Origin of the sequence: Flectobacillus rivi (assembly GCF_030056655.1) — a bacterium.
In the GTDB taxonomy this organism is placed as follows: Bacteria; Bacteroidota; Bacteroidia; order Cytophagales; family Spirosomataceae; genus Flectobacillus; species Flectobacillus rivi.
This window is the reverse complement of sequence record NZ_JASHIE010000001.1, coordinates 1-57,671: the sequence shown is the minus strand read 5'-3', so window position 1 is coordinate 57,671 and position 57,671 is coordinate 1. Positions and strand designations below refer to the sequence as shown.

Genomic DNA, 57,671 nt, shown 5'->3' with positions numbered 1-57,671 from the left:
AAAGACTTTTTAACTTGATGAATGTTGTACGTTTAATCAACAAACAACTCGCTAAATGAATTACTATTTCAAATTTATCGCAGTATAGTGAGGATAGTGTTGCGTAAAACTAACACCTTATGAAGTTGCAACTAGAAAGTTATCGGCGCAATTGCACTGGAAGTTCTTTTCCTGATATAACTTTTGGATTGAGACTTATCCAGACTTGATTACGAACATCATCTGTGTACCCAATTACGACCCCAGTTACTATGCTGTTTTCAGGCGGATAATCTGCTACGCCTGTTTCAAAGTCAATTATTGCCACAATTCCTATAACCTCCTCATCGCCAATATCTAAAAAAATACCAAAGGGAAGATGCACAACAACTTTGCACTCAAGCTTGATCCCAACTGGATACTTTTGTCTTATTTTAGCCCAGTCAACACCTTTTCTGTTAATTATACCTTGAAAAGCCATAGAACATTTAGTTTTAGATAAACCATAGTTAAATTATAAAGTTTTCAAATACACAATTTGCTTAATTTTTTGAAGACTATTATCACTCAATAATTCTTATAGCTATAATAATACAAATACCATTTTGCATGGATGAGCTTGAATTTTCTGACTTCGGAATAACCACTTTCTTTCATATAAATAGTTTCGAACATTGTATTATTTGAGCCTTTTTTTATGACTTTATAGTATTCTTCCTCCCAATCTTTTTTCAAGAATTTCTTGTAACTTCCGTCTAGTGTCTTTAGAAAAATCCAATCTTTCTTTTCCCAAAAATATTTTAATGGTTTTCTGGATTCTTGATCGTAAATATCCGAGTTAAAACCAGGTAAAGGAAACACCACTCTGGAAATTTGAAAAGTACTATCTTCATAAAATCTCTTGTAAAAGGTATTAAAGCTTTCACCGTTAGCTCCATTTGAATTATTTTGAGATTTGAATTCAAAATTTAGGATACATAACAGTAAATGGATTGAAGTGTAAACAAGTATTTTCATTGAGATTTTTTGGTATGGTTCAAAATTGTGATGAATATGAAACTATTCAAACTAATCATACTCATTCCATCATAAGACTATTCTTTACCTCTTTCAAAATCTCCAATTGTTCTTCTTCTTTTAGTTGATCCCATGTCTCAACTTTGATAATTTTAGTTAGTTCTTTTCCCCTTGATACAGCCAATAATGAGAATGTTAGTTCATCTTTTTTGCCCCATATATAGCGACAAATAATGATGCTTCCTTCTGAGTTATGGGTCTCGTCTAAAATTTCGAGGTTTTTATACAAGCTACTCTCTGATTTCATAGATTGAACAAGTTCTCCCATGACCTTTTCGCTTGTAACCAATTGACCGTCAGTTTTGGTGGTGTAATATTGGTTTAACTTGGTTTCAATATCGATAAAACCACCATGATCTGTTCTTTTAAACTGCCCGTGATACTTGGTAAAGCTATCTGTTGGCCCAACAATAGCTTCGAATTCCCAACTTTGAGGAATGTTCATTTGGATTTCTGCATCCTTAATGTCAAAATTTTTAGTTTTTACATTGGTGGCTTCTCTGCAACCTAAAAGTGTGATAAATACCAAGAAAAACAATGTGATAAAACGTAATGAATGAAGTGATTTTTTCATGAGTAAAAGGTATTAAAGGATTTGTAAAGATATTCATTTGGATTAAAATTGTTGGTGTCAACTGTAAAGTAAGGGAACATGATTTCTTGTAGAGGAGTAATTCTAAACAGTAATTAATCACATCTGAGTTCGACAGATAAATGATTTAGTTCCGAAGAATGAAAGAATACCACAATTAAGAATAACCCTCTTTTAAATAGCTTTAAAAGAGGGCAAAGGTGTTAGTTATACCTTATTGATACTTTTTAATTGTTTCTTTAATTTTCTTCTTTTCTCAAACTCTCTTCTTTGTTTGGTGATTTCGTACAACACAATTCCTGTCGATGTTGCTAGGTTAAGACTCTCTACAATCCCAAACATTTCGATATTGATACAGGCTTCACTTCGTTCTAATGCCAAGTCACTGATACCGATAGACTCTTTACCGAACCATACTGCCAATTTTTTCTGGGTATAGTCGCCTTCGTGTAAGATAACATTTGAACGACCTTTGACATGTGGCGACGTAACAATTGATGTAAAGTTCTTTTTCTCTAAATATGCTAAACAATCCTCGGTACTTCTAAATTTCTTTACAAATGTCCATTTGACCGACGAAACTGACGAAGCTACAATGGATTTCCTTTCTTTGAATTCATCCCAGTTATTTGGTAAAGAATTGGTACTATCTATCAGGTATAGTTTCTCAGCACCAAGTGCATTGATGTTTCTAATTACTGTTCCAACATTATTGGGGTCTTTAGGGTCTTCGAGAACTACAATTAAATTCTTACATCTAAACTCTTTAATTTTGTCTGCACGCTTTCGTAAACTGCTTTTCTCTTTACTGACTTGTGTTTCAGTTACAGTCAGGTTTTCTGTTTGATTGTTTTCCATTTTTAAGAATGATAAATAGGGCTTTGTCTTATCAGGAAAATAAAATTCCTAATACAAAGTGAATTTACAAGTTTTCAAGAGCATAGCAAAAGTATAGTTATGCACCTCAGTTTTTTTGAGGTAAAACTAATATCAATTTATTGACCTTTTGGCACTTCTTTTTATAATCCTATCTTCTTAAAGTCCTATTTCTAATCTTATTTTAATTTATTCTAAATAAAAACTTGCGTAGTAAAATTACGGCATCTACATTTGTGTAATTATTTATAATAAGTCTAAATATCAATAATGAAATGAATTATATGAAAAGTGTTTTTGTACTATTGTTATGTTTATTTACGCAAATGATTTATGCGCAAACAGGGCAAATTACTGGTAAAGTATCCAATAATGATGGTCAACCAGCAGCGTTTGTTTCTGTTCAAATAAAAGGAAGTAAAAAAGGAACCACATCAGATGAACAAGGTAAGTTCACTATCTCGAATCTGAAAGGTGGGAATTACACTTTGGTTGCGTCTTTTGTAGGATATAAAACACTTGAGCAAAAAATAGTAATTGAGGAGGGTAAAACACTAAACCTTTCACTTGAATTACTTGAAAGTTCTGAAATGATTAAAGAAATTGTTGTGTCGGGTAGTTATATTGCTAATCGTACCCCCACGTTGGGAAAAGCCAATATTCGTCCATTGGATTTACCACAAAGTACTGGGGTAGTTACAAGTACTGTAATTGCAGATCAGCAGGCTATCAGGCTTGGCGATGTGGTAAAAAATGTGAGTGGAGTGTCACAAACCGAAACGCGTGGTGGTGTTGCTGAAACGTTTTCGTCACGTGGATATAGCGTAGGGATTGCGGGAGCAGGAGGAAGTATATTTAAAAATGGAACTATTAGTAATACAATGGGTTTTCCTGATGCTAGTACGCTAGAGTCAGTTGAAGTAATGAAGGGTAGCTCGGCCTTGTTATACGGCAACGTTTCAGGTGGTTTGATTATCAATATGGTTACTAAAAAACCTCGTTTCGACTGGGGTGGACAGGCTTCTATGCTTTTTGGAAGCTATAACCAATACAAACCTACGCTTGATGTGTATGGACCAATCAGTAAAAATCTTGCGTTCAGAGTAGTAGGAACTTACGAAAATGCAAAAAGTTATCGTGATGTTGTAAAGACTGACAGAACTTACGTTACACCATCTTTGCTATATAAAATTAATGACAAAACGGATGTTTTGTTACAAGTAGATTATTTGAAAAGTAATATTGTTCCAGATGCTGGGGTAGGGACTCCAAACAGTAGAGTTACGATTACAGAATTGCCAGATGCTCCTCGAAATCGTTTCATCAACACCAGTTGGGCATATAATAATACAGAACAAACATCAAGCTATTTGACAATCAATCACAAATTTGATGCGAACTGGAAATTAACTGCCATTGGATCGATTCAGAATACAGAAGTTAAAGGCTTTGGAGTAGGAGTGCCTAGTGCAATTGCTACTAACGGTGATTATACACGTACACTGAGTGCCGTTCATACAAACGAGAAAGATTACACAGCTCAAGTTAATTTGAATGGCGGTTTTAAGACGGGTGCTATTGGTCATCAATTATTGGTAGGGGCTGATTTCTTAAGAATTTCAAATGTGAGTCATAGCTTTAAATTTACTTCAGCGGCTGGCGTAGTGGGTACTGCGTATGACAAAATCAATATCTTTGATTTCTCGAAATATGTAGCACGTACCGATATTCCTACGATTGCAGATACGGCTCGTACAACAACTCCACAGAATCGCTATGGCGTTTATGTTCAGGATTTGTTAACTATTACTTCCAAATTTAAGGTGCTAGCAGGTTTGAGATATTCGTATCAAACAGCGTTTCAATCAACTATCTTGAACCTTGAGAAAAATGTTGAGCGTCGTGGTGCTACTGCTGATAAATCGGATGGTGCTCTTTCTCCGAAATTAGCTTTGATTTACCAACCATTGAAAACTACCTCGATATATTCATCTTATAGCAATAGCTTTACGATTAATACTGGTACTGATATTAATGGTGACAACCTTAAGCCTTCGATTATCGATAACTATGAAATTGGCGTGAAAAATGAGTTTTTGGACGGTAAATTGTCTGCTAACTTAAGTGTGTACAAAATCATTAATAGCAATTTTGCTCAAACGGCACTTTTTGATCGAAACGGTAACCCAAATACCAATACGAATATCAAAGAATTATCAGGCGAAACAACAAGTGATGGTTTTGAAGTAGATTTCAATGGTGTTTTGTCTAAAAACTTTTACTTTTTACTTGGTTACGGATATAACTATATGCGCTACACGAACACTACAGGTGCGGTTGGTTCACAAGTAGAAGGCGAGCAACTCATTAGAAGTCCAAGAAGTACAGCCAATGGTTCGATTTTCTATACTTTTGATAATACGAAGTTGAAAGGAGTGAAGCTTGGCTTATCTGCCTTTTATACTGGAAATCGCTTTGCAGGGAATAACAACGTAGTTGGTTTGAATGGGGGCTTGAATAATACTACCGCCTCATTGAGTTCATACAATGCTTTGATTCCGTTATCAGGTTTCGCAACGGTTGATTTCTCTGTTGGTTATACCTTTAGCAAAGTGTCTGTTCTAGGAAAAGTTTCGAACATATTCAATGAAATGAATTATATCGTTCACGACCGTTATAGTATTAACCCTATCGCACCTCGCCAATTAGCGTTGACAGTAAATTATAGATTTTAATTTGGAGAATCTGTAATTTAGTGAGTGGTGATTTATTGATTATTTTTAGTATCAAAAAAGGCGTTCGAAAATCTAATTTCGAACGCCTTTTTTTACTCACTAAGTGAATAATCTTATTCTCAAAATTTGGGTTATTTCATATTTTGCCCACTAACTTAAGAAATTGCTCAAAATTAAGTTGTGTAAATTATTTAGATAAAGTATCAGTAATCATAAAATTACACTCGAAACTCATCATTCACAATTCAGAACTCATACTATCCCTCAATATGCAAATCATATTTATGTAAAAGTCCAGAAAGACCATGTACTGAAAACTTAGCTTTTTTTATTCGGTTGTTTTCTGGGTCTATCGCATAATTGTATGAAGTTCGAAAATCTGCTTTTTCAAGTATTGTTCTGTTAAAGATCGCTTGCTCCATATTACAGTTATCGAAAATAGCGTTAGTCAAGTCTGCTTCAGCAAAGTCGGTGCCTTGTAGTTGTGTATCTTTGAAAGTAGTTTTCTTGAGTTTTATTTTGAAAAAAGAAGCATGGTTTAGCTGACAACCTTCAAAAGAAACTTCAAAGCCAAATGGATTACACGTATCAAATCGAAGCCCTAAAATTTTACAGTCTTTAAAAGTAACTCCTTGAAAAGCAACACCACTGATCGCTGCCAAGCTCAGGTTGCAACCTACGAAACGACAGTCTGTAAATTTAAATCCAGAGAGGTTTTTGTTTGACAAATCACAATTGGTAAAACTACAATTTTCGTATTCACCTTTGGTTAGCTCATTAATTTTATCAAATATTTGGTCGGTAAGATATTGGTTTGGCATGTATATTTAAGATAATAGAATATTAAATGGAAAAGAGTCATTAAAGTAATTACTATTACTTTATCAGAAATATCACAAGAAACGAAAATTTCTAGGCATCATTTTCAGCATATTGTATTAATCGCTTTACCCATTTTTCCTGTTGATTGATTCTTTGATTAGCTTTCAAATCTCCCCAAAAATCTTGGATGATATTCATTTCCAAGAAATAGTCAAACCCTGGGCAATGGGTATTGGTATAATCTGCTATTTCGATTTCAAAATCTTGATGCGTCAACAGTAAAATACGTGCTTCAGAAGAAGGCTCAAAAGCGTTATTAGTTTTTCGGGCGAATACTACATACATTCCTTCATCGGGATCAACATAATTTTGATTTTCTAGGATAGCGTCTCTTAAGGTCATCATGATTCTTGGTTTTATAGATTCAAAATTAGATAAAACATTCAATATGTCTTCATCTCAAAGCTGAATAAACTTGTAGAAGTTTAATCACAAAACCCAGCCTACACGCTTTTTCCATTCTTCCATTTCTTGTTTTCTTTGCTCAAAATTCTTTGGTGGGATGAGATTATCTTGGCGGGCATGAAAGCGTATTAGTTCCGTTTGTTCTTCAATGCTCAACAGTCCTACAGATTTTCTTCTTTCGTTTACATTGGTTTTATCCTCAATAGGATTGGGGCTAAGTTGTCCATTTTCGTCCCAGTCAAATTGGGTGCCAAATATTTGTGGTTTACCCTCAAGAACAGCGATTCGGTCTGTTAAGTGAGCATAATTTGTAGGGGTAGCTTTGTGTTCGTCGACAGCCTTTTTTAAAAGCGATGCACATCGTTTCATAAAATTTGGTAAAGCAATCGAATGCTGAATAACCAACCAAGCGGCTTCACTGGCTTCTTTTCCAACTTTTTCAACCGTTGGATACCCAATCTCTTCAATGATTTCGCTAAGAATATTGGCATTGTGGATATGTAAAGCACTCATTTCTTCGTCATAGCCATCGCTCAAGCGCCCCTCTTTTGCTAACCGATCTCGCAGAGCAAGGTCATTGTTTTTGAGTTCAATGATTCTGTGGGCGATGGTAGGATGTTGCATAGATATTTGATGGTACAATGAGGAGAATAGGAATTATATACTTTGTTTCCAATATCGTTTTTCGATGGTTCTTACATTAAGAGAAGACTTTAATTGTAACAGATAACGATATAAGTCTAAAAGCTCTTTGTCCTCCTTTTCGCCTCGAAACGGATTAATGTAGATGGCATTTCCATAATTTACTTTCACTTTTTCAGGGGTATCATCCACTATTAAAACCTGTTCAAGCTTAAATCCTTTTGTTTCCAATTTTTTTAACCTTTTTTCAAAAATGTATTGATCAAGATCTACATCCCTTTTTAACGAGCACCTATTTTTCCCCCAGACTATCTCAAAGTTAATATTTTCAGGCGTAATCTTTTGAATGATTTCTTGCACATATATATCATCGGCAGAACTCCAAATTCCTATCAAGAAATGAGCTGAGATTTCTTTGAAAAAAGTATCGAGAAAGGGGCGCTTATATACAAAATATTGTTCATAGAAAAAGTCAGGTTCAGTATCCAACTTGGTTGAGCTTGCATGGATTAGTGTTTCATCTAAATCTAATATTAATAACAGATTCTTTGACATAAAACAAATTACCTTTACTTGAATATATTAAAGAGAAGTAAGATTAAGACCATCATGTATTAGTCTCCAGAGCTTTGAATAAGCGTCCTCATCTGGGTCTTTTTGCTTTTACACATTTCAATTTATTCAAAATAGAGATTATTGCATGAGAATTTACTGGTACATGAATGTATTCTTTTTGAAACTAGATTTTACTTTCAAAAAAGATAGGAAAATACTACTCTATATTTACTAAGATAGTCAATCTCAGGTATTGCGCAATAATATTTAATAAACTAAACTATCTTGCCTTCCTTTTTAAATGCTCCGTAGGTGCGAAAGAAAGCAAATGACTTTGAACTCTTTCGCACCTACGGAGCTTTATGCTTAGTATCTGATGTTAAGTGATTACCAATAACGAATACACAAATAACAGATACACAAATAACCAATAACATCCATTTACTCAATCATTACTTTGTGGGTTACACTCCTGTTTCCTTGTATAATTTTTAAGAAATACATGCCTCTGCTGAGCATTTCTGTATGAATTTGGTTATCGTTGAAAGTAAGGGGATAGGAGCGTCCGATACTATCAAATAGTTGTAACTCGGCATTTTTGAGGGTGTTTGGTAGAACAAGGGTGAAGTCTCCATGGCTGGGATTTGGGTAGATTTTTAGCTGCTCAGATCCAAAATCTGCTTCTGTTCCGAGTGGAATAGCAATGCTTATTTTTAAAGGTGCAGATAGTTGACTACAGCCTTCTTTCGTTACCTTAACACGATATTCTCCTGATACTTGAGCCTCGTATATGGAGCTGCTTGCACTAGCTATTAATGAGTCATTTCTCAGCCACTGATAGGTTAATCCGCTTCCAGTGTTGGCATTCATTTTTACCTTGAATGGTTCATAGACTGTACCCTTTATATCGGTGGTGATACTTGCCTCAGGCGTAGGCTTGATGGTAACTTTGACAGGATTTGAAATAGATGCGCTCTGGCAAAGAGGGTCTTGGATAATGACCGAATATGAACCTGAAAGGTTAACCTTGTAAATATTACTATTGGCGGAGGCTATATTTTGTCCATCTTTTTGCCATTGATAGCTGGAGCCATCTTGTTGGACTACAGATAATTGAACTTGTGTGCCCGAACATACTTCTGCTGCACCACTTACATCGATGGAAGCGTTGGCATGATAGAAGCATTTTGTAGCGTATTTTCGTAAGCGGTGCATGGTGATAGTGTCATCCTCACCAGAGGTAATGGTGGTTAATGTTTTGTTTTGAGAATCGATGAAATAGTTCGAACGTAGTGGATAATAGTTCTTTGGGTACTCAAAGAATAACGTAGTTGCAAGTGTCGATTTTGAGATAAAGTCAATCTTTGTCTCTACGCCATAGTCTTTCGAATAAATCCAATAGTCATTGCCTTCTTTATCATTTACAAAAAAATGATACGCATTGTGACTATTGGTAGGTTTGGATTTTTTCCAAATTAAGCCACCATCACTCAATCGAATTTTTGAATAAAATGCCCCATGATTGATGTACATCAAATCAGCCAGAACTTGTGGATAGGTAATGGTCTCATCTTTAAATGACCATTTTACCGTACCATCCAAATCATAGCCAATAACCTCATTGAATGCCAGATTGTCGGTAGGGCTCACTTTGGGTTTTTCTTTTAACACAGAAAATACATTGCCCGAAAAACCAGAGAAGTAATCCGTGCTGGTCAGTTGTTTAACCCAATTGGCATTGGCAGCTTTGAAATTACCAAATCCAATGAATTTTCCACCTGAATTGCCGTTGATTTGAAACATCACTCTATCGTCATCAATTCGATAAGTAGATGGTTCGTAAGCACCATACAAGTTGCTATCTTTAAAACTCAAAGTTTGATACTGACCAGATTTGTCTATTTTGATGAGATAAAATCCATCCTGTTTTTGATGAACCAACACAATGGAATTGGTGGTTACTTCCTCATTATTTGAAGTAACAATACTACCCTTTTGACTGAAATAAGGGTTTGAATCTATTTTTTCTTTCACAAAATCCACATATCCTATTCGAATTCCTGTGGAGTCGTAACGATAAACTTCTTTGCTTCCTATTAGCCAAAAGCCAGCATCTGGAGATTTAATGACTGACATAGCACCTCCACCAAAGCCTGCACCGCTCGCACCCATCGTCGGGACTTTTACTTTTTCTTTACCAAAGCTGTCTAAATAGAGATATTCGCCTCCTTCAAGTCTAAATAGCGTGAGTTTGCTATTAGCAAAACCTTCGATTTTTTGACTAGCGTTATATTGCCAAAGCAGAACACCTGTAAAACTGTATTTGTAAATAGTTTTTTCAGCATAAAAAACTAACCCATCAGTCACTTCTGATGAAGCCAGTACGCTTGTCATGGAATGTTTAACTGCTTTTATTAGCGATAATTCTTTATCAAAAATCAGGAGACTGTCCTGCGTCGCAATCCAACTGACTTTATTGCCTCTTTTTAGCTTAGAAAATACTTTTCCATACGGAAAGTTGAGTTCATTTCCGTCTTTATCAAATATTCGATACCCCATCGTTTGCCCTGTGAAACCACTCAAAACTGTTACGATGGTTTTGCCAGAGGGGGTGACATCTAACAGGGTATATGGTACATCGTTTTCTAGGTAAAGGTCTTGGCGTTCCCATAGCAATTTTGGGGCTGTTTGTCCAAAGGCTGCGCCACACATCGCTAGTAGAATAGCGAATAAAAAGGTAATTTTTTTCATATAATGGAATGTTTGAAATGCCTAAATAAGCCTATATAGATTTAGTGAATGAAGTTTTAAGGATTAACTCTATGTTGAGAATGTGAGTTTTTAGTTTAGCCTAGCGCCTAAAGCATATTGCCTAATGCAGGTAAAATTACTGTATTTTGTAACTGAGCCCTATCTTAAGTCCAAGGTTGTACGCACTTGTTTGAATCAAATTACTTGAGTGGTTGATATTATTGAGCATATAGCTTGCCGTCGGCTCTATCGTCAAAAAGCAATGTGCATTAATTGTATGTTGTACGCCACCCGAAACTTGCAGAAAAGTATTGAGTTGACCATTGGTGAGTTGATACATCACATCAGTACCTGTAGACAAAAAATAGCGGTTTCGTCCAGCAATGTGCAACAATCGTTGTATGTCGGCATGGAGCCCAAACATCTCCAGATTTTCACTTTCTACTTTATTTTGAGTGATTTGCTCAATAGTGCCTTGGTTGGTGTTTTTTACTAGATATTTATCCGTGTTTATTTTATATTCAGCCCATTGTCGCATTTTTAAGAACGAAATACTTCCTCTAAAATTCCAAGAATTACTGATGGATTGAGTAATTCCTATGGTGGCTTCAAAACCGTTTCGTTCGTGGTCAAGTAACTTATTTCTTTGTAGACTTACTATTTCAGGATTGTCTATTTTCAATATTCGATACGTCTGTAAAGGGGTGATACTCACACTCAAATAGGCAGATTTTAACACTGGTTTTTGAGGTTTATTCAAAATAATATTTGCAAAAATTGGTAATTCAATCCTAGGCTGGTTAACCAAAATATTTTTGCTTTTTAGAGACTCGATTTTATCAATCTTGATTCCTAATTTAGGCGTTTCAATAGACGCTGAAAAATGATTTGTAAGATTGTTAAGCGCTTCTGTACTTGAGGAAGGTGATGAAAGTAAGCCAGAATCAGTATTATTATCTCCTTCAGTTCTTGAAGGTTGTGCCTGAGTTAGTTGTTTTGATGAAAACGTTTTTTGATGATGCAAATAAAAAGAACTTTCAGGTACAGGATTATTTTTACTTGGTATCGAATGACTATTTTGACTTTCTTTTTTGAGGAGAGAGGCTTCTTTAGTTATTGTTAATCGAGATTTTTTGTGTTGTGTATAGTCTTTATTTTTTTCTAAAAGACTGACTTGAAAGTCACTTTTTTGAGAATTTTGTTTAAGCATAAAAATAACGCCAGCGCTTATCAAGAGTAGCAACGCAATGGCTGCTACTGCCAGTCTTTTAGCAAACTTAGCAGCAAATGGCTGATGTGGATGAATGGATGCATCTATGTATTCCCAAGTTTGTTCGGACGGCTCAGGCTCATAATCCGAGAAGGTATCTTGGAGTAAGCGTTTGAGTTTATCTTCTTCTGGATTTTGCATTTCTATATCCTTTTGTATTGCATTAACTGATTGATATGTAGTTGTTAAGCTTTCTGATAGCCAATTTTTAAAAGTTCTCTTTTTAATAAATTGCGAGCCCTTGATAATTGTGACTTTGAGGTTCCCTCGGTGATATTCAACATTTCGGCAATTTCCAAATGATTGTAGCCATCTATCAAATATAAGTTTACCACAAGCCTGTAACCATCGGGTAAAGCATTGATAATTTGTAAAATCTGATCTCTAGCAAGGTTGGAGAACAAATCTTCCTCATTTTCGGTCACTTCGGCAATCAACTCGTATCCCACGAGGGAGCGTTCATGAACGGCGTGTCGGTAATGGTCAATGGCAGTTCGAATAACGGTTGATTTTACCCAAGAGTTGATAGAATCTATGTTTTCGAGCGTATGAATATTTTTGAAAATTTTAATAAAAGCTTCTTGAAAAATGTCCTCGGCTTCGCTCACAGTGCGTGCATAACGCCTACATACCCCCAAAAGTCGACCTTTGTATAAATTATAAAAGTCGGTTTGTGCTTTGGGGTTGTTGCGTTTGCAAGCAATCACTAAATCTTTTTCGTTTTGAGGCATTTATAAGTCTTAATATTCAGAAATCATGAAGCGATGTTTGAATTTTTTAGGCTAGATAGTACGATTTATTGTATTTGATATTGGTAAATAATTTTTCCATCGGCCGCCAAACGTACGGAATATCTGACAGTTCCCTGTTTTATTTCAACTTGAAAGTGATCAGGTTCTGTAGCAGCGGCATTAGTTGGATCAGATGGTTGATAGACCACACGGGCATTAACAAAAATCCAATTGGGGAACGTCGAGCTCAGCGTACTTTTTATAGCATCTGGTAGCTTATTTTCGGCTAAAACTTGTGCATGTGTAATTGTTAGATTATGCTCATTAGTTTGTTCTTCAGTAATGATATAACTATCTGTTTGTCCCGTTTTTAGTGCTACAAAATTGGTTTTATTTTGTCCGAAAATGGTTTTTACAATACCGTAATCAAATTGCCAATTGGAAAAATTAGCTTGCAAATAGCTCTTCGTTTTCGAAGATACATTCGAAGAGTTTAATACTTTATACGCATAATTATTTTCGATAGAAGAAGCCCATTCTAGCACTTGACCTGTTTCTGAAAGTACTATTTCAAAAGTTTGTAAAGCACCATTGGATAATTCTCTGAAATTAACAAACAACTTATAGGATTTATCTGATAAATGATAAATTACCATACTTGCATTTTTGAGCTGATTATTACTAACAAATTGCTTCACAACAACTGGTACCTGTGTGTCATAGTTGATTTGGTCTGTACTGGTAAAAATAATAGATAATGCTTTTTCGCTTGAAAGAGTTTGCGCTCGAACAAAAGCATTCGCCGAGTCATAATACAAATGTAAAGTTGTATTGTTGGCGGTTTTAATAACTAGTTTGTATCCCTCTGTGAGCGTAGTGGATTTCATCAAATCATACACGGCAAGGATTTCTGCTGAAGGATATTGACTATTAAAATGCTGTTTAATGGCTTCGGGGAGAGTTTTGGGAATGCCCACCAAATTATTTGCATCAATAATTTCTCCTTGATAATCTACCAAACAAAAAACTTTGCCGACGGAAGTTACGAATTCAGTTTGCCAAGTTTTATCTTTTTCGAGAGGTTCAAATATAAAGGAGCCAACCTCTGGATATTTTTGTTTGAATACTTCTGTACTTGCTTGTGGAATACCTGAAGACGAAACTGGCATTGTTGCCTCCACTACGGTATCACAGCTTTGCAATACGACAGCGCTCAGAATACCAGCAAGTATTCGACATGGGAGTATAGAAATATGTAGGTTAAATGTTGTCATGTGGTCATAAAAAGCATCACATAATCGCCTTTTCAACAACACAGACGTAAGTGGTTATAAGAAGGGTTGCATGATTAATTGAAAAAAATCAAAAAAGATTCTCATGTTTTACTTCGCAATGAATTCGGATTTTTCAATTTTATACCAAAAATGGAGAATACCCTCCAAGTCAAAAGACTCAATCTGGCGGAATCCTAATTTGCGTAAAATATGATTTGAACCTTCATTGTTAGCATCTGCCATGGCATAGATTTCTTTTAGATTTAGTTGCTCAAATCCGTACTGTAAACACGCCTGTGCCACTTCGGTGGCGATACCTTTTCCCCAATATCGTTGGATAAGTCGATAGCCAAGGTCATAATAGTGAATATGGTTGTTGGTGTCGTTAGTTACGAATTTGAGACCTGCCCAACCTACAAAATCTTGGGTCTTCTTATCGATAATAGCCCATCGTCCAATGCCATGGTCGAGATATTGTTGCCGAATAAAATTGATGACATCAACAAGTTGCTCTTTATGACCAATAGGCTGATTGCCTAAGTATTTATGTACTTCGGGATTTGAATCCAGTTCGTACATGCCATCTATATCAGTTGGCAAAATCTCTCTTAGGATAAATCTGTCGGTTTGTATTTTCATTTGTGTAAATTCTCTGTGTTTGAGATACGATAAAATCGTCTTTTCATCATATTTAAAAATTCTTTCTATTCTTCCAATTGGATTCCTCTTTTGCTTGATTGGCTTTATGATGCTTTTGGGCTTCAAATAGCATTTGTCTAAGTGTTTTCTTGTTGACCCAACACCCATTGACAAATACACCTGCGATTTTTCTTGTATTGGCTATATCGTCCAAGGGATTGGCATCAAGTAGTAGGAGATCTGCCATTTTACCTCTTTCCACAGTCCCAATTTTATCCTCAATTCCCAACCACTGAGCTGGCAATCGGGTGGCTGAGGTTAAAGCCTCATCTGGACTTAGCCCTGCATCTACAAGCAATGCTATTTCGTCATGCAACGAAAATCCCCAAATAACTCCCGATACCCCAGCATCTGTCCCTGCAATGATAGGTACTTTTGCTTCTTTAAAAGCTTTGACCAAAATTTGATGAAAAGCTACCATACTGTCAATTCTAGCAATGCGTTTGGGATCTGTTTCTCGATTGTAATTATTCGAAAACAACCATTTGCTTTGCATAAGTGGAGGGACATATTTGAGCAAAGGCGAATTTTTGATACTGTCGAGCGAATGAGTTTGTTGAGCAATTCGAACCATTGTTATGAGTGTAGGTGTGAGCCATGTATCATTCTCTTTAGCCAATTGAGCAAAGCGTTGAGCATCCGAAAAGCTAAAGCTTTTACTTTGCTTTGAGAATTCTTCAGCATGGGCGACTAAACCAAAATTTGGAATAAAAGCCTCCGCTAGTTTTCCTCTAAATACATTTGGAATATGTCCAACCACTTTCATACCTTGCTTTTGGGCTTCTTGCACTATGGCATTGAAAGTGGCTTGATTTAGTCTAGAATAAACTTTAATAAACTCATATCCTTGGGCTTTGGCAATCCTTACCGTTTGCCTGCCTTCTTCGGGAGTATTAGCATTATTACCAGAGTCTTCTCCACCATCAATTAAAAATGCCATTGCAACACGAGGACCAATAACATTTCCTTTGATAATTTCATTGCGTTGTCCAAAATGCTCGACACGTGCGCTCAATTCCAAAATGGTGGTAACGCCATTGGTAATGTAAAGACTCATAAAGTCTTGATTGTTAGTAAAAAGTGTCGCCCCTTTGGTGGGGAAATTATTGCTAAAATTCACATCGGCTAAATTATGCACGTGCATATCAATCAGTCCGGGGAGTAACCATTTTCCTTTTCCCTCGATAATAGTGGCATTATTAGGAATGGCTTCATTAATAGCGACAATTTTTCGATTTTGGATGATCACTGTTGCGTTGTTTATCAATTCTTTTGACGCAGTCATCGGAATAATATTGACATTCCGAATTACATACGTTGGCATTAATGTTGGACTCACTTTAGTATTCTGACAAGATTCTATCCAAAATTGTAGAAAACAAAGTACTAAGAAAAGGGGCTGTTTGAGGTTCATGAGGTAGAGGTATTTGGGGGGTAGTTAGTATACAATCAACTCTTGAATATCTTTAATATGTTGCATACAACGTTCAAAATGATTCTGTGCGTGGGCTAACTTTCTTAACTTTTTATCTTCCGAAAAATTGATCCATTGAGGAAGTAAAGATTGTACTTTTGTTGGTTCCAAATAGGCGAGTGCACACATCGCATCTATTGAGTCGTTATAGCAATCTTTTTGGGTTAAATGAATTGCAAGATATTGAGATAATACATTTTTTGCATAGAGCGTATCAAAACTAGCTAAAGCCAAACAATAGCTTTTGCCTACATAAACGAGCTTGTTACTCAGCAACAAGTTTCCTATAAGCACATCCAATCCTTTGAAGTCTCTAATCGCACTAATATTCGCGCCAGATAATCTTGTCCGCCAATCATAATTGCACAGCAGTTGATATACCATTGGTTCTGTAGCTTCTTTGGATGCTAATGCCAATTCGATGTGGTCAGATTCGGTGAGCGTTGTAAAGTCTAGGTCTAAAAAAGAAAAGGACTTTTCTAACACTTCATCAGAGAGTTCGTGTTCTAAGATTGGAATATTTACTTCAGGAAATAAAGGTTTTTTTATTGGTAATTCAGACATAGAGAATGACATTCAAGTATTTAGAAAGATACGAGAAAGTCAATTAAAAAAGATTATTCTTTCCAAAAATTACCATCAATTTGATACTTAAAGATTTCTCAACCATAGAAGATTTTCAACACTAGGGTGTACAATTTCAGACTACCCAAGTATTAAAGCATTCTGCCCTTGCGCTTCCAATTTTTCTTTACTTTTTTAATAAAAACTCAAAAGGCAAATGGAGTCTTTTGGCCCAAGCTTTTTCGCTATGATCTTCGCCTTCAAATTGGAGAGTTTCCCAGTTATTTGAGGTAAATCCTTTTTTTCGCGTCAACTCATCTACCTTGGCTTGATGTTTAGGATAAAAAGCATCTAGGGTTGCTGTCCCAAAATCAAAATAGATTTTGTGCGTTTGAGGCTGAGGAAGGTGAGAATCCATATATTTCAAAAATGCCTCAGGAATTGGATTATTGGTGTCAGAGAAGATACCAATCCAATGGGTAGAAAGACAAGCCGCACCCCCAAAAATCTCGGGGTATTCACAAATCGCATACATCGAAATCAGCCCGCCCATGCTACTGCCAGCGATAAAGGTGTTAGCACGGTCTTTTTTTACCGAATAGTGCTGGTCGATATAAGGTTTTAATTCTTTGACCAAAAATCTTAGATAATTGTCAGAAACTGGCTGAAAGTTTTCCTCTGTTCTTCCTATTTTCTTAAGTTCGTTTGTGACAAAAACTTTCTGATTTGGATTGAGTGATTCGTAAGGTTTTTGAGGAAAATAATCAGGATGGCGTGTTGCGCCGCCATTCCAGATTCCAACTATAATAAAATCTTTGGTTTTATGAGCATTCATCAACTTTGTGGCTACTTCATCCGCCTGCCAATCCTGCTTATTCCAAGTAGTGGTACTGTCAAACAACATTTGACCATCGTGCATATAGAGTACAGCATACTTTTTTTGACTACTATAACCCTCTGGAAGCCATATATCTATATTTCGAGAGGAAATGAATTTAGAAGAGAAATTCTCTATCCGAACAATTTTGCCAGATGAAACATGTGGTGCAGGAGTTTGAGACATAACTGAAAGAATGCTCGATAAGAAAGGCAATAAGAGGTAAAAGTTTTTGAGTATCATATCTTGAGTTGTTTTCTGTAAAGGAAATCAATTTTTTCTCTGACGATGTTCCACTTTATAATTATAGGTGTCACTTTCTGAAGGGTGAACCCTTTATCATCGCTTTAGTCCCTCAAAGCCCGTTATTTGTCGTAAAAAGCAGAATTTGTTTGTCTTCTTTTTAGTCAGCGATTATTTTTAATAGACAATCAACAAAACACATTTTTCATGAAAAATACTTTACGAATTGGAATCGCTTTCATGTTGCTTTGTACCAAATCCTTCGGACAAGCCTTTAATAATCTTCCTGTACTTACACAAAAACCTCCATTACACGGAAAACATTGGATGGCAGTTACAGGAAAACCCCTAGCCGCCACAGCAGGCGCCATGACTTTTTCGAAAGGCGGAAATGCCATTGATGCTGCTTGTGCCATGCTCGCCGCTACTTGTACCATGTGGGATGTACTGAGCTGGGGTGGCGAAACACAAGCCTTGATATACAATCCTAAAACTAAAAAAGTCATTGCCATTAATGCGCTTGGGGTAGCACCGACAGGAGCAACTGCTGATTTTTTCAAAAATAAGGGCATGAAATATCCGCCTGAATTTGGTCCTTTGGCAGCAGTTACGCCTGGCACGCCTGGAGGCTTGTTGACTATCTTGGCAGAATATGGTACGATGTCGCTCAAGGAAGTATTAGCACCAGCTATGCAAATGGCAGAAGGGTACCCAATTGAAGCACAAACTGCTAATTCGATTGAAAAAGCGAAGGAACAAATCAAACAATGGCCGTATTCTAAAAAGGTATTTTTACCTCATTTGGGCTCAAAATATGAAGCTCCAGAAGCTGGTGAAATATTTGTACAAAAGGATTTACTTGAAACTTTGGGTAAACTAGTGAAGGCAGAACAGCAGGCTTTGGCAAAGGGAAAATCTCGTAAAGACGCCATTTATGCTGCCTATGATGTTTTTTATAAAGGTGAAATAGCCAAAGAATTTGTGAGAGGTTGTCAGGAGCAAGGTGGTTTGATTACTGAACAGGATTTGGCTAATTGGAAAGTAAAAATCGAAGAACCAACCATGACGACCTACAGAGGTATTGAAGTGTACAAATTACAACAATGGACGCAAGGACCAGCGATGCTTCAAACCTTGAATATCCTAGAAAACTTCGATTTGAAAAGTATGGGCTATAACTCTACTCGCTATATTCATACTTTGTATCAGGCGATGAATTTGGCTTTTGCAGACCGTGATTTCTATTATGGCGACCCAGCTTTTGCACCCGAAGAACCGATGAAAGGCTTGCTTTCGAAAGAATATGCCAAAGAGCGTAGTAAGCTCATCAACCCAGAAGCCAATGACCCTAAAATTGGTCCTGGCGATCCTTATCCATTTGAAGGGAAGATTAATCCTTATCAGGATATTTTGAAAACTTGGATGGGAGCAAGCACTTTTTCTCCTAAAAATAATGCTGTTTATAATACCCAATTCGAGGAGGATTTTACAGCTGGAACAACGTCTGTAGAAGCAGCTGATGAAGAAGGTTGGGTAATTTCGATGACGCCAAGTGGGGGATGGGTTCCTGCATGTATTGCGGGTAATACTGGTGTTGGTATGAGTCAACGTATGCAGGCATTCGTGCTAGACCCGAAGGAAAATCCCTTTAATGTGGTTGAACCAGGCAAGCGTCCTCGCGTGACTTTGACGCCAAGTGTGGCTTTGAAAGACGGGAAGCCCTATCTGTCATTTGCCAAACAAGCAGGCGATGAACAAGACCAGTTGTTATTGCAGTTTTTCTTGAATATGGCAGAATTTGATATGACCGTTCAAGAGGCTTGTGAAGCGCCTAGTTTTAAAACACTACAGATGTATTCTAGTTTTGGAAAACATGAACGTATCAATGGAGGCTTGACGCTAAATGAAGCAACCCCAAGCTGGACTCGCAAAGACTTAGGACGAATGGGCTATAAAATCAACTATCAAGAGCGCACGAGTGGTCCTATCAATGCCATTTATTTCGACTGGAAACATAAAAGTTTCTGGGGAGGCTCAAGTAATCATGGCGAAGATTATGGAATAGGTTGGTAGATGTGAATGATGGGTTAGTACTGTACGAAGGATTTTATGTTGTTCAGAAGTATTCTTATCATGAGCATTCTTTCAGTAGCGGCAACCCTTGCGGTTGCCATGTTGAGTTGGGCAACCGCAAGGGTTGCCGCTACTGAAATTTTATTTTAAAACAAAACTTAAATCTTCGTACAGTCCTAATGATGAGTCGTGAATATTGAATGTAAAATATTGACAACTAAAATCTTATGTTTTTGGTTTGACATTGAGGCTTAATGAAATATCCATTAAATTCTTTTATGTTTTTAACGGATATTTTTTGTCCACTATCCTGAAGGTAAATTGAAATTATATTGTCAATGGCGTATCTAACCCTTTAACAATGATAGAAATAGCACTAGGATTGACTAACTTACTCTACACTCAATTTTTATCTTTAAATATTCACAAATGTTCGCAGTCTTTATTCAAACCCGTATTCAATCTCTTTGTTGGAAAAAGAGAAATATTATCCTTTTTTTCATAATACTCGGAGGCGCATCATTTTCTCATAGAATTTTCTCGCAAACTACTTATGCTCACTGGAATCAAACAGAGCTAGTTTTGAACAATGGCATGGTCAAGCGAACGATCCATTTACCTCAAGGAGTAAATTCTGTTGGCACAACAGAATATAAACCTTTGCACGGAGAGTATAATTATTTTGAAAATACCAATCCCGAATTCAGTTTTGAGTTGAATCACAAACTTTACACAGGGGCTAATTTATGGACTTTGTCAGAGATTCTTCCTGTGACTGATACCAAACAAGGCAAAGGTGCTATTATTAAGTTACTTAGTGACGACAAGCTTGTAGAGGTCGGGTTGCAATATTTGCTATATCCTAATTTACCTATCATTCGTAAAAATATTACGGTTAAAAATCTATCCGATAATACATTTACACTAGAATCTGTCGACGTAGAGAAATTGACAGTAACACCATATTATGCCACAACTTACAGCTGGATTTGCCACGATTACGGTCGCAGACGTTCACTAGGACCTTATAATGGTGATATGCAAGATGCACTCGTGACGATTCATAACAGTGATTGGCAACAAGGCGTCGTGATAGGAAATGAAGCCTCTGGGATTCTAAAACATACCTCCGCCTTTTGGGAAGATAGAACCGTCTGTGCAGGTCTAACACATAGAGATGGACGTTATCCATTTAGAAAATATCTTAAAACGGGAGAAAGTTTTGTTTCTTCCCAAGTATTTACGGCAGTGTACAACCAACAAAAAGACCCAGATGAAATCCTGAATACCGTAGTGCCTGATTTTGTAAGAAAACACATGGGAATTCGTCTTTCAGAGTTGGTACAAAAACCTACTTTTGTGTACAACACTTGGGAGCCTTTCAATAAAGCCATCAACGAAAAGTTGGTAAAAGAACTAGCCAAAAGTGCGGCTGATGCAGGTATGAAGGAGTTTATTATCGACGATGGCTGGAGTGATAATTATGGAGATTGGACCATTGATAAAGTTAAATTTCCCAACGGATTAAAGCCACTTTTTGACTATATCAAATCTTTTGGAATGAAGCCAGGTCTTTGGGTCAGCGTGGGAAGTGCTTCTACCGAAAGCAAGGTTTATAAACAGCATCCTGAGTGGTTTGTCTTAGACAAAAACCAGCAACCTTATAACCTACATTGGGAAGATTCAACCATGGTAACGGCTTGTTTTAGCACAGGTTGGAAAGACTATATCAAAGAAGTTTTGATGAAAATGGCTTTAGATTATGGCTTGGAATATATGAAACTAGATTTTACTGTGGTGACAAGCCCCTATAAGTTCGGCAATCAAAATGCAGGATGTTTTGCCCAAAATCACCCGAGTCATCAAGATAGAGAGGAATCATTCTTTGTAAATTATGAGGCTGTTTGGAACTTGTTTGATGAGCTACACAAAGCCAAACCAGACCTGTTTATCGACTGTACCTTCGAAACTATGGGAGGACTACAACTGATTGACTATGCCATGCTCAAACATGCAGAAGGCAACTGGCTGTCAAACTTTGCAGGTCCGCCTGACGAAAATGTTGATTTAAGAGTCAGAAATATGGCATGGTGGAGGTCGCCTGCGATGCCCGCAACAGCACTCGTCATTGGAAATCCAGCTATGCAAGACAAGGGCTGGGAGACGCACATTCAGTCATTGGCAGGAGCCTTGCCCATTATGCTTGGAGACCCACGCCAGTTGTCCACTGAAGATTTTAAAAAGTATCGTAAATATGCTGATTGGTTGAATAAAATGGAAAATAAGTACCATTTTATGAGTTTTCGACAAGATTTAAAAGGATATGGAGAACCTAAAGAGGGTTTTTGGGACGGTTTTCAACGAATAAATACAGAAACACATGAAGGAGGCATCATTGGTGTGTTCAGACATGGAAGTCAGGAATCTGAGCGGAAGATATATGTTAACTTTTTGACATCTGAAAAAAACTACGAAATCAGCGAAGCTATTTCAGGAAAGAAATTTGGAGTATTTTCTGGAAAAGAATTAGCACAATTGGGTGTCAGCATAAAACTACATCAAAAATACGACGGAATGCTTTTGGAGGTCAAGCAGGTAATGGGTAAGTAGATAAGAGCTTATTAAGTGATTCAGATTTTTGTAATCAGATTCAGATAAGATACCTTTACAAAATAGGCTTTCAGGCGTAATTGTGAATTGAACAGTATTTTATGGAAAATTATACCGTCATATTATTTGTTTTAGGGTTAATCATTTTGCTGACGGCGCTTGCCGAGCGACTCAATTGGTCTAGCCCGATTTTTTTGATAATTGCTGGTCTATTATTGAGTTTGGTGCCAGGTTTTAGGCCTATTCCCATAGACCCAGAAATTATATTTCTCCTATTTCTGCCACCACTTTTATATGATGCAGCTTTCAAAATACCTCAAAAGGATTTTTGGGAACATTACTCCACCATTAGTTCATTGGCGTTTGGTTTAGTGTTTTTGACTACCGTCGGTATTGCGGTTCTCTCACATTATATGATTCCGAATATGAATTGGCCGCTATCATTTTTGTTAGGTGCTATTCTGGCTGCAACCGATGCGGTGGCTGCCATTGGAATTACCAAAAATCTAGGATTGTCACATCGAACAACTGTAATTTTAGAAGGAGAAAGTCTACTCAATGATGCCTCAGCGCTTGTAGCGTATAAATTTGCGTTAGCTTCAGTAGCAGGTGCAGCTTTTATCTGGTGGCAAGCTGGTGGGACATTTCTTTTGCTTATTGGTGGTGGCGTTTTGATTGGCTGGAGCATGGCATTAGTATTAGGTTTTTTGCTCAGAGCCGTCAAAAATAACCCCACTGCGGTTAATAGCTTTCTGTTACTTTTTCCTTTTGTTACCTATTTATTGGCAGAAGATTTTCATGTTTCAGGCGTAATTGCAGTGGTAGTTTTAGGATTTATTGTTTCGAAAAAAGGTAAAATATACTTTTCAGAAAGAATCAAAAAACAATCTGAACACGTGTGGGATATGGTGATTTTCTTACTAAACGGGCTTGTCTTTATTTTGATAGGGCTAGAGTTAGAGGAGGTATTGCCAGAATTGGATACCCAAGAAATGATCGTATTCAGTCTTTATGCCTTGGCAATTACTCTCTTGGCGATTGTCATCCGAATGCTGAGGATATTTTTACAAAGAAAAAAACTGAAAAAAGGGCTACAGAAATCTCAAAAAGATAACAAAAGGAACATTTCCGAAAATGTATTAATCAATATTCAAGAGAGTCTTGTCATCAGTCTTTCGGGTATGCGCGGGATTGTTTCCTTAGCTATTGCTTTGGCACTACCCGAAACACTTGAGAATAACAGCCCGTTTCCTATGCGAGCCGAAATTCTCTTTATTACCTTTATGGTTATCTTATATAGCGTAGTCGGACAAGGAATGCTATTGCCAATTATTCTAAAAAAAGATAACTCCAAGGAGGCACAAAGTACAGAGGATTAAACAATCAAGAATCTAATCTTCCATTCCCTTGCCTTCCATAATTTTAGGAAGATATTTTTCAATTCTTGCTATACGGGTTTTGGCTTGTTTGGCCGACGAAAAATGTAATAAATACCCTCTTTGTCGACCTGAGGTAAGTTGTTCAAAGGCTGTTTTGATGGCTTCGTCATGATCCAATAGTTCTTTGAACTCCTCTGGCATGGTAAATTCTGAGGTAGGTTTGTATTCGACTTTCAAACCTGATTTCTCTATTTCAATTGCCTCCAAGATATATGCTTTAATCAAGGTACGATTTTGAATGATTTCTTCTAGATGAACAAATCTGAGTTGGCGTCTATCTTGAACATTATCGGTTTGTTGAATCAATAGTTGGGCAGGATCTTTCATCAAAACGCCTTTGAAAAATAACAAAGCACAGTAATCCTTAAAGCTATGAATCAAGACTATATTGCTGTTTTGATAGGTATAGCATGGGTGCATCCACTTGACTTCCTCTTCTAGATCGCACTCCAAAACAATTTCTCGGAGTGTTTCCATTTCTAACTGCCACTTTTGGTCTTTTTCAAAAAAACGATCTGCTTTCATTTTTAAATAGGATTTTATTAAGAGGAAAATTTTATGTTTAGTCAAAAATATCCTTATTTTTGTTTAATTAAAAATTATTCGAATGAACTTATTATTCTCTGCTAATACGCCTCCACCAGTTGCCTAAACGGCTAAACAACTGGATGATGATTTTCTCTCACAAAATTTGTGAGAGCTGTTTTTTGTATCCATTCTCAAGCAAGGTTGTTTTGCCATTTATACCAATTTGGTTTTACTGAAAATTTTATAACAACCTTTTAATGAAAAACTTACCGTATATTTTAATGGTACTTCTTGGCGGAGTACTCTACGGCATGATGTCGTCTTTTGTCAAATTATTTTATACTTATGGATACAATGCTGCCGAATTATCGTTTGGGCAGGCACTTGGTTCTGCTATTGTATTGGCACCAACGATTCTATTGGTAAAAGATAAAAAATCCTCCCCGCTAGATAGGAAAGGGGGTATCTCTTTACTATTGACTGGGGCTGCGATTGGAATGTCCAATTTTTTGTACTACCAATCGGTAAGTTATATCCCTGCCTCACTTGCCATCGTAATTTTAATGCAGTTTACATGGATAAGTTTGCTATTGGATTGGCTATTTTATCAAGTACAACCAAGCAAGATAGAGCTCCTGACCGTACTATTAATTTTGATTGGGACTTTATTCGCAAGTGGCGTTTTCGAACAAGAAATACAGTCTTTTTCATGGGTAGGTATTGCCTTTGCGCTTGCCACATCATTTACTTATGCGAGCTATATCGTTGCCAATAGTCGTATTAAAAATGAAACAGCTTGGCAAGTGAAAAGTACGTTGATTATGACTGGTTCGGCGATTTGTATTTTTATGGTTAATGCCAAAACTATTATAACGAGTCAGCATTTTGATTTGAATTATGGATATATGATTTTGTTTTTGAGCATACTTGGCACAACGATTCCAACCGTTTTGTTTGTCAAAAGTATTCCTAAAATAGGCGCAGGTATCAGTTCTATTTTGATGACCATCGAACTACCTATTGCCGTGATTTGTGCGCATTTGGTACTTGGAGAATCGCTAAGCAAGATTCAATTAATGGGGATTGTAACAATGTTAGGAGCGATTGTTTGGATGAATTATGTAAAGACTAAAAAATAGGTAACTTAAAAACTCCCTGCTGACATACGGCTGTCATATTGCTGTCGTAGCTTTGTGACAGTCGTATGAACAAATCACTTGAAACCATGCAAGAAGTAGAAACCTTTTATCCTCAAAATATAGCCGAATGGCGAGATTGGCTAGAAAAACATCATCACTCACATCAGTCTATTTGGGTCGTATTTTATAAAAAATCTTCAGGGGTTTCCACTATTACATGGTCTGAAGCTGTAGATATGGCGTTATGTTTTGGTTGGATTGATAGTAAAAAAGTGTCGGTAGATGCGGTACAATCATTACAGTTTTTTAGCAAAAGAAAAGCAAAAAGTACGTGGTCAAAAATTAATAAAGATAAGATCGAAAAATTGATAGAAGCAGAATTGATGGCTCCTGCTGGATTAGAGTCGATTCGTATCGCCAAAGAAAATGGCTCTTGGACGGTGTTAGATGGCGTTGAAGCATTGGTTATTCCATCAGATTTTATGGAAAGCCTACAATTGGAAGAAGGTTTGTCTGAAAAATTTGAAAGTCTCAGTAAGTCTGCAAAAAAGGAAATACTGTATAAATTGTTATCAGCCAAGCGACCTGAAACTCGCCAGAAGCGTATAGAAGAAATTGTTGCGCTATTGCAGAAAGGTAAATGATGAAAAACAAAATTTATTCACTCTTCGACAGAATCCGTCAATCGACAACTTATTTTCGGTTCAATACTTCAAAATTGAATAAACCCACTATTTTTGTTGATTACATAATACAAACTGCATCAATAAAGAACCCAAACGATTCATCACATGACAAAAAAATCTTTGCTTATTTGTAGTATTTCCGCCCTATTATTTGTCCAATGTCGAACAAGCAAAATAGTCGAGGTTGCGGAGATTAAAGAACAAAATTGTATCTCATGCTTCCAACCCGAATTGGTCAATAGTAAAGCTACTTGCGAAACTTCTGCGATTGTTTTTGATGGTACCAAAATCTTGATTGCCAACGATAAAGATATGCCAGATGGACGTACCTCTGTTTTTGCCATCCTAAGCAATACGATCACGACAGATACTTCTAAAATTGTATATCTCAAAAATCCAATATTCAAAGCCGCTAAGAAATACGAAGACTTTGCTATTACACCAAATCAAGGTTTGATATTTTTATCTACGGGCTTTGACAGGGTAAAAGATAATAGCGCTGAATGGGATGGTTTTAATACCATTTTGTATTGGGAAAAAGGGCAGGATGAATCGCCAAAAGTACTTTCAGAAGACGGCAAGGCAACAAGTTCTGTCGGTTTGAGAAAACAAATTTCGAAGGTATTAGCCAATGAAAAATTCCCTGAAGGTGTGCCATATTTCAAAGTAGAAGGTTTTGCGGCTACAAACACTCATTTGTATTTGGGGGTAAGAGAGATTGGAGAAAGTTTTCAAAATCCGATTTACGTAGTAAAAGTAATCGAGGTGCCATATACTTTCAAAAATGGTGTGGTTTCTTTGTCAGGAGCGATGAAGGTCGTTGCTGATTTTCAGCCAGACAAGCAATTGGTGGGCGATGTGAAATTGGGTCTTTCGAGTATCGAATATGACAGATTTAACAAGCGTTTTGTGATTCTAACTTCGTACGAAACCCCAGAAAATGTAGGCGCATATCTTTGGACAGCCTCTTTGAATGACTTAAGAAGTAATAAAATTTCGATTGTAAAATCATCAAATGGAGAAGTGCTAAAACTTAACACGAAGGCTGAGGATGTAACAGTGGTAGACAAATCTACCTTGTATATCATCAACGATGATGACCGTTTAAAAACAAAAGTAAATGGACAAACTCGTCAATTGAACCAAGCTTTTTATCAAGTGATAAGTTTGAAATAGATGATTTTATTTAGTGGTTGAGTGATTTAGCGAATTAGTGATTTTTAAAATTACATATTTTAGTAGAGACGCAATGCTTTGCGTCTAAAGAAGTATCATTTGAAATATAATATCAGAAAAGCGGTCGAAAAATAACTTTCGACCGCTTTTTTTCATAGAAATGAATCGAGAAATACCTATTAAAATAATCACTCAAACACTAAATCACAATTCACTAAATCTATCTCGGTCCACTGCCTGGTCTTGGTTTGATATAGGGTTTGAGTGATGAATACCAACCTTCCCATGCTTTTTGCATTTCAGCGGTTTTACTTGGATCTTTTTGTGCTAGGTTTTCTGTTTCGTTTCGGTCAGCAGAAAGGTTATATAGTTCCCATTGGTTGGTACGGGTTTTCTGTACCAATTTCCAGTCGCCTTTGATATACGCCTTGCCAGACTCATGTTCAAAGAAGATATCCTCACGTCCTTTTTGTGTTTTTCCTTGTAAAACAGGCAGAAAACTTTTGCCATCCAATGGTGTTAAGGCATTGCCTTTGTAAGAAGCTGGATACGGTGTTTGGGTTATGTCCAAGATAGTTGGCAAAATATCAAAAACGTGTGCCAAGGCAGGTGCTTTTGAACCTTTGGCTGTTTTCAAACCTGCCCAATGGACAATCATCGGTGTATGGATTCCTCCTTCAAATGATTCTAATTTCCAGAAACGATAGGGTGTATTGGCAGCATTCGCCCAGTTTGAACCAATCCCAGTGTAACTAATTTCTGAACCAATTTCATTTGGGGATAACTCTTTGTCATATTTCATAGGAATGCCAGCTCGTGTATTCCCCGGACGGTCATAGCCCGGATTTGTTGGGATTTCGGGCGATGCACCGTTGTCAGCCAAGAAGAAAATTAGGGTATTGTCTAGCGTATGGGTTCTTTCTAATTCTGCCAAAATTTGCCCAACGCCTGTATCTACCTTTTCAATCATAGCGGCATGAGTTGCCATTTTATTGGCGTGAAATTCTTTTTCTTGTGCAGTCAATTTTTCCCATTTAGGATTACGACCATCCACATCTATCAACTTGGTAAATTTGGGGTTGATTAAGCCTAGTTTAACCATTCTAGCATAGCGTTGTTTACGGAGTTCGTCCCAACCCATATCGTATTTACCTTTGTACTTGGCAATATCCTCAGGTCGTGCGTGCAAAGGCCAGTGAGGGGCGGTATGTGCCACATACATGAAGTAAGGGTCTTTCTTTTTCGAAAATTCTTGAATATACTCAACTGATTTTTGATTGATGGCCTCAGTGATATAATAGTCTTTAGGAACTTCTTGCACATTTTTCTCTCCGTCAACTAACGAAAAAGGGTCGAAGTAATCGATTACGCCCCAAATAATACCGTAGTGTTTTTGAAAACCACGATTAATCGGATAACTCTCCACAGAAGCAAAGTTGTCGTTGGGATAGGCTTGGTGACTTAGCCATTTGAGTTGTTCGGGGTTGCTTGGCTTTGTGATATCGTCGCTCAAGTGCCATTTACCAACCATACCCGTTTGGTAGCCATTTTCCTTTAAAATTTCAGCAATCGTTGCACCATTTTTGGTGAGGGCATTTCCATTGATTGACAAACCTACTTTATGGGCATATTGTCCAGTGAGTAAACTAGCACGAGTAGGACAACAACGCGCATTATTGTAAAAATTGGTCATGCGAAGCCCATTTTTGGCTAGCCTATCAATATTAGGTGTATTGATTTCGCCACCAAAGCAACCAATGTCAGAATACCCCAAGTCATCTGCCATAATAATGATGATATTGGGTTTCTTAGCAGGTGTTTTTTGTGCCAAAATCTCAAAATTTGGCAATATGATAGTCAAGAGTGTAAATGCTACACTCCAATGCTTGAATGTTTTTTTCATAAAAAGAAAGGGAGAAAGGACTTTGAATAATCGGCTGTCAGCTTTGGGAGAGGGTGCTTGGTTTTTCCGAAAGCTGACAGCCGATACAAAGAGTGTTTATATCTATTTTACATGTGCTTTGATGGCATCAATTTCTTCTTTGCTGTAAACGCTACCATCTTTTCTGAAGATATCATGAAACCAAATTTTCGGTTCGCTGCCGTCAGGCATAGGTTGCGACCACGCATAGATCGTGTTAGTTTTGCCCGCCACTAAGCCCCAGTTAATAGCACCGACTTTATATTTTTTGAAAACTGGTAAACAAGTTTGGAAAAAACTATTATCACGGCGTGCCATATACTCTGAACAAATCAAGGGACGACCATATTTTTGAAGTCGTTTGATTTCATTCTCAAGATTTTGGGCATCATGGTAATTGTGAAAAGTAATAATGTCAGAATTCTCAAACATGATTTGGTTGCTCAATTCGTGATTATTCCAAACTGCTGCTGTTACAGGTTGCGAAGGGCGTACTTCCAAGGCCCATTCGAAAGTCTTTTTCAACAAAGGCAAACAAGCATCCATATAACCACTGTTGGATGGTTCGTTGAATAAATCCCAAGCCAACACTCGTGGGTCATTGGCAAAATGCGTTAATGTGCCTTTTACATATTCCTCCAAACGCCCCCATTTTCTGGAATCAAACAACACCTTTGTGCCCGGACTTCTTGCCCAACCTGAGTTATGAATGCCCGGTTTTGGATCTGGTTGTTTGCCTAATTTTGGATCATCATTCCAGCATGAATCAAAGAAAACGAATAGAATTTTGATATGGTGTTTGTCTGCGATTTTCAAGAAGTCATCCATACGCTTCAAAAAGCCATCTTTATTTTCTTGGTAAACTAAATCGTGCAAATACACACGCATTACGTTCATGCCGATTGATTCTGCCCAGCCCAGTTCACGGTCGATGGTTGTTGGGTCGAAGGTATCTGCTTGCCACATTTCAAGCTGATTGATGGCGGTGCTTGGAATAAAGTTAGCACCTACCAAAGTTCCTTGTTTGGCATACCATTCATTAGCTTTTTCGGCAGTCCATTTTTGCGCAAAGGATTTTGAAAAAGTCAAAAGCACTAAAAGCGCTAATAGTTTTATTTTTTGATGCATGATTATAGATTGTTTTGGGTAAGAATATAGAAAATTTAGGTGAAATACTTATTTTAATTCTACGCCTTTTCCTGTTGATTGATAAGAATCTCCGATGGCTTTTTGCATATCCTTTTTGAGTTTCTGCAAAATATCTGTAGATGAACTTGCCAAATTATGACGCTGAAAAGGATCTTTGCTAAGGTCATAGAGTTGAAAATCAGGTAATATGCCAAGCTCTATGTTTACTTCTTTCAACAAAGGAGCACCTTTGTAAGGAGGAATCATGACATAATTACCTTGACGATAGGCTAAATTTCCTGAGGCTTCCAATACTAACTCTTTGCGACCTTTGTTAGATTTTCCGAGAAAAACATTCATAAAATCTAATCCATCATTTTGAGGTATTGACACATGAAGCATGTTGCTTAAACTTGTTAAAAAATCAAGTTGACAAACTAAGGCATTTGACACCGCTGGTTGAATAGTGCCTTTCCAATAAGCGAGGAGGGGGACTTTCGCACCGCCTTCAAACAAGCTGTATTTGCCTCCTCTTAGTCCTGCAAAAGGGTCATGTTTTCCTAATTTCTCCATGGCTTCATCATGATAACCATCGTTGAGTACGGGACCATTGTCACTCGAAAACAAGATAAGCGTATTTTTGTCCATCCCAGTAGCTTCTAATTTTTTCAATACCTCACCAACTGCCCAATCGGCTTCGAGGATAGCATCGCCACGTGGTCCCATGCCCGATTTTCCAACAAATGCAGGATTAGGAACTCTTGGAACGTGCGGTTGCTGAAGGGCATAGTACAAGAAAAATGGTTGATTGGCTTGACGATTTTGCTCGATAAAATTCAAGGTTTTTTCCAGAAAAACATTTGTCATTTCTTCATCTACCCACAAGGCTGATTTTCCACCTTTCATAAATCCAATTCTAGGAATGCCATTGTGAACACTTTGGTTATGTCCATGATGCCACTTTTGCTTGGTCATCAATTCGGGATTGGATAGGGCAGTTGGCTGATTGGGAAAGTTTTTCTCATAACTAACATACAATGGGTCGGAAGCTTGCAAACCTACCACTTGGCGATTCTGGATATAAACCGTTGGTACACGGTCGGTAGTGGCAGCCATAATAAAGGACTCGTCAAAGCCCACATCGTTGGGGTTTTCTTGAATGGCTGTATTCCAATCAATTGTGCCATTACCTAATCCCAAATGCCATTTGCCAACTACTGCGGTTTTGTAGCCAGCCTTTTTAAACATTTTGGGCAAAGTCATACTCGCAGTGTCGATAATCAATGGCGCATCGCCAGCCAAGATTTTTGCTTTGGGATTGCGCCACGGATATTTGCCTGTCAGTAGCGCAAATCTACTTGGGGTACACGTAGCGGAGGTCGCATAAGCGTTGGTAAACCGCACACCACCTTTGGCGATTTTATCAAAATTGGGTGTTCTGAGCGTTCCTTTTTGATAAGCGCCAACATCTCCAACGCCCAAATCATCGAGGTAAATTAGGATGATATTAGGTTTGTTTTGTCCATGTGAGTGGAACAGAATGGTACTCAATAATAGTATGCTAATCAGTTTTTTCATAGAAAAAGCGTGTGAGGTAAGTTGTAATAGTGCTGAATGATGAGTTTTGAATTTTGAGTGTAAGTATTACTGTCAATATTTTATATTCAAAAAAGATGAAAACTCATTTTGTACTGATGCTTAATTTTAGGTAACAGGAAAGTTTTCATTAATCATATATCTGATTATGAGTCTATTCCAATAACTGATATACTATTAACTAATAACGTACACTTGGTTTCATCTATAAAAATAGTAAAATAATGAAAATTGAGAGTTATGACTTATGGGCTAAGCTAGCTTGAATAGTTGGTATTTACTTATTTCCATAAAACTTTTTAGCTCTTGTATGGTCTGGTTGTAACTTATTGTTGACCCATTTGACAGGTACTAAGCCAGGACGACACGTGATTTTGAACTCTTTCCCCATTTCTCCTCTTGGATTAAAAAAAGTAGTGCTCCACCAGTCTCCTTTTTTATCAACAAATAAATTATTGTGCCCTCCTTGTAAAATAGCAGGGTAGCGCTCGCTGAAAGGTCCATAAGGGCTATCTGCTTCCGCAATAACCACATCATAGCTATGAAGTGCGTTGCCAGTTTTTTTGTCTACAGGTAAATAAGTGAACTCGTTTTCTCCCGTTCTTACAGACCAAACCGTTTGCATCAAAATATACTTTCCGTGATGTTTGGTCATAAAAACTCCCTCAATATAAGGCTCTGGGTTGTAGGGAGTTTCTTTTATTTTTTGATAAGGTTCCTCCAAATCACTTAGGCCTTTATTCATTTTGGCAATAAAGTGATTGTGAGCTACTATATAAACTTCACCGTTGTCGTCTTCAAACAAGCTTGCATCGATATTACCAAAAATAGGCTTTGTGGTGTTTCCTACAATATTCTTATAAGGACCTTCGGGTTTTCCAGAAATACTTTCAAGTATAAAAGAACCAGCGCCACCATTGATACAAGTCACAATCATCCATTTTTTTTGACTCTTGATATAATGCAGTTCGGGTGCCCATAAGGCACGATATTGCCCTTCAAGTGGGTCCTTATTTAGTGATTTGGCTCCTTCTTTGATGGGTTTACCTTGTTTTTGCCAATCAGCGGCATCTTTTTCAAAAGACCAAATCAGACCCATAGGTGTCCAATTCTTTAGGTCTTTTGATTTCCACATATAAAGACCATCGTTGTAATCCCAACAATGTATGTTACCATTAGGGAAAATTCTATTGGGCGTGGCGGTCGTCCCAGTGAGATAATACGTTCCATCTGGACCTAGCATGATATATGTATCACGAAGCCAATAGTCAAATATCGGTTTTACTTCTTTGGGAACAGTTAACTCGGTATTGGTAACAGGTGCCATGGGATTGCTAAATTTTGCTTCCTGTGCCACCACCTGCCAACTTATCGCCAATAGGAGGAAAAATGTTTTTTTCATCTATAGAAAATTAAAAAAATTACCTGCAAAAGGCATTAGGCTCTATGCTGTACGTAAAAAGAATCAAAGTATTTCTTACGAAACTAGTAATACATTTTGCCTAATGCCTATTGATAATGAGTTGTGAATTAAAAATTTACATTCACAACTCTTAACTCATCATTCACAACTAATACCTAGTATCCTTGATTTTGCACGCAAAGTTTGTTGGCATCCGTTTCCGCCTGAGGAATAGGGAAAACCAGCCTATCATTGACAGGATTTTGGACTTTTCTGTCTGTGGCAGCCGAAATAAATACTCCATGACGGATATAATCTTCACGGCTTTTTCCTTCTGAATAAAATTCCCAAGAACGTTCTTTCAAGATATGCGCACGCAATTCCTCTTTAGTTTTGAAATTACTCAACTGGAGCTCGGCTACTTTTGCTCTTTTTCTTACTTCATTTACCAAACTAATTGCCTCTTGCGAAGGACCGTTGAGTTCGTTGAGCGCTTCGGCTCTTGACAAAAGTATGTCTGCGTATCTAAACACAGGAACATCGTTACCACTGTTGTTCCCTAATGTTGCATTATCCCAATATTTCAAACTGCGGGCGTCGTCAGTGCCTAGGGTAATTTGTGCACCACTGGTATTGGTATAATTTCTGATAATCAGACCTAAACGAGCATCTTGTGGGTCGAATGAACTGGTAAATTTTGTTCTCAAACGATATTGTGTCGCAAAATTTGCCATAGAGGTAGTCCATACAAATTCAGGGATAGTCGAAGAGGTTTTGAACCCAGGTGGCAATGCCCCTGCCGAAAACCAGTTGCCGTAGCCGTTTTCATTGCGAGCGGGTTTGACCAAAATCATTTCTTTGTTTCCTTCATTTTCTACTCTAAACATTTTGGTATAATCCGAAAAAAGCGAGTAATATCCCAAATCCATCACTGATTTGGCAGCGTCAGCCGCTTTTTGCCATTGTTTAGTATTGAGATAAAATTTGGTTAGCATGGCATACACAACACCTTTGTTGATGCGACTGTAAGCTTCTTCTTTCCCAGGAGCTGGTAGGTCAGCGATGGAAGCAAGATATTCCGACTCGATGAATTGCTTCATTTCATCATCTGTAGCTCTAGCCTTTTGGGCTTCGTCGGCACTAGATTTACGAAGTGGCACGCCACCAAACCAAAGTCTTAAAACATCATAGGAGAATGCTCTCAGCGTTTTGGCTTCGGCAATGTATAGCTTTTTGCTTGCATCGCTTAAGCCTTGTACATTATTGACATTTTCCAAAACTAGATTAGCATCACGGATAGCACGGTAATGGGGCGCCCAAACATCATCTCTAAAATTGCCCGTTGAAGGTGACCACGTAAAATTGACAAATTCCTGTAGATATAAGTTTTCGGCACCACCTGTGTTATATGCCATATCGGTACTTACCTCAGAAATATTAATCAAAATGCGAGAGGCTGTGGTATTTTGGATAGAAGCGTGTGCAGAGTAAAGCACAGCTTTCAAGCCCTTTTCGTTGGTCAGGACATTGCTTGGCGCAAATTCAGAATAAGGCGTTAGCTCAAACTGACTTTGGCAGGCAACAAGACTTAAAATGGTAAAAAATATGATACTGTATTGTTGGATTTTCATTCTGCTAAATAATTAAAATTGAACATTGATTCCCCCTGTGAATGTGCGTGTAAGCGGATAGGTACTGTAATCAATTTTAAGGATGTCGTCGCCTACAGCATTGGTAGCTGGGTCTGTTCCTTTGTAGTTGGTAAAAGTTTTAAGGTTTTGACCAGTCACAAAAATGTTGACACTGCGAACGAATTTGTTTTTAGGAATAGGAACTTCATAGCTCAAACGAATCGCCTGAATACGCAAATAAGAGGCATCTTCTACGGTTTTTGAGTTGATGGTTCTTTGTCCTTGTGAGGTAGGGTTTACAAACGAAGGATACTCGTTGGTTGGGTTTGAAGGTGTCCAGCGATTGAGATATACATCTGCTAGTTTATTTCTTCTAAAACTTACTGGAAAATACGAATCCACCATCATTTGGTTAAGAATACTACTTCCTTGATTTCCTTCGATAAATACCTCAAATGAAAATCCTTTGTAAGTCATTTTGCTGGTTGCCCCATAAATAAAATCAGGAAAAGCCTTTCCAATAATTGTTCTGTCGGCATCATTGATGACTTTATCGCCATTCAAATCACGGTATTTTACATCACCTGCTTTTACTCCAGCCTGTGTTTTAGAAAAATCATCGGTAGTTTGCCAAACACCATCTACAATAAATCCATAATAAGAAGCCAATGGTTTGCCCACTTGGATAATCGCTGCGTTTGAAATAAATCCTGCGGCACCATAGATAATTTGTGGAGAAGAACCCAACGAAATAACCTCATTACTTAGCGTAGAGAAGTTGCCGTTCAAGTTCCATGTAAATCCACCAGTTTTGATTACGTCACCACCCAAAGTCAATTCAATACCCGTATTTCTCATACTTCCCACGTTTTCAGTTCTAGACCCAAAACCAGAACTTAGCGGTTGTGGAACACTCAGCAAAAGGTCTGAAGTAGTACGATTATAATATTCAATGGTTCCTTTGATTTTGTTTTTAAATAAGCCAAAATCAACTCCAATATCCATTTGCTTGGCAGATTCCCATTTTAGGTCTGGATTAGGGTTTCTTGAGGGTTGAATAGTGGTATTTCTGACACCGCCAAAAATGGCATCTCCACCTATACCAAAAGTAGGAAGAAACAAAAAGTTGCCGATAGATTGATTTCCTATTACCCCATAACTAGCTCTGAGTTTTAATTCAGAAAGGGCAGGAATATCTTTCATAAATGCTTCTTCGTGAGCTTTCCAAGCAAATGCTGCTGAAGGAAAAAATCCATAGCGGTTGTTAGTGCCAAATCTTGATGAACCATCTGCACGAATAGATGCTGTAATCAAATATTTATCATTGAAAGAATAATTAACACGCCCTAAGAAGGAAATCAGCTGCGTTTCGGCACGTCCGCTACCAATAGTATTCAAGGATTGAGTTCCGCTACCGATAGCATCATACTTAAGGTCGGGAAGGGTATATCCTTTTCCTGTACCCGAAAATGAATTAGAACCGAAATGTTCATTGGTTGCTCCAGCTACAGCGCTAATAAAATGCTTGGCGATTTGCTTGTTATAATTCATGGTAAACTCGCCCATATAATAGCTACGAGTACCCGTCAAAATACTAGCAATGCCATTGTTTTGAACACCATTGAGAGTCATTGGGTCAATCCAGACATTGCGCTGACTGGTATTAATATCACCGCCAATTTTTACTTTTGCCGATAGTGCAGGCATGAAGAAATACTCTGCAAACATAGTTCCGAAAGTGCGGTATGAGTCACTATTGGCGATTTGACCATTAATCAAAGCCACGGGGTGATCCATAGTCATGTAGATAGAACGATTATAGCTTCCATCTTCTTTGTATGGGGCGATTGTGGGGTCATAAAAAATAGCGGCATACAGCGCACTAGCATTTTCGTTGACACCAATACCAACAGAGTTATATAAATCTTTGATGTAAGAAGTATTGAGATTGATACCAAAAGTATATTTGTCTTTGATACGATTTTCAAGGTTAAATCTTGCCGAATAACGTGTCGACCCCGAGTTTTTTACAACACCTGCTTGGTCCATATAGCCCAAGGATACGTAGTATTTGGTGTTATTATTGCCTCCTTGAAACGATAAATCATAGTTTTGTACGGTAGCTTGTTGGAACAGCATACTCTGCCAATCAGTGTTTGTAACGCTTCCTGTTATACGTTCGTTGGCATTACCTCCACCTGCATCTATGATGCCATTGAGTACATCTCTGTACTGTTCGCCTGTTAGCATTTTAGGTGAATTAGCGACAGTTTGTACACCATAGCTACTACTATAATTGACACGCAAACCTCCTTCGTTTCCTTTTTTTGTAGTAATCAAAACTACCCCATTCGACCCACGAGCACCGTAAATAGCAGTAGCGGAGGCATCCTTCAAAATTTCAATAGACTCAATATCATTCGGATTTAGACTATTGAGAGGGTTTCTAGGATTGGGATTTGACACAAAGCTGTCACCAGTACCAGTAACAGGAGCACCGTCGTTGATCGGCATACCATCGATTACATACAAGGGGTCATTGCCCGCTGTAATAGAACTCGCCCCACGGATTTTTACACTCATGGCAGAGCCTGGTTCTCCACTTTTCTGATAGACTTGTACCCCAGCTGCACGACCGATTAGTGATTGCTGGAAGTTTTGATTAAGCCCCGCAGTTAATTCTTTTGATTTTAAGGAAACAACCGAACCTGTTAAATCACTTTTTTTGACTGAACCATATCCTACAACTACTACTTCGTTGAGTGTTTTTACATCAGTTTCCAATACCATATTAATGGTACTTCTACGCCCAACAGTGGTTTCTTGAGTTACAAAACCAATAGAACTAAAAACTAACACTGCTTTTTCGTCTGGTACCGAAATCGAGTAGTAGCCATTTTGGTCGGTATTGGTACCTTTGGTAGTTCCTTTTATCTGAATATTGACTCCCATAACTCCTTCACCTTTGTCATCCACGACTTTTCCTGTGATGGCAATAAGGGCGGGTGGTTCGAGCCGAAAGTCCGCATTTTTGTGATTAATGGACTTTAAATCAACACTTTTTCGATTGAGAATAATATAGTTGCCTGCCACTTCATAGCTGATGCCCATTGGAACAAAAAGACTTTCTAAAATTGTTGAAAGCTTTTCTTTGCGAAGATTTACAGAAACCTTTTTGTCTAGTTGTATCAAATTTTTGGTATAAGTAAAACGAATATCAGCGTTTTTCTCAATGCTTTTAAGCACAGATTTAAACTCTCGGTCTTCTAATTGAAGAGAGATTTCTTTTTCTAATACCGATTGAGCAATGCCATTGGCAAAAGACATACTCATAAAGACAATTGCCAGTATAATTTGCTGGATGGATAGGTACATAATTTTCTGAAAAATCTTAGAAATTTTCCGTTTTTTTTCCATAGTTTTGGACTGTTTTTGTTTGTATTGTTAGAAAATTAGACAAAACATTTTCACCCTTGTTGGAGCAATCAACATGGTGAGCTATTCGAAAGTCGGTTGATGCTGGTACCATCGCCGACTTTTTTGTTGGGTAAGAAGTAGTATTATTTTATATCATTTCAAATGGGATTAAATAGTTTCCCTTGCACAAAATGTCCAAGGTGTTGGGTTCGATTTTATATTCAAATGTTTCCAACAACACTGGTACTGTTGCTGGGGTATTAGTAAGCTTATTCTAAAACTTTTAATTACAACCACGACTTGTAACAACAATTTGTCCGTCAAATACTTCGTAGGTTGCACCTGTAGTTTTACAGATTACCTTGAGTTTGTCAAATAACGGCTCGTTGCCCAATGGAGCGGTCAGAAAACAGTTTTTCATCAACTCTTCATCATATACAATCGACACACCATAAGCTTTTTCGAGTCGGGCAAAAACCTCGGCGATGGGCGTATTGTCAAAATCAAAACTTACGACTGATTTTTTCGAAAGTAACTCTGGTTTTTCAACCAAGGTTTTACTTAAGACCTCTTCACTTTTCAAATACACCACTTGTTGATTGGGCTTGAGAATAACACCTTTGTTATTTTGTGCCACTATATTTTCGTTTTCTTGAAAATCTTTCTTCTTAAAAACAGATACTTTTCCAGTTTTTACCGCAACGACAATTTTTTGGTCTGTATCGCGTGCCTTTATCCTAAAACTTGTGCCTAATACTCGGGTCACCACATCGTTGGCATATACAATAAAAGGTTTATTTGGATTTTTTGTTACTTCAAAAAAAGCTTCTCCTTCCAAGTAAACTTCCCTCTTTTGTTCTTCAAAATGAGTCCTGTAAGTGATTTTGGAATCAGGGTCAAGGCTCACTGTAGAGCCATCTGCAAGTCTTACTATTAAGACTTCTTGGGTATCATTTTGCTGTTCAATCATCGGGTTATCACTAGCAAAATAGCGTAATGAATGCTGTAGCTTATCAGTATATTGAAAAAACACAGCGCCTAAACATAACAGAATGGCCACCGAAGCAGCTATTTTACTCAAACTCCAATGATGCCAGAAATTTTGACTTTCTAGCGTTTCTTCATTTTCGGTATGCTCATTGATTGTACTCCATAATCTCGATACAGTCGCTTCCGAAGGCACTTGATGTGCTGCACTGCGAATACCCAAAATGAGATTTCGTGCCAGTTCAATCTTGTGTGCTTGGTGCGGATGATTTTGTATATAATTCTCCCAAAAAAAGTTACTTTTCGGACTGGGGTGTAGTACCCAATTTTTAAAAGAATCGTTTGATGCAAAATCTTCTATATCAAAATGTTCATAGTCTGTAATCATGATTTATCTAATGCTTTTATATACCAATGCAGGGAATGCGATATTTTAGTCCATTTTTTTAAGAAAAAAAATAGAAAATTTTTCAACTAGCTGATTAACAGGTAGAAAAATGTAGGAATAATGATGTTTTCTTTTAAAAAACGAAGACCTGTGTAAATAAATTTACAAGCAGATTGATAGTTGACGCCCATAATTTGAGCTACTTCTTCATTACTAAAATCGTGATAATAGCGGAGGTTTATGGCTTCTTGTTGGCGTTTGGGGAGTTTTTGAAGAGAGGTTTGAAGCTGCGAAATTTGTAGTTGATAAACTTCTTCATCAATCATCAACGTTTCGTTAGATACATCAAATAGGTGAGAGGGCTCGACCGAAAAGTCGTTTAATACTTCGATTTCAACTTTGGCTTTATTGCGAAGAATTTTGTTGCGAAGCGCTCTGAATAAGTAAAATTTTACCGAATCAGTGGCAGAAAGATTTGCACGGCTATGCCAAAGTTCAATAAACAAATCCTGAATACTATCTTCCACCAAAGTGTTGTCAGAAGTTACCTTGTAACCATAACTCAAAAGTGGTGGTGCGTACAACTGGTAAATGCAGGCAAAGGCTTCTTTGTCCCCCTCTCGAAAGGAGTTCCACAAAGTGACTTCATCGTGTAAGGCAGTTGTTTGTTGCTTTACCATATTTTGGGCTAGTTAAGTATTAATGCAAAAGTAGAAGATATTTTACGGTATATTTCTATTGAAATATTTGTTTCAGCTAAATATTTCTTTGATAAGTTCATTTTTAAACGAAAGGATTTTGGATAAAATAGAGATTTATGAATGATTGAAATTCTCATTTTGGGTGTCCTTTACTTTTATCGCTCAAATGTATAATCAATTTTAAGTGTGTAAATATATAAAATCTATGGTTTTTATAGTTTATTGTTTTGCTAATTTTACTTTTTTGTTTATAAAAGAGAGTATTTTCCTGAAAAAATGCTCAATAAACAAGTAATGGGCAATAATTGAGGGAGTAAAAAAATGTTTTAACGACAAGTAAATAGGACGAAACTAATGTGATAATGTGTGGGAATAGAGCGGTGAAATGCGAAATGTAACTTGAAAGATAGCGGTAATAGAAGGGTTTCTAGTAAGAGAATAAAAGGTTTACGTATTAAAAGGTGGTAATCATCAGGAATAAAAGTTTTGTATTAAAATGATTTTGTCACATAGGAGTAAGTTCAGTGCAATCATTTGTACTAAAATACAGAAGACTATTTAGTGAATTGGGTTTGAGTGGTTGAGTGATTATTTCCTTTTAGCTTGAACCTTCTTTTAATATCTCCAAAATAGACGGTCTACAAGTAAATTTATATCGAAAATAATCACTAAAACACTCATTCGCTCAATTCAATTATATCTATTTAGTTTTTTTCGCTTTTACAGGTTTGCCGCTACCAGCCCAAAGTAATCCTCCCCAGATATGGTTCATTGGGATTTCGTCTGAGAAAGTTTCGTGCGTATGTCCCCAGTTAGTGTAGAAAGCACGACCGCCATCGTATAAATGATACCAAGCTATTGGGTGGAAATCGCCCATTGTACCTTCCTGATATGATTTCTCATCGACAGTCATTAGGACTTTAACGTCTTTGTTAAACTGTTTGAAGTTATAAAACTCATCTTTGCGTTCGAAGCTTGCAGGAAGTTTTTCGGTTGAGGGATGGTTGGCATCAGTAACGGTAAATTTACCCATTTGTACGTTAGAGACGTGTTTGCCAGGGTGACCGTCGAAGTATCCACCCATCATTTTACCATACCAAGCCCAATCATATTCTGTATCAGAGGCTGCGTGAATACCCACAAAACCGCCACCTGCTTGGATATAGTGTTCGAATGCTGTTTGTTGCTGTGCGTCCAATACATCTCCAGTGGTATTGTTGAATACCACAACTTTGTATTGTTTGAGGTTGTTTTCATTGAACAGACTTGCATTTTGCGTGGTATCTACCGAGAAACCATACTTTTTACCAAGCTCAAACATCGCAGAAATACCATACGGAATAGAACTATGGCGGAAGCCTGCTGTTTTTGAGAAAACCAAAATTTTCTTGCCTTTCAAAGGGGTTGCTACTTGTGCAGTCATATTAAAAATGACCCCAGCAACAAGCATCAATGCAAAACATACTTTTTTCATGTTTAAATCAATTGGGATAAGTTGAAAAATTGAGTGCCAAAATATAGATAAATCAGGGAAAATCTATCCTTTTTTCATCTAAAAAGCCTCTCCACTGAAAAGGAGAAGCTTTTTAGACTATACTCAAAATATGACTAGAAATCCTATTTCTTTTTCAAAAACTTATCAAAAAAGCTTGCGGTTGCTTTGTAGGCATTCAACCAATTTTGATACAAAAGGAAACTATGCACTTCGTCTGGAAAAATGAGTTGTTCCATATAAACATCATTTTTTCGCAAAGCTTCAGCAATAGTTACTGTTTCCGAAAAAGGAACATTGCGGTCATCATCGCCATGAATTAATAAAACAGGGGACTTCCAAGAATTAACATATGGCATTGGCGAAGATTGATAAGCCACTTTAGCCCACTCAGCTCTTTTGTTTGCATCATAATTCGGAATAAAGTTTTTCACGACGACATTCCAATCATGCACCCCGTGTATATCGACACCTGCTGCAAATAAGTCTGATGCTTTAGCTAATCCCAAAGCTGTCAGATAACCACCATAAGAGCCTCCCCATAGTCCAATCTTAGTGCCATCTATATCTTCAAGGGATTTTAGGAATAGACCTGCCCCAACAACATCATTATATTCTGAAGCGCCAGTCGCCCCATAGTTTTCGGCTTCTCTGAACTCCATGCCATAACCAATACCCGAACGATAGTTTACCGAAAGCACTACATATCCTTGGCTGACGAGATATTGATTCAAGGAATAGGCTTTGTGATAATATTCGCCATAATTAAAGCCTAACAACATTTGTCGTCTAGAACCACCATGAAAGAAAATAGCGGCTGGGTGTTTTTCACCTACTTTATGATTTTTTGGTAAAAACAATTGTGCAGGAATTTGCATACCATCGGTCGCCGTAATCATGACGGCTTGTGGTACGACCAATTGATTGCTAGGAAAATCATTAGGAATAAATTCGGGGGCAATATCTTTAATTTTTCCATCCGAAGTTACCACGCTTGGACGAGCAGGGACTTTGGCATCGGAGCGAAGAATTGCTAGCTGTCCATCTGAGGTTTGAACAGGCGACCACTCAATGCCTTGTCCAGTCGTAATTTGCTTGGGGTTTCCAGACGATGTAACTGACCAGATATGTCTGCGGTCAATATCTCCAATATTGGTGTTATAAATGACGGTCTTTTTATCATTTGCTAAAAAGGCATATTCCACTTCGCCTTTGTCTGGCGTAAGTAATTTGGCCGTTCCTCCCGAAGCACTCACACTGTAAAGATGATGCCAACCATCACCTTCGTAGGGAAAAATAATCATATTGTCCGAAGTCCAGAATAAATGATTCTCTGTCACAAGTCCACCAGCGAAGAAGTTACTACCCACACCTTTTTGAGCTTTCCAAATCTCTTTTGCTAGTCCAGTAGTTAAATCCACGACGCGAATAGACCAAGGAAGACTTGCTCTTTCTGGACCAAATATCAGTGCATCTTTGGTAAAAGGGACTCTGATAAAGGCAATAGATTTTCCGTCAGGCGACCAAGTTGGGTCAATATCGCCATCTACTCCAGGGTCGATGTACTTGATTTGTTGTGTGGCAATATCACAAACTCCAATAAAATTATGGTCTCCACGACTACTCACAAAAGCAATTTTGCTACCATCAGGAGACCATCGGATAGAGCCTTGCGAGCCACGAGAATGGAATAGTTTTTTAGGAGAAATGTTGGCACTATCCAGATTCAATGTCCAAATCTGCCCACCAGAGATATACGCAAGCGTACCGCCATTTGGTGAAATTTTGGGATAAGCTCCATTAACAATTTTCTTTAGGTTTTTGCCATCAAGGTCAATCTTGTAAATAGCTCTTTCTACAGTGCCTTGTAGCTCAGCAGGATTTGGGATTTCACCTGCGCTATTGTTGGCACCACCTCGAATAAACAGCAAAGACTTTCCATTCGGGAGAAATGTAATACTATTGATTTCTTGACCATTATCACCTTCGTAATTGGTAAGCTTTCGAGGTTTAAAATCAGGAGCTTCGGCAAGAAAAATGTTGCGTGAACCTGTTTGGTTAAAGACCCAAGCAATTTGATTTTTGACGGGAGATGCTTTTAATTCGGAAGGAAAAGCACTACTAAGTACTTGTTCTAGAGAAAATTGTGCAAAGATAGGACTGGCTAACAACAGCCCAAGACAGGTAAGTAAGACTTTCTTCATGAAATGAATAGATATTAGTTGATGACTATTCAAGATACGAAAAATGAGGAAGAATATCAACAAAGGAGGGGGGGATGGGGGCAACTGAAAATGATTTTGACTTATAACTTGAGCAGTAATCTATTAGCACAAAATTAACCTTGAAATTATTTAAACCTTGATTCCACTTAGTGGGTGAATTTATTCACCCGTTATGAGAAAGGTTAAACTGCTTTCTGATTAATCCAATCATAGAATATAGATATGCCTATTTATTAAACAGTTTTTTTAGAAACCAATCTTTCCATCAGCTCCTACGGAGCTTATACAAGAATACTAAACGATTTTGTGGTAATGAGTTATGCGATTACAGCAAGTAAATCGATTGTTGTATCGCAGATTTCGAGAGTTTCAGTCATGTCGATCAAATTACATTTTTATTGTTACCTTCACTCGACAATCGCCATATCAACAACCCCAAGCCCAATATCACAAATGGCAAACTTAAGAGTTGTCCCATGTTAAATGCCATTTGGTTTTCAAATGCAACCTGATTTTCTTTAAAAAACTCAATGAAAAATCTTGAAGAGAAAACTAAAATGAGGAAAACACCAAATATGACCCCTGACTTGTTCAGAATTTTAGTTTTTTGATAGATAATCCATAAAATCAAAAAGATTATTAGATATGCTATTGCCTCGTATAATTGAGTCGGATGGCGAGGAATGGTATCGTCTCTTAGGAAAACAAATCCCCATGTCCCATCTGTGGGAATACCATAAATTTCTGAATTCATTAAATTACCTAATCTAATAAAGGTGCCTGCTATTGGTGCAGCAATTGCTAGTCGATCCAGCACGGTCAATAGAGGTTTCTGGAACTTCATACAATAAATCACAATCGCTAACAACACACCAATTGTACCACCATGGCTCGCCAGCCCTTGAAAACCAATGTATTGATAACTACCATCAATTTTCTTAATTGGAAGTAAGATTTCTAAGGGGTGTTGGAAAAAATACTCAGGCTCATAGAAAAGACAATGCCCAAGTCTAGCGCCGATGACAGTTCCTAGCACAATATAAATCAGAAGGGTATCTAAATCGTGAACGGAACTTCCTTCTTTTTGATAAATTTTTTTCACTGTCAAAAACGCAACTGTTATTCCCAAAGCAAAAAGTAGCCCATAATATTTGATAGGAAAAGTAGCGCTTAGCATGAATATAACAGGGTCGATATTCCAAGGAATGATAGGAAACATAATGGGTGTGCTAGATGTAAATGGGTGTTAGATTTTAAATTACAACAACAAGATAGCTTAATTAAAACAGTTAATCAAGAGCGTAAGCTTGTTCTTGCATACGGCAACTTTTAGACACGAAAATCTTACTTGAGGTATTCTTACTAAAAAACCAAATACCACTCAGAGAATCAGCTATTATTCACTAATTTTGCAAATTGAAGTAAAATTACCGAATCTCACCCTTGTTATGGATTCGAAAATATAGGATTGAAATGAAAAGGAAAATTGAAATTCTTGCGCCTGCCAAAAACCTTTATCAAGGTATGGCTGCGGTCAACGCTGGTGCAGACGCAGTATATATGGGAGCGCACCAATTTGGCGCACGTTCAAACGCCACCAACTCGGTGGAGGACGTGGCAGAAATGGTGAAATACGCCCACTTGTTCAAAGCTAAAGTCTTTGTAGTAATCAACACCATTTTGTACGACAACGAGTTAGAAGCTTGTCGTAAATTGATTTATGAATTGTACGATATTGGCGTCGATGCTTTGATTATTCAAGACATGGCTATCATGGAAATGGACTTGCCACCTATCGTAATTCATGCGAGTACGCAGGCGAACAACCGTGATGCCAACCATGTGAAGTTTTTGGCGGATGCTGGTATGAAGCGTGTGGTATTGGCTCGTGAGCTCAATCTTGACCAAATCCAAGAGATTCATAAGGCTACCGATGTTGAATTAGAGTTTTTTGTATCGGGCGCACTTTGTGTTTCATTTAGTGGTAACTGTTACATGAGTGTTGCCAATGGCGAACGTAGTGCCAACCGTGGTTCTTGTGCTCAAAACTGCCGTTTGCCATACCGTTTGGAAGATGGAACAGGTAAAACGTTGATTGAAAATAGTCACTTGTTGTCTATCAAAGATTTGGATTTGAGTGATCAATTACCAAACCTGATTGAAGCAGGTATTTCTTCATTCAAAATTGAAGGTCGTTTGAAGGATATTGTTTATGTAAAAAATAATACCTCTTTCTTACGTAAAAAATTGGATTCTTTCTTAGAAGAAAATTCAGACAGATTCGAAAAAGCCTCTTCTGGTAGAACTTTCTATAACTTTGAACCAGAAATGGATAGAAGCTTCAACCGTGGATATACTGATTATTTCTTGAATAAAAGAAAAGAAAAAATTGGTTCATGGGAAAGTCCAAAATCGAAAGGTCAGTATATCGGTAAAGTGCTTGAAATTAAAGCAAACGGCTATATCATTGAGAATTACGAGAAGTTGAATAATGGAGATGGTTTGTATTTCCAAAATGAAGCTGGAGAAGCCGATGGAGCACAAATCAATATTATTTTTAACAATATTGTTATTCCAAATACTTTCAAACCATTGGCGATTGGTACTGAGATTTACAGAAACTCAGATGCTGAATTCAATAAAATGGTGGAGAAAGAAAACAGTGCTGTTCGTAAAATTGGCGTAAAATTGGAGTTTACCGAAACAGAAACGGGTTTCCAATTATTGGCGATCGACGAGGACGGTCACCAGTCTGTTGGTACTATCGAAGTAGCCAAAGAGCTAGCGAAGAGCCAAGATTCAGTTATTCCGAATATCAAGAAAAACTTAGCCAAAACGGGCAATACACCATTTATTGTTGACGAATTGGAAGTTGAGTTTTCTGAAAACTGGTTCTTGCCAATTTCAAAAGTAAACGAAATTAGAAGAGACGTGTTAGAGCGTTTGGTTGATATTCGTGTGAATGAATATCATAGAGAGGAGCATAAATTAGAAAAAACAACGCATCCTTATCCAGTTGAAAAACTAGATTTTATGTACAATGTTTCGAATAAAATGGCGAGAACATTTTATCAGAGACACGGCGTTACCGAAATCGAAAAAGCCTTCGAGTTGCAGTGGGACCCAGGCAAATCTCGTGTAATGACGACCAAATATTGCGTAAAATATGAATTAGGAAAATGTGCGAGATACCAACGTCAAACCATGGGCGAAAAAGTGGTAGAACCATTAACACTAAAACATGGCGAAGTAGAATACAAATTGAAGTTTAATTGCAAGCCATGCGAAATGGAAATTTGGGAAAAAGACGCCGAACTCGAATACGAAGATGAAGACGAACAATTAGGCTATATTGCCAAATGGTAGAGTGTCATTTGGTGATTTGTAGAGACGCAATGTTTTGCGTCTAAAGATGAGTCTTAAAGCATCAAAAAAGCTGTCGGAAATAATTTCCTGACAGCTTTTTTGATGAATATACAATTCTGAAATGTGGGTTTGCTTATATTTGAGGAAGTTGATTTTATCTACAGCTGACGTGTTTTTGAACCAATTTCTATACTTTCAAAATCTTCTTAAGTGGCATGGAAGATGCCAACTAGTAGCAAACCATACATATTATTGCTTTTTATTTTTTAAATTGAAATAGACAATTGTAAATGCGACACCTATGTAAGTATAGGGTATTTTGTAATTATCAAGAGTCTGAGAAAAAGTATAGCCTTTAAAGAGGTTAAAACCTGCCCCCATAAACCAGTCAATTAAAACAATTACTAAAAATGCTAAAATTGAATTTGTGTAGAGTTCTTTTTGTTTAAAAATGTTCATTTTCTGTTTTTAGATTAGTTTATTTCATTTATTATCCCTTCAGTTACCAAATTGTTTGATACTAAATAATCCTTTACTATTTTCAAAAATCTCTTTGCTTCCGTTAAATAGTCTTTATCAAATTGCTCAGAGCCAATTGTTTCTAGATTAACGTATGCTCTTCTTATAAATAGTGCAGCAGCTTTAAACTGCTTACTTACAAATAGTGTCCCAACCATAGAAACATAAGAGACGAATTGGTATTGAATATGATTTCTTTTCAAATAGTCGATTGGTAGCTTGTTATTCATACTTTGAAAGTGCGAAATTATTTCTATGTCCTTTAAGTATTTTTCTTTTTCAATTACAAAACAATTGTCTACTACTTCTCCATTCAAATTTGATTCGAGTTCGTAATATCCTATAGGTTCTAAATTATCAGTCCAGTTTTGGTTTTCAATATAAAGTCCAATTCTTGTTTTAATTACAGAATCACGGTGCTGTCTGTCGATGTGGTATTCGAATCTCTCGAAAATAGGTTTTATATCAACTTGTTGAAAACTACCCCAAAAGTCTCTATCATTAGTATGCTCCAAAAATATCTTATTTAGAGTTTCAAACGCATTCTTTTTTAAATCGAATGTTTTAGCTCTTTTTGATAGTAATATTTCAAGTTCTTGTTCGGTCATAAAATTGATGTTAACGAGTAGGACTTTTGCTAGTCAGGAATTAGAGTTTCGTTTGCTTAGAAGTACTGTGGATTAAAAAACTAAAATTGAATTTTACTACTAAAGTTGAGATTTATTCAACTTCCCCAAACCACAGTTAGGATTTGGAATGAGCCTATTTTAGAGTGTTCATCTCAACACATATAAAAGCCACTTTTGATAATGTCTGAACTTTTTCCCATTCTAAGGAATTCATCTATGTTGCCATTAAAATCGTGATAAATTCGAAGTATGTCTATGTTTATTAACGTCGTCATAAAATTAGAGGTAGCTTACAGTGATTGGCGATGATGGAGAATTGGATACTGTCAGCCAAAATCTTGTAAAAATGTTCAATAGTGTTATTAAAATTGAATTTTGGACGTCAAGCCCGACTATCGCCAAATAAGTTGATTGCAGTAGATTTTAGCTAATCACTTTTTTATAATTCTCAAGAATATCTATAAATTCTTTTAGTTTTAAATCAAATTTTCTTTTTGACATTTCTATTGCAGCAATAGTGTTTGTGTCGTCATTCCAATTTTGAGGAAATTTAGTCGATGCCTTAATTTCATAAATAATCCCTTGTCCTTTTTTTCTATTCCCGTCAAACATTGGGTCAATAATAAAGCACAAGTAGAAACAAATTGATGAGTTAAATCTATATTGAATCTTCCAATTCTCGTTATCCCACCACTCTTCGCTAAACCCTATTTCTACTATGTCCCAATTTTTGCTAAGTAATGCTTGTTCGATTTGATATTTGTATGACATCCTATTACAAAAAACTATTTAGTTCTTAATCTGCCATACGAATATGGTTTGACAAAACTGTTACTAAAAGAATATATTTTCACAATATAATCAAATTTTTAAAGCGTCTCTTCAATCAATACAGCTAACGACTCAAGGTTTTGATTTTATTAACTTATGTCACAATGTTATTGGTAAAACAAGACACACGTAATCCCCAACTAACAGAAAAAGCAGGTAAAAATCTACTTTCTCAAATATCTTTAAGTTGGATAATAACTCCACCAAAGAGACTAACTATATTGTCCACCCTTGTTAAATTCAACATCGCTTTCATATTTTGGTATTCAGTCTTCGTGGATACATAGTTATTGGGTGACATTTTTCTTAATATTTTGTCATGTCAAGTTCGTCAAAGTCTTTTATATTTGATAATTTTATAACATTTTTAATGTTTATTTTCTTCCACGTCTCCATGAATTTATCTTCGTACTCTTCATCACCATCAGCATCTTTATTTAGGTTATCTCTTCTTAATTTCTTTTTTGTCAAAAAATTAATGCTTATTTGATACTGAGCTACAGGACCTCGATTGGAATTCGCATCATAGCCAATTAGTTCAAAATCTCCATTTTTGTATTTAAATTTGTAGCTCCAGGAACCGTATCTACCATGTCCATAACTAGCAGTCAAATTTCCATTCTTGATTTCAATAGAAAGTTCTGGCGCAAAATAAACACCCCCATCTTCGTTCTCAGAAGAAAAGCAATCTTGATTTTTTAGAACTAATTCATAATGGTTATTTTTTTTGAATAAAATAATAATACCTCTTCGATTGCGGTCTAATTGTCCACTATATTTATCAGTTATAATCTTATTTTTATCTGTTCCTTTAATAATTAAGATACAGTCTTCAATACCATCTCTGTTTAAGTCACCTCTAATGGTTTCATACACAAAAAAACCTTTTGGTAAGAACTCTGTAGGGTTCTCCTTTTGCCTAGCTTGCCCGAAGACAGTTGATAGAAGTGATATAGATAAAAGTGTCAAAAATATTTTCATTCTCTCTATTTTGCTGTCAGTCTGTTTTTTAAAAATTGTAACCACAATATAATCAAATTTTAAAACGCCAATCCAATCAATTTGTCACGTAAGCGAAGGTTTTAATAATATTAACCAAAGTCAAAATTATTGATAAAAGGTATCTAAAGCCCTAAAAACAAAAAGCAGGAGAATACTCGATTCGTAAATATCATTCAATTTGAATGATAACTTCACCAAAAAACTAATTAAGCCGTTTTAAATTCTAGCTTATATATTGAGTTATGAGAGTTACAGTCTCACAATTTACTCTAATAACTCTATCACTTTCAAAAGAGAAAATTATATCATCGCTTTCATTCGGAAGTGTTCTATCCATTAAATCATAATCATTTTCTCGAAAATCGGAGTCGAAAAATGTTATCCCTGAAAGGCAAAAATCATCTTCTAATAATTCGGGATTAGCGTCAATTTGTTTGGGAAAAGTATAGTTTGAAAGGACAAAACAAAGATTTTGATATGTTGATGTATAGCCCAATCACGATTAGATTTTCTAAAATACAGAGATATTTGATGGGCTGAAATTTCTGTTTGGCCATATATAAACTCATAGTTATTGTGCAAATCAAGTTCAATGCCATTAAACTCTATTTCTATGAATGAAATGATTTTGAAATTTGTTTTCATCGTCTGTCCTCCACCCATTAAGTGGGTATAATATGTTCATATTAAGTATTTTATAACTGAAAATAGATTTTTCATAATGGCTTTAAATGGGGGCAATACCTATATTTTTTCAAAAATTGAGTATAGCTATAGTTAGTGATATTAGTGGTTTGTGCTATTATTTGTTGATGATTTTTAGGATGTTGACAATGTTTTGGCTTGGTGTAATCCACTGAAAAGGCATTTTATATAGGTGTTGGTTTATTTAGTTCATTTTTAAATTAAAATCAGTTTCTCCTGCTTTTTTTGCCATTTCAAACAATTCTGCCTCATCCCAAAATTTAATTGTATTCATTATTATTATTTCAATTTCTGTCAAAAAATCGATAGCATCAAGATTTAAAGATCCAACGTAGTTAAAAAATAATTTTTGATTAGGTGGATAAGCTAAATCAATCTCTGTGTCAAATACACTTTGATTGGAATTACAGTCAATATAGGAGTTTATTGATGACTCTATCAATGACTTATAAATTAGAAAAATTCTTGCCTTTTCATTTTCTATTAAATCTTTGCTGAAAATAAAGGGTTCCCATTGTATTGCCTTGGTAATTACTTTTTCATCTAAATGTCCGCTGATTTTATTCCTTAAATGGTTTATAAACTCCAGTCTCTTTTTTAAACTTTTAGCCTTCTTGATAAGTTCTTCTTCATTTTTTATTATGAATGCAAAATGGCGAAAAGAATCTCTTAGAATATCAAGAGAAACAAAACAGTGTTTGAGTATTCTTAGTTTTTTACTAAAATCTTCTTCATCATTCAAATCTTGATGGAAAATAGAAATATCATCCTTTAAGAGGATTACTCTTACGTATGTTTCTTTATAATTGAAATTTACCATATTTCATTTTTTACATATTAGCGATGGGGACATTTGTAGAGCCTCGGTCTGCAAGATTCCCCAATCAAAATACAAAGATTTATTTTACAGCTGTTTATCCACTATTACCAATACAAGATAGTAGTAGCTGTCTTTTGTTAAGTTATCATATTTCGCATAGGAGAGTTACAGGATACTTTTGTTCTCCAAATACTTTCAGATGGTTGTCAAGATCGCTAAAAATACTTTCGAATCCGTCAAATGAAGATTCATAACCATAGCCTCCATCTTTTTTAAAACTTTTCTTTATTTTAAGTTGCCCAACGACTTCAAACTTATCTTTAAATGAAACCATATCTGTGTGTGTTACTAGATGATAAGAAAGCCCAAAAAAGAAGTTGTCTTGTTGGGTATAACGCCAAATTTCATCAACATGAGGCTGATACGACAAAGTGGTCTGAGAGTCATAGCCTGAACCAATTTTACGTCCTGCAATGAAACAGTCTTTTAAGTTGTCAATCGTCGGTTTTCTTTTGCCTTGATATGTTGTCGTAGCAAGGTCATAAGTACATTGTCCGCGTTGTTGAGTCACTTTAGCACAAATTACAGCATAATAATTTTGATCGGACAGTTGAAAAGTTAAAACATCATCAGGATAGAAATGAAAATTCTTGATTTGCCTATATTTTTTTCTTTTTCTAACTTTCAAATTTGGTTGGGATATCTTTTTTAGGAGTTTTTCAAGCTCTTTCTGTCGCTTATTACCCATGGCTTCATCACATTCTTCTGTCCATAATTTAACTCCTGCTTTTTGTTCAAGAACTTTTTTGACTTCACTTAGAATCTCATTTGTAAGTTCCCCGATTTCCCAAAAAGCTAAAGCGTATGTTGTTACAAATATTTCGTGGTAAAAGTCTGTGTCAGACCCGTAGTCTTCTTTCACAAATGGGACTTCTTTTCTTATTATTTCAATGCTTATATCACTGTCATACAAGTCCATAATTTGGTAATAAGTGTCTCTGGCTAAATCTCCGTCAATTATTTTTACTCCATCTGTTGCCATTTTGTAGTGTGTTTTTATGTAGGATTGCTGGTAAAGGGTAGGATATTGCCAATGGTAGGGACTGTCAGCACAAAAGTTAAACTTTGCAAAAATCTCCGATCGAAGTCTTTCAGAATTACTTTTGATAATAGGTTGTTAGCTGAGGTTTTCTCATAATTCATTAGTTCTTCTAAGTTATTGAATACATATCTACCATTTTTTTGAAGTCCGAACGCTCCTAACTGGAGTTTCTTCAAACACAATTCGTTCTATAATGAGAATTTCATCAGTGAGCGGAGTATTTACCTCTCCGTTGTTCACCTCAATAGCAGAACAAACTAAAAGATTTTCGTTGGTTTTAAATTCAATTTCTTATGGTGCAAATTATTCTCTCCGAGGTGATTTTACCAAAATTTTCAAAGTTATTCAAAAGACTTTTGCCCTATTCGTTAGGTTGTTCACTAAAGTCAAGGTCGTCTTTGTCCAACAAAAGACTGGCAAGTTTTAAATAGCCTCTCATATTTGTTAGTTTTTTCTGTTATACGAGGTTCTGTCTAAGGTGTTTATACTGCAATATAACCAAATTTTGTTACGTCTTTCCAACCGAGACAGTGTATGAGTTACTAACTTGATTTTATTAACGAAGGTCAATTTTATGAAGAAGGTAATTCAAAGTTTTTGGAATAAGACATTACAAAAAGTACTAAAAGCAAAAAAGCAGGACTTTGCCTGCTTTTTCATAAATCTTTAGTTCGAAGTGAAACTTCTTAAAAGAATCAATCACCCCATCACCATTCATTAAATGATTTTAGTGCTTCTTTAATAAATCGATAACAGTTCCGAGCAGCACTGGGAATATCCAAAATGTGATCATGCCTAAAAAATAAGCCGCTAAAACGGTTAGATAGTTTAAGATTTTTTTCTGGTCATAAAATTGTCCAATTGCCCAAACGGCATACAGGATGCCAACAACACCTGCCACTGGCATTACAGCAAGGTGTGTAACTCCCTCAATAATTACAAAAATTGAAAAAATCAACATGCCTATTCCCATCACAAAGCATAGCATGATGAGAATTTCGTAAAAATTATAATCATATTTTCTGAAAAACAATTTTAACCACAAAGCAATAAAAACGCCCATCATGATATTAGAATAGCCATAGTGGTCTTGCACCCATTTAACTATATTCCCAACAGCGCTATGGACTTCTCCTTCGGCTTCGTGATACTTAACATAACCGTCTTCAACATGAAAGAAGTGGGTTAAAACGGTATAAATCAATGAGGTTATGATGATGAATATGATAGGTTTTACCAGTCGACTTCTATTTTCTGAAAGATACTTACGAATATTTTGCCCTGGATTTAGAGTTAGCTCACGAATTGTATATAGAATTCCACGTTCAAAATGCAAAATATGCTCGATTTCATGCATAATATACTTGCCATCAATTCGCTTTAGAGTGGTTGGTTGTCCGCATTCTGGACAAAATTTAGAGGTTATTTCGGTGTTACAATTTTTGCAGTTCATGTAAATGGTCGAATATTTTTAGGGTTTTTAGAAATTTCCACAAATGTAGAGGTGTTGGCAAATGGGTGGAAATTGTATTTGTCAGCAAAATATAACACAAAAGGTAAATAGTAGTACTATATCGTTAGCTGTAATAATGCCAATCTTCATGACTCTAATATACGGAAATATAAAATATTGGAAAACTCAAAGTTTGACTTATCTCAATGCCTTTAAGGGAGTATTTTAAAATAAGAAAGGACTTCCAACTCCTCCCAACAGGTATTATCAAGTCGATCTTGATGGGTTCATTTAAGTGATTGCCGTTTTAAAAGGAACTGGATTTTGTTTTATAATCTAAAAAAGAAACCTCCTTTAAATCGCTTTAAAAGAGGTTGAGGATGATAATTTTAAAGATTTTATTAAATAAATTGAACAACAATGACCGATGTTAGCGGTATGTGCTTTTTACGGAATATTTTTTTTAATTAATTCCTTCACTCCACCTTTGGTGATAATTATCGAACTATAGGAGCCTAATTTATCCTGAATAAATTCGATAGTCCTATCGTTATTGTCGGCTCTAAAGAATTTTGTTTTGGATTCAGGGATGAGTTCTATTTCTACACTATTGTAGTATAGTTTACCGTCAATTTTTAATATTTCAATGTTATCTCCATACTTACCGACATATTTTTCAGTTATGGAGGTGTCAATTTGAACTTGAAAATGCTTGTACGGCAGTTCTACGTCTTTCTTAAAAACAATGGCTGATAGACCATAAGCAATAATGTGGGATAATGATTGATTATTAGACAGAACGGTGATAAATATTTTATCATCAGTATATCTGTTTAGAGAAGTCATTGCCCCGAAAAAACCACCATCATGGGCTACTAGCTGATGTCCATGGTTATAAAATGGGTTAATCATAAATCCATACCCCCAATTTTGATCGTTATAGGACGTAAACATAAGTTTTTTCATATCTGCTGATAAAATGGCTGTTCCGTAAAGGGCTTTGTCCCATAATGCTAGATCTTCAACGGTAGAATATATGCCATCATGCCCAATGTTAAATTCCCAATTGATATAAGGATTGTTCAAATATTTATCCTCTGACTTTATGTAATTTCTTGCTTTCTTTTTAATTAGTTCATCATTAGTAATTACACCAGAGTTGTACATGCCACATTTGTCAAAAATGTTTGTTTTTAAATAGTCGGCATAGCTTTTATTTGATACCTTTTCGATAATACGAGCCAGTAAATAGTACCCAATATTACTATAAGCGGTATTTGTGCCAGGAGGAAATAGAAGCGTTTTTTTCTCAATATACTTTAATGCATCATGCTGGTTAAGAATATCTTTTTGTATCACATGACTTTTCACTTCCTCTTGCTTTATCGCAACCTTGTTTAAATACAATTCGTCATAATCCATTTGTAAGCCCGACATGTGGCAAAGTAGCAAATGAATTGAAATACTATCACCTTTGGGAAAGTCAGGAAAAAATCTACTTAGCTTATCATTTAGGGATATTTGTTTTTTGTCAACTAACTGTAAAATTGCAGTAGCTGTAAATTGCTTGCTTACAGAGGCCAAACTGTACTTTGTGTCAACTGTATTACTGATGTTCCACTCGTAATCTGCTAATCCATAGGCCTTTTTAAGCAAAACAGTGTTATTCTTTGTCACTAATACCGTTCCGCTAAAATTGTTAATATCAACTTGTGCCTGCATATATGTGGCAAGGTTAATGGCTGTATTTTTTTGAGCAAAAACTAGTGTCTGAAATAGTAAAAAGATTAGAGTGAGTCTCATCGGATTTTGTTTAATTATTTTATCTAGTTTAAAGGAAGTTGTGAGTTAATAGTATATCAGTTATTGGATTTTACTTATAATCAAAAGGATACTATCAAAGTGTATTAAGGACATATTGTTACTTTAATCCTAACCGTGTTGTTTATAGGTATAGCAATATTCGTCTTCTAAGTTGTCTACAGCAACTTAGAAGACGAATCCTTATTTCTTCGGCATCTGCTTGATATTGTAGGTTAGTGTTACCATAAAATATCTTGGCAAAAGATTTCCTCTGTTGTAAGTTAGTGTATTTTGTGAGGCAATCAGACGAACGATATTGCCATTTTGATTTAGAATATCATACGCACTCAATTTGATGGTGGCTCTTTGATCTTTCATGAAATTGTAATTAATCGCCGCATTCCATCGTACTGTGGTTTTGTTAGTGCCTGTCAAATTGCTATTATACAGGTATATCAGGTTGTTTTCAAGAATAAGATTCTTTGTCCAGCGAATGACTAAACCTGTGCTAAAATTATGCAAATTGGCTTGGAGATTAGTAAAGTTCGGACTTGTGTATCGTGTAAAGTTAAAATCTGGAGAGTAAGAGTTATTCCATTCGATTTTATCCTTGATATTGATATTCAACCCAAACCAGTTCGATAGTTGATTGGTAGTTTGCCAGCTAGTATCAGCATTAAAAATCATTTTACTTCTATTGATACTGTAATATCCACCTGCCGAAAGTGTCAATTTATTCTTTTCTCCAATCTTAAAATCTTTGTTGATATTGAGGTTCACGCTGAGGTTTCTAGAGCCATCGGCATTGGTAGGAGAGGAGGTTTGAATACCTTGTTTATCTATCGCAATATTCTGAATGATATCGTTGTCTCTTTGCTGGAAGGACGAATACTGTAAGCTTCCCCAAAAATAGTACGGATTAAAAGTTTAAAAAGTGTGATATTTTTTAACTTTAGGTAAGTATTATGAAAAGCAGCAAATTTAGTCCAACCGAAATTGCTAAGATTCTTAAGGAATTTGAATCAGGCAAGTCTTTAGACACCATTATTCGCGAATATGGAGTCAGCAAGGTAACATTTTATAAATGGCGTCAGCGTTATGGCGGCATGGAAGCTAGCGAACTCAAGAAGGTTAAACAACTTGAAGAAGAGAACGCTAAACTCAAGCGCATGTATGCTGAATTAGCCTTGGAGCTGGATATGGCAAAATATGTCATAGAAAAAAAGCTCTAAAGCCTTGTGTCAAGCGAGCACTTGTGCGAGAGTTGAAAGAACTC

At 36.5% G+C, this 57,671-nt stretch carries 46 protein-coding genes and 1 pseudogene; 9 read left to right on the top strand and 38 right to left on the bottom strand.

Features of this window, described 5'->3' with window-relative positions; all coding sequences use genetic code 11:
- Positions 1-139: 139 nt before the first annotated feature.
- From QM481_RS00235 to QM481_RS00220, 4 genes are all read right to left on the bottom strand, one after another.
- Positions 140-460: a hypothetical protein gene (locus QM481_RS00235; protein ID WP_283380186.1), complete on the bottom strand. Its 321-nt coding sequence runs from the start codon at positions 458-460 to the stop codon at positions 140-142.
- Between the two features lie 86 nt (positions 461-546).
- Positions 547-996 carry a hypothetical protein gene (locus tag QM481_RS00230; RefSeq protein ID WP_166552090.1) on the bottom strand — a complete coding sequence of 150 codons (450 nt, stop codon included), beginning with the start codon at positions 994-996 and terminating at the stop codon, positions 547-549.
- 61 nt (positions 997-1,057) lie between these two features.
- Entirely contained in the window at positions 1,058-1,630 is a 573-nt protein-coding gene (locus QM481_RS00225; protein WP_283380185.1) for a hypothetical protein, read from the bottom strand.
- Positions 1,631-1,855: 225 nt separating this feature from the next.
- Positions 1,856-2,506, bottom strand: a complete 651-nt coding sequence (locus tag QM481_RS00220; RefSeq protein ID WP_283380184.1) for a TrmH family RNA methyltransferase — start codon at positions 2,504-2,506, stop codon at positions 1,856-1,858.
- 302 nt (positions 2,507-2,808) lie between these two features.
- Here QM481_RS00220 and QM481_RS00215 point away from each other — a divergent pair, with 302 nt between their 5' ends.
- On the top strand, positions 2,809-5,259 hold the full coding sequence (locus tag QM481_RS00215; RefSeq protein WP_283380183.1) for a TonB-dependent receptor: 2,451 nt from the start codon (positions 2,809-2,811) through the stop codon (positions 5,257-5,259).
- A gap of 257 nt (positions 5,260-5,516) precedes the next feature.
- Here the strand turns inward: QM481_RS00215 and QM481_RS00210 are convergent, their stop codons facing one another.
- The 12 genes from QM481_RS00210 to QM481_RS00155 all read right to left on the bottom strand — a co-directional run bounded on the left by QM481_RS00210 (position 5,517) and on the right by QM481_RS00155 (position 17,626).
- Complete coding sequence (locus QM481_RS00210) at positions 5,517-6,080, bottom strand: pentapeptide repeat-containing protein (protein ID WP_283380182.1); 564 nt, start codon at positions 6,078-6,080, stop codon at positions 5,517-5,519.
- A 91-nt stretch (positions 6,081-6,171) separates the two neighbouring features.
- Positions 6,172-6,486, bottom strand: coding sequence for a hypothetical protein (locus QM481_RS00205; RefSeq protein ID WP_283380181.1), 315 nt, complete (start codon positions 6,484-6,486; stop codon positions 6,172-6,174).
- Between the two features lie 84 nt (positions 6,487-6,570).
- Complete coding sequence (locus tag QM481_RS00200; RefSeq protein ID WP_283380180.1) at positions 6,571-7,170, bottom strand: DUF6624 domain-containing protein; 600 nt, start codon at positions 7,168-7,170, stop codon at positions 6,571-6,573.
- 33 nt (positions 7,171-7,203) lie between these two features.
- On the bottom strand, positions 7,204-7,743 hold the full coding sequence (locus QM481_RS00195) for an NIF family HAD-type phosphatase (RefSeq protein ID WP_283380179.1): 540 nt from the start codon (positions 7,741-7,743) through the stop codon (positions 7,204-7,206).
- Between the two features lie 441 nt (positions 7,744-8,184).
- Complete coding sequence (locus QM481_RS00190) at positions 8,185-10,494, bottom strand: T9SS type A sorting domain-containing protein (RefSeq protein ID WP_283380178.1); 2,310 nt, start codon at positions 10,492-10,494, stop codon at positions 8,185-8,187.
- A 136-nt stretch (positions 10,495-10,630) separates the two neighbouring features.
- A complete protein-coding gene (locus QM481_RS00185; RefSeq protein WP_283380177.1) occupies positions 10,631-11,905 on the bottom strand; it encodes a hypothetical protein in 1,275 nt (424 codons plus the stop codon).
- 44 nt (positions 11,906-11,949) lie between these two features.
- The gene (locus QM481_RS00180) at positions 11,950-12,495 is read right to left on the bottom strand and encodes an RNA polymerase sigma factor (protein WP_166552081.1); all 546 of its coding nucleotides are present in this window, start codon (positions 12,493-12,495) and stop codon (positions 11,950-11,952) included.
- A gap of 65 nt (positions 12,496-12,560) precedes the next feature.
- On the bottom strand, positions 12,561-13,769 hold the full coding sequence (locus QM481_RS00175; RefSeq protein ID WP_283380176.1) for a hypothetical protein: 1,209 nt from the start codon (positions 13,767-13,769) through the stop codon (positions 12,561-12,563).
- Between the two features lie 108 nt (positions 13,770-13,877).
- Entirely contained in the window at positions 13,878-14,408 is a 531-nt protein-coding gene (locus QM481_RS00170) for a GNAT family N-acetyltransferase (RefSeq protein WP_283380175.1), read from the bottom strand.
- A 52-nt stretch (positions 14,409-14,460) separates the two neighbouring features.
- Positions 14,461-15,882, bottom strand: a complete 1,422-nt coding sequence (locus QM481_RS00165; protein ID WP_283380174.1) for an amidohydrolase family protein — start codon at positions 15,880-15,882, stop codon at positions 14,461-14,463.
- Positions 15,883-15,906: 24 nt separating this feature from the next.
- Positions 15,907-16,506 carry a DUF6000 family protein gene (locus QM481_RS00160; RefSeq protein ID WP_283380173.1) on the bottom strand — a complete coding sequence of 200 codons (600 nt, stop codon included), beginning with the start codon at positions 16,504-16,506 and terminating at the stop codon, positions 15,907-15,909.
- Between the two features lie 187 nt (positions 16,507-16,693).
- Positions 16,694-17,626: an alpha/beta hydrolase gene (locus QM481_RS00155; protein ID WP_283380172.1), complete on the bottom strand. Its 933-nt coding sequence runs from the start codon at positions 17,624-17,626 to the stop codon at positions 16,694-16,696.
- Between the two features lie 240 nt (positions 17,627-17,866).
- Here QM481_RS00155 and QM481_RS00150 point away from each other — a divergent pair, with 240 nt between their 5' ends.
- The 3 genes from QM481_RS00150 to QM481_RS00140 all read left to right on the top strand — a co-directional run bounded on the left by QM481_RS00150 (position 17,867) and on the right by QM481_RS00140 (position 23,688).
- Positions 17,867-19,699 carry a gamma-glutamyltransferase family protein gene (locus QM481_RS00150; RefSeq protein WP_283380543.1) on the top strand — a complete coding sequence of 611 codons (1,833 nt, stop codon included), beginning with the start codon at positions 17,867-17,869 and terminating at the stop codon, positions 19,697-19,699.
- A gap of 429 nt (positions 19,700-20,128) precedes the next feature.
- Positions 20,129-22,309, top strand: coding sequence for a glycoside hydrolase family 36 protein (locus QM481_RS00145; protein ID WP_283380171.1), 2,181 nt, complete (start codon positions 20,129-20,131; stop codon positions 22,307-22,309).
- Positions 22,310-22,410: 101 nt separating this feature from the next.
- Positions 22,411-23,688, top strand: a complete 1,278-nt coding sequence (locus QM481_RS00140) for a Na+/H+ antiporter (protein WP_283380170.1) — start codon at positions 22,411-22,413, stop codon at positions 23,686-23,688.
- A gap of 12 nt (positions 23,689-23,700) precedes the next feature.
- Here the strand turns inward: QM481_RS00140 and QM481_RS00135 are convergent, their stop codons facing one another.
- Positions 23,701-24,273: a YdeI/OmpD-associated family protein gene (locus QM481_RS00135; protein WP_283380169.1), complete on the bottom strand. Its 573-nt coding sequence runs from the start codon at positions 24,271-24,273 to the stop codon at positions 23,701-23,703.
- A 260-nt stretch (positions 24,274-24,533) separates the two neighbouring features.
- Here QM481_RS00135 and QM481_RS00130 point away from each other — a divergent pair, with 260 nt between their 5' ends.
- The 3 genes from QM481_RS00130 to QM481_RS00120 all read left to right on the top strand — a co-directional run bounded on the left by QM481_RS00130 (position 24,534) and on the right by QM481_RS00120 (position 27,277).
- Positions 24,534-25,415, top strand: coding sequence for an EamA family transporter (locus QM481_RS00130; protein ID WP_283380168.1), 882 nt, complete (start codon positions 24,534-24,536; stop codon positions 25,413-25,415).
- Between the two features lie 65 nt (positions 25,416-25,480).
- A complete protein-coding gene (locus tag QM481_RS00125; protein WP_283380167.1) occupies positions 25,481-26,059 on the top strand; it encodes a YdeI/OmpD-associated family protein in 579 nt (192 codons plus the stop codon).
- A gap of 147 nt (positions 26,060-26,206) precedes the next feature.
- Complete coding sequence (locus QM481_RS00120; protein WP_283380166.1) at positions 26,207-27,277, top strand: hypothetical protein; 1,071 nt, start codon at positions 26,207-26,209, stop codon at positions 27,275-27,277.
- A gap of 220 nt (positions 27,278-27,497) precedes the next feature.
- Here the strand turns inward: QM481_RS00120 and QM481_RS00115 are convergent, their stop codons facing one another.
- From QM481_RS00115 to lgt, 11 genes are all read right to left on the bottom strand, one after another.
- A complete protein-coding gene (locus QM481_RS00115) occupies positions 27,498-29,180 on the bottom strand; it encodes an arylsulfatase (protein WP_283380165.1) in 1,683 nt (560 codons plus the stop codon).
- A 102-nt stretch (positions 29,181-29,282) separates the two neighbouring features.
- On the bottom strand, positions 29,283-30,326 hold the full coding sequence (locus QM481_RS00110) for a glycoside hydrolase family 2 TIM barrel-domain containing protein (protein WP_283368741.1): 1,044 nt from the start codon (positions 30,324-30,326) through the stop codon (positions 29,283-29,285).
- 48 nt (positions 30,327-30,374) lie between these two features.
- Positions 30,375-31,904, bottom strand: coding sequence for a sulfatase family protein (locus tag QM481_RS00105; RefSeq protein WP_283380164.1), 1,530 nt, complete (start codon positions 31,902-31,904; stop codon positions 30,375-30,377).
- A 295-nt stretch (positions 31,905-32,199) separates the two neighbouring features.
- Positions 32,200-33,324: a family 43 glycosylhydrolase gene (locus QM481_RS00100; protein WP_283380163.1), complete on the bottom strand. Its 1,125-nt coding sequence runs from the start codon at positions 33,322-33,324 to the stop codon at positions 32,200-32,202.
- A 176-nt stretch (positions 33,325-33,500) separates the two neighbouring features.
- Complete coding sequence (locus tag QM481_RS00095; RefSeq protein WP_283380162.1) at positions 33,501-34,955, bottom strand: RagB/SusD family nutrient uptake outer membrane protein; 1,455 nt, start codon at positions 34,953-34,955, stop codon at positions 33,501-33,503.
- 12 nt (positions 34,956-34,967) lie between these two features.
- Positions 34,968-38,372 (bottom strand): TonB-dependent receptor, encoded by a 3,405-nt coding sequence (locus QM481_RS00090; RefSeq protein WP_283380161.1) that lies wholly within the window; start codon positions 38,370-38,372, stop codon positions 34,968-34,970.
- 283 nt (positions 38,373-38,655) lie between these two features.
- On the bottom strand, positions 38,656-39,747 hold the full coding sequence (locus QM481_RS00085; RefSeq protein ID WP_283380160.1) for a FecR family protein: 1,092 nt from the start codon (positions 39,745-39,747) through the stop codon (positions 38,656-38,658).
- Positions 39,748-39,833: 86 nt separating this feature from the next.
- Entirely contained in the window at positions 39,834-40,427 is a 594-nt protein-coding gene (locus tag QM481_RS00080; protein ID WP_283380159.1) for an RNA polymerase sigma factor, read from the bottom strand.
- A gap of 721 nt (positions 40,428-41,148) precedes the next feature.
- A complete protein-coding gene (locus QM481_RS00075; RefSeq protein WP_283380158.1) occupies positions 41,149-41,922 on the bottom strand; it encodes a ThuA domain-containing protein in 774 nt (257 codons plus the stop codon).
- Positions 41,923-42,065: 143 nt separating this feature from the next.
- Complete coding sequence (locus QM481_RS00070) at positions 42,066-44,144, bottom strand: S9 family peptidase (RefSeq protein ID WP_283380157.1); 2,079 nt, start codon at positions 44,142-44,144, stop codon at positions 42,066-42,068.
- A 403-nt stretch (positions 44,145-44,547) separates the two neighbouring features.
- On the bottom strand, positions 44,548-45,384 hold the full coding sequence (lgt, locus tag QM481_RS00065; protein ID WP_283380156.1) for a prolipoprotein diacylglyceryl transferase: 837 nt from the start codon (positions 45,382-45,384) through the stop codon (positions 44,548-44,550).
- A gap of 254 nt (positions 45,385-45,638) precedes the next feature.
- On the opposite strand from lgt, the gene QM481_RS00060 reads away from it, so the two are divergent.
- Entirely contained in the window at positions 45,639-47,531 is a 1,893-nt protein-coding gene (locus QM481_RS00060; RefSeq protein WP_283380155.1) for a peptidase U32 family protein, read from the top strand.
- Positions 47,532-47,780: 249 nt separating this feature from the next.
- Here the strand turns inward: QM481_RS00060 and QM481_RS00055 are convergent, their stop codons facing one another.
- The 10 genes from QM481_RS00055 to QM481_RS00010 form a co-directional block, all read right to left on the bottom strand.
- Positions 47,781-47,990, bottom strand: coding sequence for a hypothetical protein (locus QM481_RS00055; RefSeq protein WP_283380154.1), 210 nt, complete (start codon positions 47,988-47,990; stop codon positions 47,781-47,783).
- A gap of 14 nt (positions 47,991-48,004) precedes the next feature.
- Positions 48,005-48,658: a hypothetical protein gene (locus QM481_RS00050; RefSeq protein ID WP_283380153.1), complete on the bottom strand. Its 654-nt coding sequence runs from the start codon at positions 48,656-48,658 to the stop codon at positions 48,005-48,007.
- A 444-nt stretch (positions 48,659-49,102) separates the two neighbouring features.
- Positions 49,103-49,450 carry a hypothetical protein gene (locus tag QM481_RS00045; RefSeq protein WP_283380152.1) on the bottom strand — a complete coding sequence of 116 codons (348 nt, stop codon included), beginning with the start codon at positions 49,448-49,450 and terminating at the stop codon, positions 49,103-49,105.
- 366 nt (positions 49,451-49,816) lie between these two features.
- The gene (locus tag QM481_RS00040) at positions 49,817-50,536 is read right to left on the bottom strand and encodes a hypothetical protein (protein WP_283380151.1); all 720 of its coding nucleotides are present in this window, start codon (positions 50,534-50,536) and stop codon (positions 49,817-49,819) included.
- An 865-nt stretch (positions 50,537-51,401) separates the two neighbouring features.
- Positions 51,402-52,037, bottom strand: a complete 636-nt coding sequence (locus tag QM481_RS00035) for a hypothetical protein (protein WP_283380150.1) — start codon at positions 52,035-52,037, stop codon at positions 51,402-51,404.
- Positions 52,038-52,182: 145 nt separating this feature from the next.
- Entirely contained in the window at positions 52,183-53,079 is an 897-nt protein-coding gene (locus QM481_RS00030; RefSeq protein WP_283380149.1) for a hypothetical protein, read from the bottom strand.
- A gap of 14 nt (positions 53,080-53,093) precedes the next feature.
- Positions 53,094-53,315, bottom strand: coding sequence for a hypothetical protein (locus QM481_RS00025; protein ID WP_283380148.1), 222 nt, complete (start codon positions 53,313-53,315; stop codon positions 53,094-53,096).
- Between the two features lie 551 nt (positions 53,316-53,866).
- Positions 53,867-54,592, bottom strand: a complete 726-nt coding sequence (locus tag QM481_RS00020) for a DUF3667 domain-containing protein (protein ID WP_283380147.1) — start codon at positions 54,590-54,592, stop codon at positions 53,867-53,869.
- Between the two features lie 447 nt (positions 54,593-55,039).
- On the bottom strand, positions 55,040-56,395 hold the full coding sequence (locus QM481_RS00015) for a serine hydrolase domain-containing protein (protein ID WP_283380146.1): 1,356 nt from the start codon (positions 56,393-56,395) through the stop codon (positions 55,040-55,042).
- Positions 56,396-56,596: 201 nt separating this feature from the next.
- Positions 56,597-57,175, bottom strand: coding sequence for a porin family protein (locus tag QM481_RS00010; protein WP_310589653.1), 579 nt, complete (start codon positions 57,173-57,175; stop codon positions 56,597-56,599).
- Positions 57,176-57,360: 185 nt separating this feature from the next.
- Between QM481_RS00010 and QM481_RS00005 the strand changes: the two are divergent.
- Positions 57,361-57,671: pseudogene (locus QM481_RS00005) on the top strand (transposase); the annotation flags it as partial.

Bases quoted from the DNA above. Each gene is read 5' to 3' on its own strand.
- QM481_RS00055 (WP_283380154.1), bottom strand. From the start codon at position 47,990: ATGAACATTTTTAAACAAAAAGAACTCTACACAAATTCAATTTTAGCA.
- QM481_RS00045 (WP_283380152.1), bottom strand. From the start codon at position 49,450: ATGTCATACAAATATCAAATCGAACAAGCATTACTTAGCAAAAATTGG.
- QM481_RS00210 (WP_283380182.1), bottom strand. From the start codon at position 6,080: ATGCCAAACCAATATCTTACCGACCAAATATTTGATAAAATTAATGAG.
- QM481_RS00085 (WP_283380160.1), bottom strand. From the start codon at position 39,747: ATGATTACAGACTATGAACATTTTGATATAGAAGATTTTGCATCAAAC.
- QM481_RS00155 (WP_283380172.1), bottom strand. From the start codon at position 17,626: ATGATACTCAAAAACTTTTACCTCTTATTGCCTTTCTTATCGAGCATT.
- QM481_RS00115 (WP_283380165.1), bottom strand. From the start codon at position 29,180: ATGAAAAAAACATTCAAGCATTGGAGTGTAGCATTTACACTCTTGACT.
- QM481_RS00070 (WP_283380157.1), bottom strand. From the start codon at position 44,144: ATGAAGAAAGTCTTACTTACCTGTCTTGGGCTGTTGTTAGCCAGTCCT.
- QM481_RS00165 (WP_283380174.1), bottom strand. From the start codon at position 15,882: ATGAACCTCAAACAGCCCCTTTTCTTAGTACTTTGTTTTCTACAATTT.
- QM481_RS00015 (WP_283380146.1), bottom strand. From the start codon at position 56,395: ATGAGACTCACTCTAATCTTTTTACTATTTCAGACACTAGTTTTTGCT.
- QM481_RS00125 (WP_283380167.1), top strand. From the start codon at position 25,481: ATGAACAAATCACTTGAAACCATGCAAGAAGTAGAAACCTTTTATCCT.
- QM481_RS00160 (WP_283380173.1), bottom strand. From the start codon at position 16,506: ATGTCTGAATTACCAATAAAAAAACCTTTATTTCCTGAAGTAAATATT.
- QM481_RS00220 (WP_283380184.1), bottom strand. From the start codon at position 2,506: ATGGAAAACAATCAAACAGAAAACCTGACTGTAACTGAAACACAAGTC.
- QM481_RS00075 (WP_283380158.1), bottom strand. From the start codon at position 41,922: ATGAAAAAAGTATGTTTTGCATTGATGCTTGTTGCTGGGGTCATTTTT.
- QM481_RS00180 (WP_166552081.1), bottom strand. From the start codon at position 12,495: ATGCCTCAAAACGAAAAAGATTTAGTGATTGCTTGCAAACGCAACAAC.
- QM481_RS00100 (WP_283380163.1), bottom strand. From the start codon at position 33,324: ATGAAAAAAACATTTTTCCTCCTATTGGCGATAAGTTGGCAGGTGGTG.
- QM481_RS00205 (WP_283380181.1), bottom strand. From the start codon at position 6,486: ATGATGACCTTAAGAGACGCTATCCTAGAAAATCAAAATTATGTTGAT.
- QM481_RS00150 (WP_283380543.1), top strand. From the start codon at position 17,867: ATGTTGCTTTGTACCAAATCCTTCGGACAAGCCTTTAATAATCTTCCT.
- QM481_RS00060 (WP_283380155.1), top strand. From the start codon at position 45,639: ATGAAAAGGAAAATTGAAATTCTTGCGCCTGCCAAAAACCTTTATCAA.
- QM481_RS00235 (WP_283380186.1), bottom strand. From the start codon at position 460: ATGGCTTTTCAAGGTATAATTAACAGAAAAGGTGTTGACTGGGCTAAA.
- QM481_RS00030 (WP_283380149.1), bottom strand. From the start codon at position 53,079: ATGGCAACAGATGGAGTAAAAATAATTGACGGAGATTTAGCCAGAGAC.
- QM481_RS00105 (WP_283380164.1), bottom strand. From the start codon at position 31,904: ATGAAAAAACTGATTAGCATACTATTATTGAGTACCATTCTGTTCCAC.
- QM481_RS00130 (WP_283380168.1), top strand. From the start codon at position 24,534: ATGAAAAACTTACCGTATATTTTAATGGTACTTCTTGGCGGAGTACTC.
- QM481_RS00190 (WP_283380178.1), bottom strand. From the start codon at position 10,494: ATGAAAAAAATTACCTTTTTATTCGCTATTCTACTAGCGATGTGTGGC.
- QM481_RS00135 (WP_283380169.1), bottom strand. From the start codon at position 24,273: ATGAAAGCAGATCGTTTTTTTGAAAAAGACCAAAAGTGGCAGTTAGAA.
- QM481_RS00095 (WP_283380162.1), bottom strand. From the start codon at position 34,955: ATGAAAATCCAACAATACAGTATCATATTTTTTACCATTTTAAGTCTT.
- QM481_RS00170 (WP_283380175.1), bottom strand. From the start codon at position 14,408: ATGAAAATACAAACCGACAGATTTATCCTAAGAGAGATTTTGCCAACT.
- QM481_RS00215 (WP_283380183.1), top strand. From the start codon at position 2,809: ATGAAAAGTGTTTTTGTACTATTGTTATGTTTATTTACGCAAATGATT.
- QM481_RS00020 (WP_283380147.1), bottom strand. From the start codon at position 54,592: ATGAACTGCAAAAATTGTAACACCGAAATAACCTCTAAATTTTGTCCA.
- QM481_RS00140 (WP_283380170.1), top strand. From the start codon at position 22,411: ATGGAAAATTATACCGTCATATTATTTGTTTTAGGGTTAATCATTTTG.
- lgt (WP_283380156.1), bottom strand. From the start codon at position 45,384: ATGTTTCCTATCATTCCTTGGAATATCGACCCTGTTATATTCATGCTA.
- QM481_RS00090 (WP_283380161.1), bottom strand. From the start codon at position 38,372: ATGGAAAAAAAACGGAAAATTTCTAAGATTTTTCAGAAAATTATGTAC.
- QM481_RS00185 (WP_283380177.1), bottom strand. From the start codon at position 11,905: ATGCAAAATCCAGAAGAAGATAAACTCAAACGCTTACTCCAAGATACC.
- QM481_RS00195 (WP_283380179.1), bottom strand. From the start codon at position 7,743: ATGTCAAAGAATCTGTTATTAATATTAGATTTAGATGAAACACTAATC.
- QM481_RS00175 (WP_283380176.1), bottom strand. From the start codon at position 13,769: ATGACAACATTTAACCTACATATTTCTATACTCCCATGTCGAATACTT.
- QM481_RS00120 (WP_283380166.1), top strand. From the start codon at position 26,207: ATGACAAAAAAATCTTTGCTTATTTGTAGTATTTCCGCCCTATTATTT.
- QM481_RS00050 (WP_283380153.1), bottom strand. From the start codon at position 48,658: ATGACCGAACAAGAACTTGAAATATTACTATCAAAAAGAGCTAAAACA.
- QM481_RS00080 (WP_283380159.1), bottom strand. From the start codon at position 40,427: ATGGTAAAGCAACAAACAACTGCCTTACACGATGAAGTCACTTTGTGG.
- QM481_RS00110 (WP_283368741.1), bottom strand. From the start codon at position 30,326: ATGCATCAAAAAATAAAACTATTAGCGCTTTTAGTGCTTTTGACTTTT.
- QM481_RS00230 (WP_166552090.1), bottom strand. From the start codon at position 996: ATGAAAATACTTGTTTACACTTCAATCCATTTACTGTTATGTATCCTA.
- QM481_RS00145 (WP_283380171.1), top strand. From the start codon at position 20,129: ATGTTCGCAGTCTTTATTCAAACCCGTATTCAATCTCTTTGTTGGAAA.
- QM481_RS00035 (WP_283380150.1), bottom strand. From the start codon at position 52,037: ATGGTAAATTTCAATTATAAAGAAACATACGTAAGAGTAATCCTCTTA.
- QM481_RS00225 (WP_283380185.1), bottom strand. From the start codon at position 1,630: ATGAAAAAATCACTTCATTCATTACGTTTTATCACATTGTTTTTCTTG.
- QM481_RS00200 (WP_283380180.1), bottom strand. From the start codon at position 7,170: ATGCAACATCCTACCATCGCCCACAGAATCATTGAACTCAAAAACAAT.